A 56,192-nucleotide genomic window follows, 5' to 3' on the forward strand; every position below is an offset into this window, starting at 1 on the left:
TTTTCCGACCATCGACTCGAACCCGCCGAACCCGCTAGGATTGCGACCACCCCGTTTCCAGGGCAACCCCTCTAACTTACTCCAACATCCGGTCGTTGTCCAACCGGATCTCGGCGTGACGCATGCGCCCCGACGAAGGGAGATGATCAGAAGGAGGGTCCCGAGGCTTTGGCGATCTCCGCCGACCCCCTCGGGCCTGTGAACTCTATGTACGCCGCCGGACTCCGTCAAATCGAAGTGCACGCCCTGCCGTGACGTGTTTCCCGGTTGCTGGGTAGAGGCTCCGTTATGACGGACCAAAGAGTGTTGCCCAGGGCGCTCGTCGTACTCCTCTGCACCGCGGGTGCCGTGGTCACCCTGGCGGGCATCAGGGAGATCGGGTCGATCGTCGGACCGGTACTGCTCGCTCTGATCCTGGTCCTCGCGGTCTCCCCGGTCAGGACCTGGCTTCGCGGACGCGGAGCTCCCGGGTGGACGCTGGTGGCGATCCCCCTGGTGATCGTGCTGCTCGTCCTCCTGGGCATGGTGGCGATCCTGACCGTGGCGATAGCGCAGATGGCGGCACTCGCGCCCACCTACGACGAGCAGTTCAACCAGCTCGTCGCGGAGGCACAGGAGCAGGCGGCCAGGCTCGGCTTCGGCACCCAGCAGATGAACGAGGCGATCAATTCCTTCGACCCGGGAAAGATCTTCGCGCTCGCGCAGGGATTCGTCTCGGGACTGCTGGGCGTCTTCTCCGGACTGGTCCTCATCATCGTCCTGCTCCTCGCCATGTGCCTGGACGCTCAGGCCTTCTCCAGGATCCTCGCCATGGGGGCGGAGCGCAGGCCCCTGCTCATCGGGGCACTCAACAACTTCGCCCACAAGACCCGCCGCTACCTCCTGGTCTCGACGGGGTTCGGGCTGATCTGCTCCGCGCTGGACGTGGCCGCGCTCTGGGTTCTCGGCGTGCCACTCCCCCTCCTCTGGGGCGTGCTGGCGCTGATCACGAACTACATCCCCAACATCGGCTTCGTCCTGGGGTTGATCCCGCCCGCTCTGCTCGGTCTCCTTGAGGGCGGACCCAAAACCATGATCCTCGTGATCGTCTCCTACATACTGATCAACTTCGTGGTGCAGTCGCTGATCCAGCCGAAGTTCCTCGGTGACGCCGTCGGTCTGTCCACCACCGTCACCTTCCTCTCGCTCATCCTGTGGACGTTCGTCCTCGGCCCGCTGGGCGCGCTGCTCGCCATCCCGCTCAGCCTGCTGACCCGCGCGCTGCTGATCGACAGTGACCCCGACGGCCAGTGGGCCGCCGCCCTCGTCTCCGGGGAGGTTCCCGAGGACGAGCGGCCCGCGCCGGAGAGGAAACCGGGCGGAGACGAGGTGAAGTCCTCGCCGCCCGTACCCTGAGGCCATGTATCGCGAGTGGACGCCGGATCCCCGCCTCGCCGGGCGGGTGGCCTGCCTGTGGGTCAACGAGTCGTCCTCGGCCGCGACACAGCTGGTCGTGCCCGACGGCTGCGTGGATCTGATCTGGGGCCCAAGGGGAGCGCAGGTAGCGGGACCCGACACGGGGCCGAAACCCGTCCGGATGGTGCCGGGTGACCGATACGCCGGAGTCCGGTTCAGGCCCGGCGCGGTGGGCGAGTTGTTCGGTGTGCCGCTTGAGAGCCTGCGTGACCTGCGGGTGCCGCTGTCCGACCTCGAATCCCTCTCGGAACTGTCCGATCTGAAACCCCTCGCGGGACTCCGGCCGCCGGAGCCGCTCTTCGACGCCGTACAGCGGGCTCTGGCCGTACGGCTGCGCGTGACGCCCGAGCCCGACCCGTCCGCGCCCGCGATCGCCGAGGCGCTGCGGGCCGGGCGGAGCGTGCGGGAGGTCGCCTGGGAACTGGGCCTCGGCGAGCGGCAGCTTCTGCGCCGGTCCGTACGGGCCTTCGGCTACGGGCCGAAGGTGCTGCAGCGGGTGGTCAGGTTCCAGCGGGCGCTTCGCCTGGCCAGGCGCGGGGTCACGGCGGCCGAGGTCGCCGCGCTCAGCGGGTACGCCGACCAGGCCCACATGGCGAACGAGGTACGGCGGCTGGCGGGCGTGCCCTTGAAGCGACTGCTCGGCCGGTCCGGTGGCGAGAGCACCTGATCGGGTCCGCGCGGGCCGTCACCCCGGCCCGCGCGCCGTGCCCGCGGTTCGGGGTCAGGCGGTCTCCATCGCGACCGCTCCGCCGCTCACCCGGCTTCGGCCGTCCGGGGAGGCGATCGAGACCTTCAGCGTGCTGGGACGTCCCATGTCCACCCCCTGGATGACCGTGAACTCCGAGGAGCCGGTCCCGAGGACTCGCAGGTAGCCGCCGAACGCGGCGGCCGCGGCCCCGGTGGCGGGGTCCTCCACGACGCCCCCGACCGGGAACGGGTTGCGGGCGTGGAACCGCTCGTCGCCCTCCCGCCAGAACAGGTTCGTCGTCGTCCAGCCTTCGCGGGTCATGACCGCCTTCAGCCGCTCGTAGTCGTAGTCGAGGTCGGCGAGGCGTTCGCGAGAGGCTGCGGCGATCATGAGGTGATCGACGCCGCCGAACGCGACGTGCGGCGGGAAGGCCGGATCGAGTTCGTCGCGGGACCATCCGAGGGCGGCGAGCGCCTCCTCCAGCGCGTCCTCCGCGACGGGCCTGGAGTAGGTGGGAACGCTGGTGAGCGTGGCGCGGAGCGCGTCGTCGACGATCTCGGTGTCGACGACGATCTCGCCCGCCTTGGTGTCGAAGGCCAGGCGTCCGATCCCGAGGCGTTCGGCGAGCGCCACCGAGGTGGCGATCGTGGCGTGCCCGCAGAACGCCACCTCCGCCGAGGGGGCGAAATACCGGACCCTGAAGGCGCGCCGCTCGTCGTCGCGGTCGGTCACGAAAGCCGTCTCGGAGTATCCGACCTCGGCGGCGACGGCCAGCATCTCCGCGTCGGAGAGGCCGGCCGCGTCGAGGACGATCCCGGCGGGGTTTCCTCCTTCGGGATCGTGGGTGAAAGCGGTGTATCGCAGTATTTCCACGGTGCTCGTCACAGGACCGGAACCTATCAGCCAGGCCAGGGCTCGCCGGGGCCCACCGGTGCCCCGCCACGCGGCTGTGACGGGGACGCGGACATGGGAGTTGAGCGGATGTGGGGGCTCAGGTGGAGGCGGAGACGGGCGTCGACGGCGGTGGCCCCTCGGAGGAGGGGGTGGCGGGTGCGCGGAAGACCCGGCGCTCCCAGGGCATGGCGAGTGCCAGGATCGGCAGCAGCACGATGGACGCCTGCGACCAGACGACGTGGAGACTTCGCCAGGTGGCGGAGTCGAACTGGGTCATGTAGAGGTAGCCGTACCCCGCCCAGAGTGAGGCTCCGATGATCGCGGGCCACGCGAAGCGGGTGGGGCGGGCGATCAGGAACGGCATGAACCACAGGAGATACTGCGCGCCGAGCCTGGGGGTGGTGACCATGAAGGCGAGCAGCAGCGCCGTGGTGAGGTCGATCGGGTCGGCGCGGCGCCACAGGAAGGCCGTGATCAGCATGGTGACGTAGATCAGGCGGGTGCCGAAGGTGGCGATCCCCTGGTTGAGGTCGTTGACGCCGTTCATGAGGATGGCGCTGTAGCCCCACTGGCCGACGATCGGGCGGATGTCCTGGATCACCCGGATGACCTCGGGGATCTGGCTCAGCGAGGTGCCGGCGAAGATCGGCAGGGTGACGAGGAAGAAGATCGGCGCGATGCCTGTGGCCACGAATGCCACGGCGCGGGCGCGGAAGGTGGGCAGCAGCAGGAGCAGGCCGGGGATGAGCCAGATCGGCCAGCTCTTGGCGCACAGCGCGAGCCCCATCAGCAGTCCCGCGAACAGGGCCCGGCGCAGGGACTGCCGGTCGCCCTCGCGCGGGGTGAGCGCCACTCGGAGCACCCCGTCCGGGCCGAAGGCGTGCCGTACGGCGCCGGCGAGGCCGTGGAGGGCGACGCTCTGCCGCACCAGCGCGACCGGGTTGGTGGTCATGCCCGGCCGGTGGGGGTCGCCGGGACCTCGGGCGACGACGAAGGCGGCGACGCCGAAGACCAGGGCGACCGGCTCTACCTGGCCGTGGACGGAGGCGACGAGGATGGCGAGCGGGTTGCAGGCGTACTGGAAGGCGCGCAGCGAGGCGTTGGGCCCCCCGGCGAGCTTGCCGACCAGCGGGATCAGCACGATGTCCGCGACCACGGTGACCAGGCGCCCGCCGATCTCCCAGGGGATGCCCAGCCAGAGCAGGAGACCGTAGACGTAGGGGATGGTCGGCAGGAAGTGCCAGCCTCCCGAACTGCCCAGAACGGGATCCTCACGGTTCAGGACCGCCTCGCCGGCGGGCTTGAAGCTGTTGATGAAGTCGACCGGTTGCCAGGTGTCCACCGCCGATGTGGCCATGATGAGCACTCTGAAGGCGATTCCCACTCCCAGCACGACCAGGAGGGAGGGTCTCCAGCCTTTCCATTGCGCTACCAGGGCGAGCACGACACCGGTGACGAGGACGAACCCCGTGAGAATTGCGTAGTCCATGACGGCCCCTAGCCTGCCCGACCTGGCGACCAACCAGCCACCTGCATTCCCAAAACGAGACCACTCTGCCAGTTTTGCGGCCTTCGGGATCAGGGCCGTCGCGAAGGGGGACCGTCTCGGGGCGCGGGCGCGCATGCCGGAGAACCCGCAGGGCACACGGGGATGGAACCTCGCCGCCGGAGGTCCGTCTCCTCCGGCGGCGAGGGGTTATCAGCCCAGGCCGTCGAGATAGGCCCGGTGGCTGCGGGAGAACTCGAAGGCGTTGTACCTGTCCCAGTTGATCGACCAGGTCATCAGGCCCCGGAGGTTCGGGTAGACCCCTCTGGGCCGGTACGTCCCGCAGTTCGTCCCCTTGGCCAGACAGTCGAATGCCTTCTGGACCTCGGCGACCGTGGTGAAACCGTTACCCGCGAACGGGGCGGCGGGCAGGCCGATCGCGACCTGGTCCTGGCGTAGGGCGGGGAAGACGTTGTTCGGGTTGCCCGCGATGGGGAAGCCCGCGAGCAGCATGTCGGTCATGGCGACGTGGAAGTCGTGGCCGCCCATGGTGTGGTACTGGTTGTCCAGCCCCATGATCGGCCCGGAGTTGTAGTCCTGGACGTGCAGCAGCGTCAGGTCGTTGCGCATCGCGTGGATGACGGGGAGGTACGAGGCGGCCCGCCGGTCGGCGGAGCCGTTGGGGCCGGGACCGTAGAACTGGTAGCCCAGCTGGACGAAGAACGTCTCGGGGGCCATGGTCAGCACGAACCTCGCGCCGTACCTGGCCTTGAGGGTCTTGAGCGCGGAGATCAGGTTGACGATGACCGGGGTGGTGGGGGCGGACAGGTTGGTGTCGCCGTTGTCGAGATAGAGGGAGTGGCCCTCGAAGTCGATGTCCAGCCCGTCGAGGCCGTATTTGTCGATGATGGCGCCCACCGACTGGACGAACCTGTCGCGTGCGGCGGTGGTGCTCAGCTGGACCTGGCCGTTCTGGCCGCCGATCGAGATCAGCACCTTCTTGCCGAGTGCCTGCTTGGCCCGGATCCCGGCGATGAACTCGGCCTCGGACTCGACGTTGGGGCACTCGGCGACCGGGCACTGGGTGAAGCGGATGTCTCCCGAGGTCACCGAGGTGGGTTCGCCGAAGGAGAGGTTGATGACGTCCCAGGCGTTGGGCACGTCCGCCATCCGCGTGTAGCCGGAGCCGTTGGCGAAGGAGGCGTGCAGGTAGCCGACCAGCACCCGCTTGGGCAGGGTTCCGGGGGGTGTGCCGGTGACGGTCGCGGAGACCGCGCCGGATCTCGCGGACTCACCCGAGGCGTTGGTCGCGCTCACCTGGTAGCTGTGCGTCCCCGCACCGGGGCTGTCGGTGTAGGAGGTCGCGGTGGGTGCGCCGACCTTCGTCCCGTTGCGGTAGACGTTGTAGCCGGTCGCGCCCGAGGAGGCGTTCCACCTCAGCGAGACGCTCGTGCCGTTGACGGTGGCGGCGAGCCCCGAGGGTACGGACGGGGGTGGCTGGCTTCCGCCGACCGTGACGGAGATCGCGCCCGATCTCGCGGACTCACCCGAGGCGTTGGTCGCGCTCACCTGGTAGCTGTGCGTCCCCGCACCGGGGGTCTCGGAGAAGGTGGTCCCGGTGGCGGTGCCGACCTTCGTCCCGTTGCGGTAGACGTTGTAGCCGGTCGCGCCCGAGGAGGCGCCCCAGCTCAGCGAGGCGGTGGTGGCGTTGCCGGTGCCGGTGAGCCCGGTGGGCGCCGCGGGAGGCTGCCCCTGCCCCGGTGCTCCGTCGAGGACGATGTCGTCGGCCTGGTAGACGCCCTGGCCGTACCAGCCGTTGACGTAGATCGTGACCGAGGTGGTCGAGGCGCCGGTGGTGAACGAGGTCGACAGCTGGACGTAGGACGACGGTGAGGACGCCCATGTGCTGGGGTCGGTGCCGCCGGTGCCGGTCGCGCCGAGGAAGACGTAGCCGCCCCTCACCCAGGCCGAGAGGGTGTAGGCCGAGGACGGTCTGACGCTGATCGTCTGCTGACAGCGGGCGGTGTCGTTCCCGGCCGGTGTGGCCTGCAGTGCCCTGGTGCCACTGTGAACCGGCGAGGACACCGCCGTGGCCCCGGAGGAAGCCGTGCAGGTCCAGCCGGTCAGCCCGCTCTCGAAGCCAGGGTTGACCGCGATGTTGGCGGCGTGGGCGGGGGACGCGGCGAGCGTCGCACCGCCCAGCGCCAGTACGGCGATCGCCGCGAGTTTCCTGAGGTACATCCGATTTACCCCGCAAAGATCTTTAGGAGGGTGTTCGTGGGGCACGGCCCGCCCCCCGGGCGGGGTGCGGGCCGTGCCGGACGGGTCGTGCGGGAAGCATGGGAAGCGCGGTGCGTTTCCGCTTCCCGCACGCGCCGGGTGTCTTCGCCCGGCGCGCTCTCCGCTCTGGGCGGGCCCGCGCCGGACGTTCTCGCCATGGGCGGACCCGCTCCGCGCGGGTCAGAAGCCGGCGGTGACGCGGGTGAAGTCCCAGTCGCCCTGGGCGATCCCGCTGCAGTTGGAGGTCACGCCGCCGCCCGGGCAGGGGCGGTCGCGGTTGACCGCCCAGTAGGCGAAGCGGGTCAGGCCCTTGGACCTGGCCCAGTCGCGGATCTGGGTCCAGGTCGCCACCGTGGTCAGTTCCTGCTGGTCGGACAGGCCGTTCATGCCGGAGATGCCCATGCGGGCGTATGCTTGCGCGTCGGTCCAGCCGTTGGCGGCCTTGAGCGCGTTCTTCAGGCCTTCCGAGGCGTTGACGGTGTCGGTGTAGATGTTCGAGGCGCCGAAGTCGAACGGCATGATCGTGTAGTTGTCGATCGGCACGGCGAGCGCCTTGGCCTGGTTGATCAGGCGGATGCCGTGGGAGGTCGGGCCGGTGGTCGAGGTGCCGAAGGTGACGACGACCTTGACGTTCGGGTTGTTCTGCTTGACGATCTTCAGGCCGTTGAGGATGCGGTCCTGGACGGTGTAGTTCTCGAACTCGTCGGTGTTCTCGATGTCGAAGTCGACGACCGCGGGGCCGACGGCGTTGATCACCTGCTGCACCGCTCCGGCGAAGGCGGCCGGGGTGGAGCAGTTCGGGCCGAGCTTGTTGCCCGACCATCCGCCGAAGGAGATCTGCACGCTGCCGCCCGCGGCCTTGATCTGGTTGATCGCGGCCTGGTCGGCGCCGCCGGTCAGCGGCCTTGAGCCGTCCCAGGCGGGGTTGCAGCCGCCGCTGGACAGGATGAACGCCATGGTGAAGGACTTCACGCCGGTGGCGTTCATGACGGTCACCGGGTTGGGCGGGTTGCCCCAGCCCATGTAGAGGTAGGGGGCTCCGGCCATCTTGCCGCCCGGGTCGGGGTTGGTGCAGCCGGTGGTGGTGGCGCTCACCGCGCCGCTCGCGGCCGACTCGCCCTGGGCGTTGTACGCCCTGACCGTGTACGTGTGCGAGGTGCACGTCCCCAGCGAACCGATCGTGGCACTCGTACCACTCACCTGCGCCCGCTGCGTACCACCCTCATACACCCGGTAGCCCGTGACGGTGCCGCTGGAGGCACCCCACGACAACGAGATCGAAGAGTTCGTCGTCCCCGTCACCGACGGGGTCCCAGGTGTGCCCGGGGTTCCCGGGACGCTGCCGCCACCGCAGGCCGCGCCGTTGAGCGTGCAGTTCGACGGGCTCACCCCACCCGGACTGCCGTTGAAACCGAAACTCGCCGTCGCCCCCGGAGCGATGGTCGCGTTCCAGCCGACATTGGTGAAGGTGAAACGCTGCCCGCTACGACTCATCGCCGCGTCCCAGAAAGACCCGACGTTCGCCCCCGAGGGCAGATCGAAGGCGACCGACCAACCGTTGATCGCCGTCGTACCACCATTCGTGATCGTGTACTTGCCCTCGAAACCGGTACCCCAGTCCGAGGTCTTGGTGAAGACGGCGGTGGTGGGTGCCGCGAACGCGGGGGTCGCGACCGTTGACAGGCCGATTGACATGCCGAGCGCGGCGAGGACCGCGGTCAGCGTTCGTCGAAATCTCATGGCACTTCCTCGGTTGGGGGGAGGAGATCGGGGGTGCGAGGTCGGGGCCCCGGGCCCGCCCGGGCGCGTCGTGGACGGTGAGGTGCCGGGCGGGTCCGGGGTCGTGAGCTGCGGGGGCTAGGGCAGGGTCGCGAGGTGCGGCTTGACGGTCCTGGAGAAGTTCCAGTTGTTGCTGGCGTCCCAGTTGATCGACCAGGTCATCGCGCCGCGGATCCCGGGGTAGGCGCGCGGCGGTACGAAGCTGCCGCAGCCGGTCCTGGTGGCGAGGCAGGTGAGGGCCTGGTTCACCAGGGCGGGGGCGACGATCCCGCCGCCCGCCGCGCCGGGTCCCGCAGGCAGTCCGAGCGCCACCTGGTCGGGACGCAGTCCGTTCTCCAGCTGGATGCAGGCGAGCGCGGTCATGAAGTTGACCGAGCCCTGCGAGTAGGCGGCCATCTGGTCGCAGCCGAGCATGGAGCCCGAGTTGTAGAACTGGGTGTGGACGACGGTGAGGATGTCCTTGATGTTCAGCGCCAGCTTGAAGTACTCGGCGCCGGTGGACTGCATGTCGATGGTCTGCGGCGCCATCGTGATGATCAGGTTCGCGCCCGCCTTCGCCCGCAGCGACCGGAGCGCCTGGCCCATGTAGGTGGAGTTGAGCCCGTTCTCCAGGTCGATGTCGACGCCGTCGAAGCCGTAACTCTGCATCAGGGCGTAGACGGTGTCGGCGAACTTGGTCGCCGCGGCGGCGCTCGCCACCTGCACGCGGCCCGCCTCGCCGCCGACCGAGAGGATGACCTTCTTGCCACGGGAGTGGAGGGTCTGCACGTCGGCCCTGAACTGGGCGTCGGTGTAGCCGCCGAGGGAGGCGGACAGGCCCGGGTCCACGGCGAAGACGACCTCACCGGGGGTGGCGGTGGCCTCTCCGAAGGAGACCGCGACCAGGTCGTACTCGTTGGGCACCGCGGAGAGCCGCAGTTCGACGGCCGGGTTGTCGAAGTTGTGCCAGTAGCCGGTGAGGAAGTGCTTGGGCAGCGGGCCGCCGCCGGTGCAGCCGGTCGTGGTCGCGCTCGCCGGGTCGCTCCTGGGGCCCTCGCCCGCGGAGTTGTACGCCGCCACCGTGTAGGTGTGCGCCTCGCACACCCCCAGCCCGGACACCGTCGTGCTCGTCCCGGTCACGGTCGCCCGCACCGTCGACCCCTCGTACACCCGGTAGCCGGTCACCGTTCCCGAGGACGCGCCCCACGAGAGCGACACGCTGTTCGCGCCGCCTGTCGCGGCCACCGCGCCCGGCTTGCCGGGGACGCCGCCGGTGCAGCCGGTGGTGGTGGCGCTCACCGCGCCGCTCGCGGCCGACTCGCCCTGGGCGTTGTACGCCCTGACCGTGTACGTGTGCGAGGTGCACGTCCCCAGCGAACCGACCGTGGCACTCGTACCACTCACCTGCGCCCGCTGCGCACCACCCTCATACACCCGGTAGCCCGTGACGGTGCCGCTGGAGGCACCCCACGACAACGAGATCGAAGAGTTCGTCGCCCCCGTCACCGACGGGGTCCCAGGTGTGCCCGGGGTTCCCGGGACGCTGCCGCCACCGCAGGCCGCGCCGTTGAGCGTGCAGTTCGACGGGCTCACCCCACCCGGACTGCCGTTGAAACCGAAACTCGCCGTCGCCCCCGGAGCGATGGTCGCGTTCCAGCCGACATTGGTGAAGGTGAAACGCTGCCCGCTACGACTCATCGCCGCGTCCCAGAAAGACCCGACGTTCGCCCCCGAGGGCAGATCGAAGGCGACCGACCAACCGTTGATCGCCGTCGTCCCACCATTCGTGATCGTGTACTTGCCCTCGAAACCGGTACCCCAGTCCGAGGTCTTGGTGAAGACGGCGGTGACCGAGGCGGCCTGGGCGGGTAGCGCGACCGTCATCGCCAGGAGGAGGGCCGCCAGTGCGACGAGGGAACGAGCGATGGCGTGTGGTTTCACGTTGACCTCATGCATTCCGTGGGGTGACCGTACGGCCCGCGCCGCGCGAGGGGGGATGCGCGGATGTGGCGCGAGCCGTACGGCGGGGTGGGCTCGGTCTCGCCCGAGGGGCGGAGACCGTTCCGTTGATCGGCGCGGGGCGCCGGGGACCGCCGGGATCGGCGGAGCGTCACCGGCTCGTGGCTCCCGGGCGGCGGTGTTCGGCCGTGGCTCGCGGGCGCCGGCCTGAGTCCTCGGGGCGGGCGACGGCGGCGCCGATGAGCGCCGTGGGGACGCCCGTATCGATGGCGGGCGTGGCGATGGCCGTGACGGCGAGGAGGGGGGCGGCCGTGACGCCGGGCGTGGGCAGGCCTCGGCGAGGGCTTGCAGCCGCAGTCAGGACGGGCGGGGAAAAGGTGCGCCGCATGATCGCTCCGATGGACGTGGAACCTGGGGGGTGAGGCGTCCGGACGGTCGGACCTTCGGTGGCGACGGCTGCCGCCGTCGGTTGTCGCAGCTAGGGGTCGGCGAGAGGGGACGCGCGAGCCATGGGCACCCCCAGTCGGCACTTCTTTTAGGAAAGTTTCCTAAGAGTTGTCGTGATCGTAGCCTTGACAGACCCCTGACACAAGGCCCAAAAAACGTCGGCCGCTCACGCCGTCCGGGAAACCCGGGAGAGGATGGCGCCGGCCGCGGACGAGCGCGGGCGCGCCGTTCGTCGACTTCGGTGCGAGGTCGGCCATCGCGGACTCCGGTTCGCGATGGCGACGCCGACGAGCGAAAGGAGCGACCCGAGGTCGGCTGTCACGAGCCCTGATTCACCGTGGTCGCGACGCCGACGAGCGAGAGGAGCGGCCCCGGGTCGGCTATCGCGAGCCCTGGTTCGCCTTGATCGCGACGCTGACGAGCGAGAGGAACAGCTCGGCGTCGGCCCGGCCCTCGATGGACATGGCCACCCACCCGTCGTCGGCTCCGGGGGTGACCCGGCGACAGTCGGTGAGCACCCGCGCCCATCGGTCGATCACGGGTTTGGTGAGGAGCAGCTCCGCCGTATGGTCGCCGGACATCCTGACGATCTCCCGGCCGCCGGCCTGGAACCCCAGCCCTTTTCTGGTGCGCCTCAGCGCGAGGTCCGGCCAGCGGAGGAGCTGGGCGGCCACATTCTCGACACCCTCGGTGGAACGGCGGGACGCGTGCGTGCGCAGCACTGCCATGTCTCTCATCGTCGCGGACCGGACACGATCGGGAAAGCTACCGTTTCTTAACCGTTACCGGCACAGTGATCCTTTTGGCGAATCGTAATGATCCTCACCGGTCTCAACCGTTATTGCAGTGTTATTGACTTGTTTTCGCGAAGGCACGGGCCGAGGTCAGGTACGGTGAGTGCCCGGTGACCACCGGAGGTAGCCCTCTCCAGCACCCCCTGCGACTGCTGACATGTTCGTGTCACGCCGGGGTAGGCGTGAGCGTCCAGCGTCTGCCACCGCACCAGCCCGTGGAGCGTCAATGAGCCACCAGCCCATCGTCCTCCCCCGTCTCGCCGCTCTCGCCAGGCAGGCCGCGCCGAGACTGCTGGAGGGCGTCGTCGCCCCCCTCGCCGTCTTCTACGCCGCCCTCGCCCTCCTCGGCCTCAAGGGCGCGCTGATCGCGGCGGTCGCCTGGGTGTACGCGGGGGTGGGGTGGCGGCTGGTCCGGCGGGTCCCCGTGCCGGGGACGATGATCCTCGCCACCATCGCGATCACCGTGCGAGCGCTGCTGGGGTTCTGGACCGGGAGCGCGGTGATCTACTTCCTCCAGCCGGAACTCGGGACGATCTGCATCAGCGTGGTCTTCCTCGCCTCGGTGCGCCTCAACCGCCCGCTGGTGCAGAGGCTCACCCTTGACTACATCCATCTGCCCTCCGCGGTGCTGAGACACGAGCGGGTCCGCCGCTTCTTCGCCCGCATCACCCTGCTGTGGGCCTTCGTGCTGCTCGCCAACTCCGCGGTGAGCATCTGGCTCCTGCTGCACGAGTCGATCGGCACCTACCTGCTGGTCCGCACCACCGCCGTGGCCGTGATCAGCGGCCTGGCGGTGGCCTTCTCCCTGTACGCCTTCCGCCGGATGCTGAGCCGCCTGCACTACGAACCCGTCGCCACCCCGGCCATCGCCGCCCCGCCCGCCTAGCGCTCCGGCTCCCGCCCGTCCCGGCCACCTGACCGCTCGGGCTCCCGCCCCGCGCGGCCGTCGCCGCGCCGGTCACCCGGTGTCCGGGCGTCCGGCGCGGTCCCCCGGTGTTCGGAGCGTCCGGAGCGGTCAGCGCCTCGCCTGGAGCCGTACGGCGGGGCGGGCGGCGAGTACGGCGGCGCAGACGGCGAGGGCCAGGCAGGCGGCGATCACCCCCAGGATGAGCGGCCACGGCACCACGAGGGGGACGTCCGCGTGCATCGCCGTGGCGAGGGCGCCTCGCATTCCCAGCAGCGCGGGCAACGCCACCACGAGCCCCAGTCCCGCGCCGAGCAGCACCACGAGCGCCGACTCGGCGGCCACCGTCCCGAGCACCTGCCGTCCCGTCGCGCCCGACAGGCGCAGCACCGCGAGGTCGCGGACGCGCCCGGCCGCCGACATCACCATCGTGTTCACGATCGCCACGCCCGCGTAGGCCGTGGACACCACGACGAGGAGCACGGTCGCGATCCACACCAGCCGGTCCTCCTCGGCGTCCGCCTCCGCCGAATAGGTGCGGACGTCCACCGCGCGTGCCCCCGGACCTGGCGGCGCCGGGGCACCGGCGACGTACGCCTCCTTGGCGAGGGTCGTCGCGTCGTGCCTTCTGAACAGTTCGCGGGACAGCAGGACGTCGGCGTCCGCCCCCCGGATCACGCCCCCCACCGTCGGTGACGCCGAGGTGCCGTCCTCGAACGACACCGGCAGCGGCGAGCCCGGCCGCAGCCCCCGATCCTCGGCCAGCCAATCCGCCACGAGCACCCGGTCAGCGTCCCTGAGCGCGTCGAGCGAGCCGGACACCACCTGGACGTCACCCGCCGACTCCAGGAGTTCCGGGGTGGCGCCGATCGCGCTCAGGACACCGCCGTCCGGTTCGAACAGAGCGCCGAACAGGGACGATCGTGCGCCCGACGCCGACGCCGCCGTGTCCGTGAGCCCCGGCGTGCCGTCCGGCACGATCACCGCGTCCGCCCGGATCGTGGTGGCGCGCACCTCGGCGAACGCCGCGGCCGTCGTCTGCACCATTCCCGTGATCAGGATCGCGCAGCCCACCGTGACCAGTACCGGGGTGGCCGTGGCCGCGGTGCGGCGGACCGCGGTCAGCGCGTTCTCCCTGACGAGCGTCCCGGTCGCGCCCCGGCCTCGGGCGAGCGGCCACGACACCAGCCGCGCCACCGGCGGCACGACCGCGGGAGAGAGCAGCGCGAGCCCCGCGATCACCCCCATCGCCGCGACCAGGCCAGACAGCGCGAACGCCTCCGAGCCGTCAGAACCCCACGCGTCGACCGCGGCCGCCAGTCCCAGCGCGCAGCACGCCGCCCCGGCGATCCACCGCGCGCGCGGCATCGGCCGGTCGTCCACCTCGGCCTCGCGCAACGCCTCCAGCGGACGTACACGCGCGGCCCGTCCGGACGCCGACCACACCCCCGCCAGCGTGACGACCACTCCCATCGCGAACGAGCCCGCGAGCGGCGGCGCCGACGATCGCACCGCGAAGCCCGGTGGTTCGAACCCGGCCGTGATCAGCACGTCCCCCAGTACGGGAGCGAGCGAGGCTCCGGCCGCCACCCCCGCCGCCGTCGCGATCACGCCGACCACCAGCGCCTCGCCGTACACCATCCTCCGCACCTGGCGCGGCGTCGCGCCGACGGCGCGCAGCAGGCCGAACTCGCGGCGCCGCTGCGCCACCCCCACCGCGAACGTCGAGCCCACGACCAGGATCGACACGAACACCGACAGCGTGGCCATCCCGGTGAGCACCTGCAGGCCGATCCAGCGGGTCCGCTCGTGTTCCCTCGTCTCCAGGACGTCGCGCCCCTCCCCCGTGCGCACCACACCGGACGCGCCGGCCACCGTCCGTGCGGTCGCGGCGACCGCGGCGACGTCCGCCCCCGGCTTCGTGACCAGGCCGATCGCGCGCACCCCCGCCGATACGCGGGCCGCCTCGGTGTCGCTCAGGTACACGCCTGGCCCGTTCACCGTGCCGGACACCGTGTACGTCACCGGCCCGTGCGCGGTCAGCACCCGTACCCGCGCCCCCGGCGCGAGCCCCAGCGTCCGGTCCAGCGCCACCTCGCCCTCCCTCGGCGCGGCACCCGCCGTCAGTGTGTACGGCGCCAGCGTCGCCGCCGACCACGCGTACCCCCGGTCACCCGGCACCGGCCTGCCGTCGATGACCGGCTGTGCGTAGAACATCCGATCCGGTATGGCGTGCGCCACCCCGGGGATCGCGCCCAGCCGTTCCCGCAGCGACGCGACCGTCTCCGGCGACCAGGGACGATCCGGGGCGAAGTTACCGTCGCCCCGCTCGATCGTCGGCACCGAGACGAACACGGGCGTCCCCGCCAGCCGGTCGGGCACCCTCGCCCCGGCCGAGGTGAGGGCGAGGACGCTCATCGACACCATCGTCATGCCGAGGAACAGCACGACGAACCCCCCGGCGAAGGAGTGCCACCGCTCCCGCAATGTCGCGAAGGTCAGCACGGCACGGCCTCCAGTGCGGCCATCCGGGCGGCGACGAGCTCGGCGGTGACGGTTCCGGTGTACTCGTCCACCACGCGCCCGTCGGCGAGGAAGAGCACCCGGTCGGCGTAGGAGGCCGTCACCGGATCATGCGTCACCATGATCATTGTCTGTTCGTGGTCGTCGACGAGCCCGCGCAGCATGCCGAGGACCTGGTGCGACACCCTGGTGTCGAGCTGGCCGGTCGGCTCGTCGGCGAACACCACGGCGGGCCTGGTGATCAGCGCCCGCGCGATGGCCACACGCTGCTGCTCGCCGCCGGACAGACCGCTTGGCCGGTGCCCCGCCCGGTCCGCGAGGCCGACCTCCGCCAGCGCCGCCCGGATCAGGCCGGGCGGGGCCGCGCGGCGGGCCAGACGCAGCGGCAACGCGACGTTCTGCTCGGCGGTGAGCGCGGACACCAGGTTGAACGCCTGGAAGACGAACCCCACCCGCTCGCGGCGCAGCAGGGTGAGGCCGTTCTCGCTCAGCGAGCCGAGGTCGGTGTCCTCGATCACGACCGTGCCGTCGGTCGGCCGGTCCAGGCCCGCCGCGCAGTGCAGCAGGGTGGACTTGCCGGATCCGGAAGGACCCATGATCGCCGTCAGCGTGCCCGCGTGGAAGCTCGCCGTCACCCCGTCGAGGGCCCTCACCCGGTGGTCTGCCGTGCCGTACGACCGGCGCACCGCCCGCAGCCGCACGGTCTCCCGGTGATCGGCACCGGCCCCTTTCCTGTGCGCGCGGTCCCGGCCGCCGATGGGCTCCTTCGGGTGCGTGCATTCTGGGCCGTCCGGGGTGTCCGTCGGATGCGTGCGGTCCGGGCCGTCCGGGGTGTCTGTCGGATGCATGCCATTCAGCAAAGCCGCCCATGCCGTTCCGGCGCATTGGCGCAGGGGCGAGAGGTGAGGGTAGACCTGGCACTACCGCGCCCGCGCCCCCGGATCGGTTAACGTCGGGGGGATGTTCGCCCGTACTGCCCTGGCGGCGATGACCCGCAGGCCGTCGGTGTTCCTCCGCTCCTCGTGGCCCTGGCGTTCGCTCGCCTACCTGCTGTGCAGCGCGATCCACGCGGTGGCCGCGTGCGTGATGATCTACGCGGCCTACGCCTACGGCGTCGGGATCGCGAGCGTGGCCGGGCTGATCGCCGTGATCGTGCTCACCCTGCCGTCGGCGGCGTTCGAACGATGGCGGCTCCGGTTGGTGGACGGCGCGCCCGTGCCCGACCCGCACCTGAGGCCGCCGCGCCCAGGTCCGTGGGCCTGGATCACCACCCGCCTGCGCGAGCAGGCGACCTGGCGGGAACTCGGGTTCACGGTCGTCGCGGTGTCCGTGATGTGGCTGATGGACCTGGGACTGGTCTCGTCGGCGCTCTGGCTGCCGCTGCTGTTGATGTCGGGGCCGTTCCAGCCGAGCATGGACCCGCTGGACGGCGTGCCGCTGTTCGTCGCCGGGCTGCTGCTGTTCCCGCTCTTCGCCTACATGATGGCCGCGTGGGCGGGCACCCGGGCCCTGATCGCGCGGGCCCTCCTCGCGCCGGACCACACGGAGATCATCCGCTCTCGCGCCCGGCTCGTCGACGCGTTCGAGGCCGAACGCCGCCGGATCGAGCGCGACCTGCACGACGGCGCCCAGCAACGACTGGTGTCCCTCAGCATGAGGCTCGGCCTCGCCCGGCTCGACCTTCCGCCGGGATCGCCCGCCGAGGCGCAGATCGTCGAGGCGCACGAGGAGGCCAAACGCGCCCTCGCCGAGCTGCGCGAGCTGATCCGGGGCGTCCATCCCCAGGTGCTCACCGACCGAGGGCTGGGCGCGGCGGTACGCGATGTGGCGGGCCGCTCCCCCGTCCCCGTCCACGTCGACGTCTCGCTGCCCTGCCGCTTGCCGTCCCCGATCGAGGTGACCGCCTACTACGTCGTGTCGGAGGCGCTCACCAACCTCGCCAAGCACAGCCTGGCCCGGCGCGGTTTCGTGTACGGCCGGCTCCACGACGGCACGCTGGTGCTGGAGATCGGCGACGACGGGGTGGGAGGCGCCGACCCGGCGGCCGGGTCGGGGCTTATCGGCCTCGCCGACCGGGTCGCCGTGACCGACGGCGTGATGACCCTGTCCAGCCCGCCCGGCGGGCCGACGTCGCTGCGTGTGGAGATCCCGTGTCCCGTCTCCGGATAGTCCTCGCCGAGGACGGCGTACTGCTCCGCGAAGGGCTCGCCGGGCTCCTCGACCGGTTCGGCCACGAGGTCGTCGCCTCGGTCGGCGACGGCGAGGCGCTGATCGCCGCCGTGTCCGAGCACGAATCCGACATCGTCGTCGTCGACGTGCGCATGCCGCCCGACTTCACCGACGAGGGACTGCGCGCCGCGCTCGCGCTGCGCGCCTCCCACCCCGGGCTCGCCGTCCTGGTGCTCAGCCAGTACGTCGAGCAGACTTACGCGGCCGAGCTGCTCGACTCCGACGGCGGCGCGGGAATCGGCTACCTGCTGAAGGACAGGATCGGCGAGGTGCGGGAGTTCGTGGACGCGGTGGAGCGGGTCGCCGAGGGACACACGGTCGTGGACCCGGAGGTGGTGCGGCAACTGCTCAGCCTCCGGCGCGGGCCGCTGTCCCGGCTCACCCCACGCGAGCGGGAGGTCCTCGGCCTGGTCGCGGAGGGCCGCTCCAACGCCGCCATCGCCCGCGCTCTGGTGGTCACCGAGGCGGCGGTGTCCAAGCACATCGCCGGCATCCTCACCAAGCTCGACCTGCCCGTCGCGCAGGACGACCACCGCCGCGTCCTCGCCGTCCTCGCCTATCTACGGGGCCGGCCGGACGGACCGGAGGCGGAGCGACCGCTCCGGCGCTGATCGCGCCTCCTCGATCCGGCCGGTGAGCTCGGGGGCCCCACCACGAGCGGCGCGTGGCCCCGCTGCCCCGCCCGGCCGGTGCGCTCGGGGGACGCCCCCCGGAAGGCGCTTTCCATGCCTCACGCCTCATGTCGATCGAACCCCGCTCCCCCGTACGGGGAAACCACCGCGCGGTAGTTCCACGAAGAAGAGGGCAGGGGGTTTCTATGGTCATCACACAGCAACCGAAACGCTGGGCCGGCCTGCCGGTATTCGTCGTCGCGCTCGTGCTGGTGGCGGTGGTGGGCTCGCTGGCGGCCGTCAACGCGGGTGGTGAGTACCTGTCGCTGGAACGGCCGCCGTGGGCGCCGCCGCAGTGGCTGTTCGGCCCGGCCTGGACGGTCCTGTACATCATGATCGCCCTGTCCGGCTGGCTCGCCTGGTCGGCGGGCGGCCTCACCCCGGCGCTCGGCGTCTACGCGGTCCAGCTGGTCCTCAACATGGCCTGGACGCCGCTGTTCTTCGGCGCCGGGCAGTACGGACTCGCGTTCGCGGAGATCGTCGTCCTCTGGCTCGCGATCGCGCTCAACATCGCGATGTTCCGGCGGATCAGCCGCCCGGCCGCCTGGCTGCTCGTGCCCTACCTGCTCTGGGTGACGTACGCGGCCTCGCTGAACTTCGCCATCTGGCAGCTCAACTGAGTCCCCTACCCGAGGGCTTCTCAGGGGCGGTTCCTCAGGGGCGGTGAGACGGACCCCGGTGTTCTTCAGGGATGTGCGGTGAAGAACCCCGGGGCGCTCCCCGATGTCCGGGGGGTGGTGGGCCGTCAGCCTGCTGGGTGAGACATCCGCGACCCCCCGGCTGGAGCCCGACGTGACACAGGCCATCCTCGACGCCCTGCACGATGTGATGACATCTCCCTGGATCTACCTGGCGCTGTTCGCGCTGGCGATGCTCGACGGGTTCTTTCCCGTGGTCCCGGCGGAGACGTCCGTCATCACCGCCGGGGTGTTCGCCGCCGCCACCGGGGCGCCCGACCTGCTCCTGGTGATCGTGGTGGCCGCGCTGGGCGCGTTCGTGGGCGACCACGTCTCGTACGCCATCGGGCGTACCACCAACGACCGGCTGCGCAACGGCAGGCGCAGCCGCCGGGCGTTCGCCTGGGCGGAGAGGGCGCTGGCCGAGCGGGGCGGGCTCGTCCTCGTGGTGGCCCGCTACATCCCCGGCGGCCGGACCGCCTGCACCCTGACGATGGGCGCGGTCGCCTATCCCCGGCGCTCGTTCGCCCTCTTCGACGCCCTCGCCGCGGGGAGCTGGGCGATCTACTCGGGACTGATCGGCTACGTGGGCGGCGCGGCCTTCGAGAACGACCCGATCAAGGGTCTGCTCCTCGGTCTCGGCATCGCCCTGACGATCACCGTCGTGGTCGAGGTCGTCCGCCACCTCCGCCACCGCCGTACCGCGCCGCGCGTGGAGAGTGCGCCGCTCACCTCGGGTGAGCGGCGCGGCGGCGCGGCCGCCTGACGCGGAGGCGTCCGGACACGAGGACGCCGTCGGCGACGTCGGCCTCGGGTTCGGGGCCGGGTTCGGCCTCGGGGACGGGGACGGGGACGGGTTCGGGTTCGGGGACGGGGACGGGGACGGGGACGGGGCGGGGGCGGGTTCGGCGACTTCGGCGGTGAGGGAGGCGCTCCCCGCCTGGTCGAGCCCGCTCAGGAGAGGCCCGCGGGGCGACGGCCCCGACGCGAATCCCGGGGAATCCCCTGCGAAGTCAGGGAGAACCCCTATGGCTCCGCTGCCCGCCCTCGCGGGACGCTTCGACTGTTCACCACAAACCCCTCAACGGACGCCTCCACGAGGTGATCCGGTCATCTCGCCATGGCTTCATCTGCTTGGGAGGAGTGCGCATGACTGTGCTGGCGGTCGGCCTGGCGTTGCTGGGATCCCTGTTCTTCGCACTCGGTGCCGCGCTGCAGCAGTTCGAGGCGGCGGGCACGCCCCACGCCGGCCTTGGCCGTCTCGCCAGGCGACCCCGGTGGCTGATCGGCGGCCTGGCCATCGCGGGCGGCACGGCCCTGCACATCGTCGCGCTGAAATACGGCCCGCTCACGCTGGTGCAGCCGCTGGGCGTGGCCAGCCTCCTGTTCGCCCTGCCCTGCGCCGCGGCCCTGCGACACCGCAGGCCACGGGTCGGCGAGCTGGCCTCGGCCGCGGTGATCGCCGTCGGGCTGATCGGCCTGGTGATGGTCGTGCCCGAGCACGCGGGCAAACCCCACCTCAGCACCGGGGAGGCGGTGGCCCTGCTCGCGGGGGCGGCCACCGCCGCCCTGATGCTGTGGGCCCTCGCCAGGCGGGTCTCCCCCGCCGCGCGGGCCTGTCTGCTCGCCGTGGGGGCGGGCGTGCTGTACGGCGCGACCGCCACGCTCACCCGCGTCCTGGTCGACGGTGACTGGGAGTTCTGGTTCCTGCTCGCCGTCCCGATGCCGGCCCTGATCGCGCTGGTACTGCTCCAACGCGCCTACGCCGTCGGCCACTTCGGCGTGGCGTTCGCCGCCCTGCAGGTGGCCGACCCCCTCACCGCCGTCGCCTTCGGCGCCCTCCTGCTCGGCGAACCCCTGCCGACGGGCGCGGCGAGCGCGCTCACCGCCCTGGTGGCCGCCGCCCTCGTCGCAGGCGGAACCGTCGCGCTGGCCCGTACCACCCCGATGTCCCCCCACATGACGTGACAGCACGACGAACGGAGCCTTGATGGCCATGTCAGCCACCACCCTGCAGCCCTCGATACCGGGCCCCACCCTCCTGCCCACCCGGCCCCGCCGGGTGCTGATCGGGGCCGACACCTACCCGCCGGACGTGAACGGTGCCGCCTACTTCGCCCACCGGCTCGCCCAGGGACTGGCCGAGCGGGGGAACGAGGTCCACGTGGTGTGCGCCTCGGACGAGGGACCGGCCAGGACCGAGCACCTGGACGGGGTGACCGTGCACAGGCTGCGCTCGGCGCCGGTGCTGGTCCACCCGACCATGCGGGTCACGGTGCCGACCCGGCTGGACCGGCTGATCGACAGGATCGCCCCGGACGTCGTCCACGTGCAGGCGCACTTCGTCGTCGGCCGCGCGGCGATCTCCGCCTCCCGGCGCGCGGGCGTCCCCGTCGTGGCGACCAACCACTTCATGCCGGACAACCTCTTCCAGTTCGCGCACATCCCCGGCCGCCTCCGCGAGGGGGCGGGGGCGCTGGCCTGGAGGGACTTCAACCGCGTCTACTCCAGGGCCGACCGCGTCACCACGCCCACCCGGATCGCGGCCGGGCTGCTCACGGCCAAGGGTTTCGGCCCGCCGGTGGAGCCCATCTCCTGCGGCATCGACCTGGCGAGGTTCCAGCCGCGCCCCGAGCCGAAGGCGTGGGCCCGCGGGGCCTTCGGCCTGCCCGACCGGGACACGATCTTGTTCGTCGGCCGGCTGGACGAGGAGAAGCGGCTGGACGAGCTCATCCACGCCCTGCCGCACGTGCTCGACAACGTCGACGCGCAGATCGCGCTGGCGGGCACCGGAGGGCAGCGGGCCGCGCTCGCCAGGCTCGCCGACCGGATCGGGGTCGGGGACCGGGTGTCCTTCCTCGGGTTCGTGCCCGACGAGACGCTGCCCCAGGTGTACGCCGCAGGCGACGTCTTCACCATGCCGGGCGTCGCGGAACTGCAGAGCATCGCCACGCTGGAGGCGATGGCCAGCGGCCTGCCGGTCGTCGCCGCGGACGCGATGGCCCTGCCGCACCTGGTACGGCCCGGTGAGAACGGTCACCTGTTCCAGCCCGGCGACGTCCGGGAACTGGCCGGACACCTGACCGCCCTGCTCGTCTCACCCCGGGAGCGGGCCACGATGGGCGCCGCGAGCCGTTCCATCGCGCTGACCCACGACCACCAGGCCTCCCTCGCCCGGTTCGAGAGGATCTACCAGGAGGTGGCGCGATGAGGTCCGGGGCGATCGCTCTCGGAGGCGGTCCGCGGGGAGACGCCGCGACGAACTTCACGTTCGGATTTCAGGAAGGCCGCGTGACGGACTCCGAGACGATCCGCCCGGGGGTGAGGCGGTGAACGAGCGCCCACCGTCCGTCTGGCCGGGTGTGGCCGGGCCGCTGGTCGCCCTGGCGGCGATGGGCTACGCGCACCTGGTCGCGGCGGACACGGTGAACCCGATGGGTGGCCTGATCAGCGACTACGCGCTGCGTGACGGCAGCGCCTGGGCGATGGTGGGCGGCACGATCGCTCTGGCCATGGGCTGTCTCTGGGTCGCGTACCTGCTCGCCCGGGTGGAGCCGGTGCGCGGCGCCGCGGCGCGGGCGCTGTTCGTCGCCTCGGCGCTGGGACTCCTGCTCACCGCCGCGTTCCCCACCGACGCGGCGCCCGGCGTCGTCTCGGTCGCCGGGGAGATTCATCGCTGGTCGGCGGCCGTGGTCTTCACCGCGCTGCCCTGCGCGGGGTGGATGCTCGGCCGCCGGTCGGGGAACGGCCCCCTGGCGGCGGTCTCCGTCTTCTCGACGGTGCTCCTCGCCTGGTTCCTCGCCGCCCATCCGGGCTCGCTCGTCTCAGAGCTGATCGAGGGCGCCGACCACTACGGCCTGGCGCAACGCCTGCTGGTGCTCTCCCAGACGGCGCTGATCCTGATGGCCGCCCTCTGGGCGGGTCACCGCGACGACGCGCCCGCTCACCGGCCGGCCGCACGGGCGCAGGACCTGGCGATTCCCGCTCAGCCCGGCCCTGAAGACACCCGCCATCCTCGCGAGCCGATCGGTCTCGGCTGACGGCGAAGCGGCTCCCTTGAATCGCTCATGATCGAGTAAACGAGACATGTGGCACGTACCGCTTACGGTCTTACCTACGCTAACGTAGGTTACGGTTCCGTAGTCTTCGAGGGAGAAACCTGATGCGAGAGTTCAGTGAGACCGAGCTGCTGCTCGAACTTGAGCCTGTCGTCGCAGGGGAGCTGGACCGGCACCACAAGGTGGCCAAGGAGTGGTTCCCGCACGAGTACGTTCCCTGGTCGGAGGGGCGAAACTACGACGGCCTCTACGGCGGGGACGCCTGGGTCGAGACCGACACCAAGATCCCCGAGGAAGCCCGCATCTCCCTCATCGTCAACCTGCTGACCGAGGACAACCTCCCCAGCTACCACCACGAGATCGCCACCACCCTGGGCCGCGACGCGGCGTGGGGCACCTGGGTGCACCGCTGGACCGCCGAGGAGGGACGCCACGGCACCGCGATCCGCGACTACCTCACGGTCACCCGCGCGGTCGACCCGGTCGCGCTGGAGCGTGCCCGGATGGTGCACATGAGCGAGGGCTTCACCAACTCCTACGAGGGCGTGCTCGCCTCGGTGGCGTACGTCTCCTTCCAGGAGCTGGCCACCCGCATCTCGCACCGCAACACCGGCAAGGCCTCCGAGGACCCGAACTGCGAGCGGCTGCTCGCCAGGATCGCCGCCGACGAGAACCTGCACATGCTCTTCTACCGCAACCTGCTCAACGCGGCCTTCCAGCTCACCCCCGACCAGACCATGCGCGCCGTGACCGACGTCGTCACCACCTTCCAGATGCCGGGAACCGGCATCGAGGGCTTCACCCGCAAGGCGATGACCATCGCCAACGCCGGGATCTACGACCTGCGCCTGCACATCGACGACGTCCTGCAGCCGGTCCTGCGCCAGTGGGACGTGGCCAACATAAAGGGCCTCGGCGCCGAGGGCGAGAAGGCCCGCGAGGAGCTCTACGACTTCCTCGACCGGCTGGAGACCACCGCCTCCCGCTTCGTCGAGCGCCGCGAGGCCCGCCGCGCCCGCCAGGCCGCCGGCGCCTGATCCCCCGCCCGGTCGGCATACCCCCGGCATCGACCAGCGTCGCTCAGTTGCCCGGGACGCTCTCGACCGCGGCCTTCTTCGCCGTCACGGTGGGCCGGTACCGCACGTTCACGACCGACGTGGGGTCGCCCTCGCCCACCCGGTGAAGGCGTACCGGCTCACCGCCGGGGTTGTCGTACAGCCGGATGCCCTCGCCGAGCAGGACCGGCGCGATGTGCAGGTCGATCTCGTCGATCAGGCCGAGTTCGAGAAGCTGACGGCCGACGGTCGGCGAGAGCACCTCGAGGTTCTTACCGCCGGCCGCCGCCAGCCCGATCCGGACCGCCTCGGCCAGGTCGCAGCTCAGGAACGTGACCCCGTCGGCCGGCTCGGCGTCCTCGGGGTGATGGGTGAGCACGAAGGTCGCCCCTTTCCAGGCACCGCCGTATGTGTTGCCGGTGTCCGGGAAGGCGTCCCAGCCGTCCCGCCCTCCCAGCACGGCGCCCGTGGTCTGGACATACTCCTCGACCAGGTCAGGACGGAACGAGATCCCGGTCATCATCCAGTCCATCTCGTGGTTCGGTCCCGCCACGAATCCGTCCAGGGACATCGTGAAGTGCCAGAGCACCTTCCCGCCCGCGGTCTGCGGCTCGGTGTCGCCCATTCTTCGCCTCCCGCATCTGCTTGCGATTTGCAATCGGTAGGCGAACGCTAGGCCAAACCGGTAGCAGATTGCAACCACTTCGGAGGTGGGGTGCGAGTCGACGCGTTCGGGTTGTGCGATCGATGGCGCGGCCGAGGCGGCTACGCGTACTCGCTCAGACTCAAGCCTCCTCACCGGCCGGTTCAGGCCGCGGAGACCAGCTCGCGGGCCGGGGAGCGGTCGGCCGTCGGCCGCAGGCTGCGCAGGAGGACCAGCACGAGCAGGGCGGCCAGGCCGGTCGTGACCGGGGGGACGAGGAAGGCGAACGTCGCGCCGAAGCGGTCCACGAGCTGGCCCGCGACGGCCGCTCCCGCCGCGATGCCCATGCCCACGGAGCCGTTGAGCCAGGTGAACGTCTCGGTCCTCACCTCGGCGGGTACGAGGCCCTCGACCAGGGTGTAGCCGGTAATGACGGCCGGGGCGATGACGAACCCGGCCACGGCGGCTCCGGCGTACAGCGGCGGGATCGATCCGGCGAGCGTCAGGGCGACGGTGGCCGCGGAGAGCAGCCCGAGGGCGGCGGCCAGCCTGGCCGGGGCGCCGATCCGCCAGCGGACCACGCCGTAGAGGACGCCGCCGACGAAACTCGCGCCGGAGAAGCTCGCGTACACCGGCCCTGCGGCACCGGCCTGGCCGAGCGCCGCGGTGTAGGAGGTGACGCCGACCTGGAGGCTGCCGAAGACGGTGCCGAGGGCGACGAAGGCCCCCGCGAGCACGGCCACCCCGCGCAGCCGCAGCACCCCGTGCCGGGAACGGACCCGGACCGGCATCGGCTCCGGGGCACCCCCACGCACCCCCGCGAACACGAGCGTCCCCACCACGACCATGACCAGCGCCCCCGACAGCGCCCACACCGGCGAGAACCCGGTCGAGATCGCCACGAGCAGCACCGGAGCGAGGGTGAAGGTCAACTCGTCGGTGATGGATTCGAGGGCGAAGGCGGTGTCCAGCCTGCCCGACCTGCCGAGCACGTACGCCCAGCGGGCGCGGACCATCGAGCCGACCTGCGGCATCGTCGCCCCCGCCAGCGCCGAGACGACCACCAGCGAGACCGCCGAGGCGTGCGCCGAGGCGAGCACCAGCAGGGCGCCCAGCGCGACCGCGTGCACGACGACCTGCGGGACCAGCACCCTCGCCTGGCCGTACCTGTCGGCGAGCCGCCCGGTCCGCGGGCCGACCAACGCGGGCGCCACCGCGGCCACCGCGGCGGCCACCCCGGCCACGCCGTAGGAGCCGGTGGACCAGTGCACGAGCAGCAGCACGCCGAGCTGGAGCATCGCGTTCGGCAGGCGCGCGGCGAAGGCGGGGAGCAGGAACCGCCAGGCTCCGGGCGTACTGAGCACGGCGAGGTACGACTTCAACAGATCTCCGTCCAACATCCAGACGGAGGCTCCGCCCGGCTCGGGAGCCCACCGGGGGTGGTGGGCTTCGACCGGGGTGATACCGCTCTCGCGGCCGCCGAGCGGTCAGTGCGTGCGCCCCTGCAGAACGCGACAATCATTCACCTTATGCCACGAACCGCCATCTTTCGAAGCCGGCCTCTCTCCGGCCGGGGTCCCGGGTCAGTCGGCCGAACGGCCCAGGGACTGCCGCCGGGAGGCGCCGATGCTGCCGAGCAGGGTGAGTGCCTGGGCACTGGGACCACCGGGTTCGGCATGGTAGATGATCAGTTGCTGGCCGGGCGCGTCGCGCACGTCGAAGGCCTGATAGGTAAGCACCAGAGGGCCGACGTCCGGGTGCATGAGATGTTTCGCGTCCCGGGTCTTGCCCCGCACGTCGTGCGCGCTCCACAGGGCCGCGAACTCACCGCTCCGCTCGGTCAGGGTCCGTACGAGCTCGCGGAGCCGGGGATCCTCGGGGTCGAAGCCGGCCGCCTGCCTCAGGTTGGCCACGGTGGCCTGGGCGGTCCAGTTCCAGCGGGTGTAGAAGTGCCGCCCGGCGGGGTCGAGGAAGGCCATCCGTGCCAGGTTGTCGGCGGGCTCGAAGGGCGAGAACAGAGCGTCGGCCAGCGCGTTGGCGGCGAGGATGTCCAGGGTGCGGTTGATGACGAACGCGGGAGTGTTCGGGTAGCCGTCCATCAGCTGGCGCAGTGCGGGGCCGACCGTGTCCGGGATCCGGCCCGGCCGCTCGTCCGGCGCGGCGCCCGCCAGCCGGTACAGGTGCGCGCGGGCGTCGGCGTCCAGGTGCAGGGCACGGCTGAGCGCGTCGAGCACCTGGGGGGAGGGACGGCGTTCGCGCCCCTGTTCCAGGCGGGTGTAGTAGTCGGCGTTCATACCGGCCAGAACGGCGACCTCCTCGCGCCGCAGTCCGGCGACCCTGCGGACCCCGTAGGTCACCATGCCGACGTCTTCCGGCCGCAGGCCCGAACGGCGTGCGCGCAGAAAGTCTCCCAGCTCGTTGTTGGCCATGTCCCCAGGCTAGGCGGGCGGACGACTGCCTGCCCGGGTGTGTCACACCCAGGACCTGCCCGGGTGTGCCGCAGCGAGGGCGCTCGCCGCCCGGGTGCGGCACACCCAGGCGGCGAGCGTCCTGGTTGGCGGTCCGCACCCGGCCCAGACTCGGTGCCGAAGGACAGATCACCACGTACGGGAGAAGAGCATGACGAGAACCGTCGATGACGGGAAGGTGGACGTGGTCGGCATGTGGGTGACCGCGGACGGCCACATCCGCCAGGAACTACGAGCGGACGGCCGGTACGACGAGGCACGCGGCGGCCGACGCAGCGCGTACACCGGCCGGTACACGGTGACCGGCGGCCACCTGGACTACGTCGACGACACCGGGTTCACCGCCACGGGTGACATCCGCGACGGTGTGCTCTACCACGAGCACCTCGTGCTGTACCGGGAGAAGGAGCGGGCATGAGGGCATCGGCCAAGGTCATCGCGGTCACCGGGGCGAGCAGCGGGATCGGCGAGGCGACCGCCCTCCGCCTGGCCGCCGACGGCCATCACCTCCTCCTCGGTGCGCGGCGTACGGACCGGCTGGAACAGCTGACAGCGAAGATCACCACCGACGGCGGCAGCGCCTCGTTCCGGCGGCTGGACGTCACCGACGCCGCCGACGTGCGGGCCTTCGTGTCCGCCGCGCGGGAGCGGTACGGGCGGCTGGACGTGATGGTCAACAACGCCGGTGTGATGCCGCTGTCGCCGCTCGCGGAACTGAAGGTCGACGAGTGGGACCGGATGATCGACGTGAACGTCCGCGGGGTACTGCACGGCATCGCCGCCGCCCTGCCGGTCATGCGGGAGCAGGGCGGCGGGCACTTCGTGAACATCGCCTCCGTCGGCGCCTACGAGGTGTCGCCGACCGCCGCGGTGTACTGCGCCACCAAGTTCGCGGTGCGCGCGATCTCCGAGGGGCTGCGCCAGGAGTCCGCGGGCGACATCCGGGTGAGCGTCGTCTCCCCCGGCGTCACCGAGTCCGAGCTCGCCGACTCCATCTCGGACCCGGTGGCCCGCGAGGCCATGAGGACCTACCGGTCGGTGGCCATCCCGGCCGAGGCGATCGCGGACGCCATCGCCTTCGCGATCAGCCGACCCGCCGAGGTCGACGTCAACGAGATCGTGATACGCCCGGCCGCCGGCGCCCAGTGACGGCGTCACGCCGGAGCCTGATCCGGAAACGGGCGACCGGGCTCCGGCGGGCGGACTGCCGGATGGGATGGGGTGCACGACAGCACCGGAGCCGAACTTCCGAGCGCCATCCGGTCGCCTTGAAATCCCGGCAGATCGAAAGGCAGACGTTCGGCAGATCGAAAGGCAGACGTTCGGCAGATCGAAAGGCAACCCTTCGGCAGATCAAAAGTGACGACCGGCAGTAAACGATCTTTTCCATCGAGCGCTCGGGTACCAGGGAAACCTCGTACGCAGGCCGCGAAGGCGAATCGGCAGGGGCCAGACGGGCGTCATGGGGTTCGACCACTGATCTTCTCCGCGTGGTGAAGGTCATCGCGCTCCCACGGGGAGCCGGTGCGGACGGCCGTTCGCAGTGTGGGCCAGGACAGGGCCGCGAGGGCGGCTGCGAGGGCGGCGACGGCCACCATCGCCCCTGACAGGCCGGTCGCCTCGGCCCAGCGCCCGACGTAGACGGGACCGGCGAGGAAGCCGAGGTAGGCCACGGTGGCCACCACGGATGTCGCCCTCCCCCGGGCGGCCTCGCCGACCTGGGCCGCGACGACACCCATCAGCGTGGGGAAGAGCACCACCGTACCGGCCGCGGCCAGGGCGAGCCCGAGCAGGACCACGGGGACGGACCGCGCGCCGGACACCAGCAGGGTTCCGGCCGCGGCCGTCACCGCGCCGGAGATCAGCATGACCGTGGCGTACCGGGAGCCGAACGCGCCGGCGGCGAAGCGGGTGAGGGCGACGACGGCGGCGAAGACCGCGGGACCTGCCGAGGCGAGCGCGGGGCCGGCGCCGGCCACGTCGGCGAGGTAGACCGCGCCCCAGCTCTGGTGGGCGTTCTCCACCGCGAAGGCGAGCGCGCCCAGGCCACCGACCACGAGCAACGGGAACAGGCGCACGACGTGCCGCCCCCGGGCGGCCCCCGCCGCGTCCGGGACGACATCCTCGGCGCTCGAGGCGGTTCGCCGGTCGGCCGCGACGGCGAGTGCCGCACCGGCCGAGGCCGCCGCGACCAGCAGGAACGGCGCGACGACCGGCGCCCCCAGGCCGCCGAGCAGCAGCCCTGCGGAGAGGCTGCCGACCACCACCATCGCGGAGAAGGTGCCGTGCGCGCGGGTGATGACCGGCCTGCCCGACGCCCGCTCCGCCGAGGCCGCCGCCGCGTTGATCGCGACGTCGGCCGCTCCCGAGGAGGCCCCGAGCAGCGCCAGCCCCGCCGACAGGCTCCAGAAGTCGCGCCCCGCCACGGCCACCAGCGTCCCCACCGCACCGAGCGTCACCAGCAGGAACGCGGCCACCCGCAGCCCCCAGCGGTCGACCGCCCTCCCGGTGACGAGCATCGCGGGCAGCGCTCCCGCCCCCACGAACAACAGCGCCGTGCCCAACTGCCCGTCACCGAGCTCGGCCTGGGCGCGGATCGCGGGCACCGAGGCACCCCACACCCCCCAGAAAGCACCGAACGCGGCGAACCCCACATAAGCGGTACGTGCCCGAACTCCGCCCTTTCCTCCTGCCATGTGTGTAACGATACACAAATCAGCTGTGTATCGATACACAGATACCCTCGGACCATGAGCGGACGGACAACGCGACGCAGGGTGACCATGGCCGAGGTCGCCCGCGCGGCAGGCGTGTCGGTGATGACCGTCTCGTACGCCTACGGGCAACCGGGCCGGGTCTCCGACGAGGCACGGGCCAAGGTCCGCGAGGCCGCCGAGCGCCTCGGCTACCCCGGCCCGCATCCCGGCGCGCGCTCACTGCGCAGCGGCAGGACCGGCAACCTGGGCGTCGTCCTCGGCGAGCACCTCACCTACGCCTTCGACGACCCGCAGGCCACTCGTTTCCTGTCCGGTGTCGCCCAGGTCTGCGCCGATCACGGCATGGCGCTCACGCTCGTACCTGTCACGGGAAGCCCTTCCGACGTCGACCGGGTCACCGAGGCCGCCGTCGACGCCTTCGTGGTCTGGACGACCGCCGACGACGACCCCGTCATCGACGCCATCACCGCCACCGGCCTGCCCGCCGTGGTCCACGGCGGCCCGCGCCGCGACGGCCTCTCCTTCGTCGCCGCCGACGACCGCGCCGCAGCGGCGGCCGTGGGCCGCGAGGTCTTCGCGGGAGCGCGTCACCCGGGAGTGCTGAGCTTTCCCCTCGACCGCGCGAGGGTCTCCCGCGTCGCCTTCGGCGCCCCCGGTAGTCGCGTGCTTCCAGAAGCGAGCGACGCTCCCGGGAGCGAGCCTCCCCAAAACGTCGGCACCGCTTCCGGAACCGCCGACAGCACTCCGGGCATCACCGACGCCGACTCCCGAACCACCTCGGCCGACGCGCCCGCGGGCATCGACCCCGACACCTCGACCTTCCGGGTCACCCGCAGGCGCCTGCGCGGTTACCGCGACGCCTGGGCCGAGACCGGCGGCGACTGGTCACAGGTCCGCGTGGCGGTCTGCTCCACCAACAGCGCACGAGAGGCCGAGACACTCGCGGCCGAGTTGCTCACCGGCCCGTACGCCTGCGACGCGATCGCCGCGATGAGCGACGAACTGGCCCTCGGTGTCCTGCGCGCCGCCACCCGCCTGGGCCTCACCGTTCCCGGCGACCTCACCCTCAGCGGCTGGGACGACTCCGCCGCCGCCCCTGCCGGGCTCACCACGATCGCCCAGTCCCTACGCGACCAGGGCGCCCGCTGCGCCCGCACCGCCCTCGGCCACCTCACCCCGGCCGACCGGGACACCGACGTCGCCTGGCACCTGATCAGCCGCAAATCCACCCGGCGACCTTAAAACGGACTTTTCTCCTCGCGCAGCCCAGGAAACATGGCTTCTCTGTGGGAATGGTACGTAGACATCGTGTAGGGATAGCTGTTTTTTCTATTTTTCTTATTTCCCGGCCTTCCCGCCTCTTGCCCGATACCCTCACAACCCGGAAACACGCAACGATTCCGAGGATGGAGTGTCATCGTGGGCGAACACACCGCCAAGAGGCAGCAGAACATGATCAAATTTCTTGCACCGTTGACGATCATCGTGGTGGCCGCCTCGACAGTGATCTGGCTACGCCGTCGCCCCGGCCAGCCGATACAGGTCTCGGTCCACGTCTAGAGGCCCCCTCCGCCCATCGAACCAACATCAATTCACATATGGGCGATATTCCCGCGATATCCGAATTCTGCTGATCTCGCGGCCTCATTGAGGTTCTGTATGAATTGTCCGTAGTGACGCACAGGACGCTTCCGCGACCTTCGCGGTCGCCGGTATCGCGGGCGGGTCCGATTTTGTCGGTCCCGCCTGCCACTCTTTCCCAAGAAATTCTGCCGGTCAGGCGACACAAGGAGGTGTTCGCGGTGGGTGCGAGTCTTTCGGCACGTCTTCTGGACGCGCTCGGCGATGACAGGAAGCACACGGCGCTGGTGGTGCGCGCCGGATATCAGCCGGTCGGCGGTGAGGGCAACGTCGTGATGCCCCCCACCTTCCCCGTCGACAAGAACGAGAAGGACCTGACGAAGAAATACATCGTCGCCGATCGCCTGGTCGACGGTGAGCAGGTCAAGACCGTGACGATCGACCAGGAGCAGTCCCAGTCCAACCGGTTGGAGGAGGCACTGCGCGACGCCCGTGACGGAGGCCGTCTCACCCTGCCGATGTTCGAGCTCCGGACGAAGACCTCCCGGGGCGAGATTCGGCTCACCTCCCTCGACTTCCCCCACCGATACGCCGACGCCTACCTGCGCGACAGCACGATCGGAGGGGTCCGCTTCGACCAGAGCGCGATCGGCGAGCGGCTGCGTGCCGTCAGCGTGACCGACGTCAGACCGCTGTTCGAGCGGGAGCCCCTGTCCCTCGTGCTCGGCGCGTGGGACTCCCACCGCAAGGGCCGCTGGCCCAGGTTCGCCCGTCTCTACACCGCGACGATGTACGGCGTGACCCCCCACTTCGCCGCGCGACGCGGCGGACGCCTCGACCCGCAAAACCTCACCGGCTCCGTCGACGACAAGGCCAAAGCGGAGAACCACTGGAAGTTCGTCGCCGACGGGGAGAAGAAGAAGGGCGGCAAGCTCAGCGAGATCGGGCACGGCAACATCGCCCCCAACCCGGTGCCGGGCGGAGCGACCGTCAAGGAGATCCGCCGAATCGCGAGCATCTCCTTCGCGGGCCTTGAGCGCCTGCGCTTCGGTGACGCCTCGGCCGAGGCGAGCGTGGCCGGCCGCGCCACGCTCGCCGCCCTCGCCCTCGTCGGCGACCGGCTGGCGTTCGGGCGCCCGTCCGTCTGGCTGCGCTCGGGCTGCGACCTGGCCAAGGCGTCGGAGACGGTCGGCCTGGAGCTCCCCGGCGGGAGCGTGGAAGAGCTTGAGGTGTCGGTACGAGAGGCGCTGGACGCCTACCACGAACTGCGTGACGAGGCGGCCCGCCTGGGTGTGCCGATGGCCGACAACACGATCGAGGTCAGGCCGATGCCCTCGCTCCAGGAGGCGATCGAGTTCGCCTTCGCCCAGTCCGCCGCCAACGACGAGGAGTAGCACCCGTGGCGCTCACTCTCACGGTGCGGCTGCGCCATGGCCGCTACGACGCCGGTGACATTCGGCCCAGCCGGGCCGAGTGGCCTCCTCACCCGGCCCGGCTGTTCTGCGCCTTGGCCGCCTCAGCCGTGCGGGCGGACGACTGGGACGCCCTGCGCTGGTTGGAACGTGCCGGGACTCCGGTGGTGCGCGCGGCCATGGACGACGCACGGCCTGGCAGGACCGACTCCTATGTGGTGACGAACCAGATCGAGCAAAAGACCGGCAGCCAGAGCTGGCCGGGCCGCACGAACGGAGCGCGCGTTCGCGCGTTCGTCACCCCGGCCTGCGACCGGTTCGCCGTGGTGTGGCCGGGCGCCGACCCCGCCCCCGGCGTTCTGGCCAAGCTCGGCGCCCTGGCCCGGCGAGTGCCGTATGTCGGCCGCTCGACCAGCCAGGCCGAGGTGAGCGTGAGCGACTCCCTGCCCGACGACGAACCGGCCTGGTCGGAGCTGGCCCCGGTCGCGCTCGGCACCCCCGGCGCGATCGAGCTGCGCGTGCCCTACGTCGGATACACCGACGCGCTCCGAGACGCCTACGACCGTGGCGGGAGAGCGTGGGAGGCCGCGCGTGCGCTGCCGTACTCACCGGTCGTGGCGATGGAAGAGCCCGGCCCGACGCACCTCTCCCCCTGGGACGACCTCATCATCTGGGGATTCGAGCGGCCCAGCGCCCGCATCAGCGGCGACCAGGTCGCCCGGCTCACACTCGCGCTGCGCAAGGCCGTCATGTCCAGGGTCACCGAGCCGATCCCCGCCCAGGTGAGCGGGCACGGGGCCGACGACAGGACCCACGTCGCCTTCCTCGCGCTTCCCGACATCGAGCAGGAGCACTCCGACGGCCACCTCCTGGGAGTGGCGCTGGCACTCCCCCGCCATATGCCCGCCGAAGACTGGAACCAGTTGGCCAAGGCCGTCATGGCCGACCCGTTGACCAGGATCACCCCCTGGCCCGGCGAGCCGGTGCGTCTCAGCCAGGGTCAGAACCTGCGCACCCTGCGTCGCGGCCGGTGGACCGGTCGGGCGGAGGGGACCCGCACCTGGGTCACGGCCACCCCGATGATGACCGACAGCTTCGCCCGTCCCGGCCGCTCGTACGAACAGATGGTCGCCAAGTCGCTGCGCCGAGCCGGTTTCCCCGATGTCATCGACGTCGAGGTCTCGACGGCGCCGCTGACACGCGGGGCGGTCTGGCGTCCCCGCGCGGGCTCCCTCCCGTCCAACCGGCCGAAGAAACCCATCGTGCACGCGCGGGTCATCTTCGACCGTCCTGTGGTGGGGCCGGTGATCGCGGGTTCCCTGCGCTACCTCGGTCTCGGCCTCTTCGTTCCCGAGGGGGTCTCCCGATGAGTGCCCTCGCCGTCACCGACTTCCCCGCCTTCTACAAGGAGGTTCACGGATACGAGCCCTTCCCCTGGCAGACCGCGCTTCTCGATCGGGTGGTTCGGGAGGGCTGGCCGGAGCTGATCGACGTCCCCACCGGCCTGGGCAAGACGTCCGTGGTCGATGTCGCCCTCTTCGCGGCGGCCCTCGGCAGGGTTCGAGGACAGACCGGAGTGCCCAGGCGCGTCTTCTTCGTCGTCGACCGCCGGCTCATCGTCGACGAGGCATACCGGCACGCCGAGACCATCGCCGAGGCTCTCCGCACCTCCAATCGAGGCAGCCTCGCGGCCAAGGTCGCCACCGCCCTCCGGATGGATGGAGACACCGCCGGAGCGCCGGTCGAGGTCACCCGGATGCGCGGCGGGGTCAACTGGTCGTGGCGGTGGATCGAGCGGCCGGACCGGCACGCGATCGTCGTCGGGACCGTCGACCAGGTGGGCAGCCGGTTCCTCTTCCGCGGCTACGGCGTCGGTGAGCACCTGCGCCCGATCGACGCGGCGCTGGTGGGCACCGACAGCCTGATCGTGGTCGATGAGGCCCATCTGTCCGAGGCGTTCCTGTCCGGCGTGCGCGGGGCCAGGGACTGTGACGAGACCCCGGCTGCGATCCGTCCGACCGTGGTCAGCATGTCGGCCAGCCCCGAGACCGACACCGCCGACGTGCACGGCATCACCGAGGCGGACGAGAATCACCCAGAGGCGTCCAAGCGGTTGAAGGCGTCCAAACGGCTCCATCTGGTGAATGTGCCGACCACCAAGGCCAACACGGCGAAGGTGATGCCCGACGCCCTCGCCCACTGGGCACGGGAGCTTCACCGCGAACACCCCGTCGTCGGTGTCGTCGTCAACACCGTGGCGCGGGCGCGGGCCGTGTTCGAGCTTCTCCGCGCCGACCACGAGGGCCACTGCGTGCTGCTCACCGGCAAGATCCGTCCCCTGGACCGCGACTACCTGCTGGCCGCCAACTACGAGCGCATCAGGGCGGGCCGGGACCGCGCGTCCGCCGAGCCGATGTTCGTCGTGGCGACCCAGACGATCGAGGTCGGCGCGAACATCGACCTGGACGCATTGGTGACCGAGTCGTCCTCCTTGCCAGCACTCATCCAACGCCTCGGCCGCCTGAACCGCCTCGGCGACCAGAAGACCGTGGCCTCGGCGGTCGTGCTGCACGGTTCGGCGGACTCGGACGGCGTGTACGACACGGCCCGCCCGGCGACCTGGGCCTGGCTCTGCGAGCAGGGGGTCACGCCCCTCACCCACTCGCGAAAAGCCCAACTCCCCGCCGAACCAGGCATCGACGTCTCCCCCTCGGCACTGCGCGCACTGGTACGTGCCATGCCCCCCGGCCAGTGGGCGACGCTGCGCGAGCCCCGCGCCTACGTCCCCTTCCTGAGCCGGGCCCACCTGGACGTCTGGGCCCGCACCTCGCCGATCCCGCTCAACGACATCCCCATCGCCCCCTACCTGCACGGAATCGAGCGGGAGACACCACAGGTGACGGTGGTCTGGCGCGACCTCCCCGACGACACCGAGTTGTGGCCCGACCTCGTCTGCCTGGTGCCACCGACCTCGGCCGAGAGCATCGAGTTGCCGCTCCCCGCCGTGAAACGCTGGCTCAGCGGCGAGTCCGGCGGAGACGACATCAGCGACCTGGAAGCCGAGCACCTCCCCGACGTCCCCATCCCGCCCGGCGGCAGGTCCGTGCTGCGCTACCGCTCACGTGACAGCGCCGAAGTCGTCAAGGACGCGAAGATCCGCGCGTCCGATCTCGTCGTCGTCCCCACCTCCTACGGTGGCTGCGACGAGTACGGCTGGCATCCCGACAGCCACGAGCCCGCGATCGACATCGCCGACCTCGCGCAGTCCGGCGTCAGGGGAGGAATGACGATCCGCGTCGGCCCGAGCCTGGTCCGCGCCATGGAGACCCACGCCCCCGACCTCGCCCCCGAAGTCGCGGCCTGGGTCGAACGCCTGCGAACCGACCACCAGGACGCCTCCGCACCTGACCCCACCCTGTCGCTCCGCTCCACACTGAGCGACCCCCGGCCAGGTCAGGACGACCTGCCTCACCTGACGATGCTCAGACGGCTCACCGGCCGCCCGCGAGGTCGGCTGATCGACCACATCGACACCGGCACCCTTCTCCTGTCCTTCGGAACCACCTCGTTCCGCGAAGACGCCACCGCCGCAGGGTCCTCCATCTCCTCCGCCAAGCTCTCCCTCACCGTCCACCAGCAAGAGGTGGCGGAGAAGGCCGAGGAGTTCGCCCGCAACCTGGGCATGGAGCCGGAGGTCATCCGAGCCGCCGGACTGGCCGCACTCTGGCATGACGAGGGCAAACGCGACCCGCGCTTCCAAGTCATGCTCCACGGCGGCGACCGCTGGGCCGCGGCGGCCGACGACGAACCACTCGCGAAGTCGGGCATGAACCCCGGCGACCGCGCCGCCTTCCGGCAGGCCCGCCGAAGAGCCTCCTATCCGGCGGCGATGCGCCACGAAGCGCTCTCCGCCCAGATCGCGACAACGCTGCTGACCGACGTACGCGACGTCGACCACGACCTGGTCCTGCACCTCGTCGCCAGCCACCACGGACGAAGCCGCCCGCTACTCCCCCCGGTCATCGACCCCGCACCGACCACCAAGATCGAGCGGGACAGCCGGCCCATCGAGGTCGACACCTCCCGGTCGGTCGACTGGGCGTCTCCCGCTCGCTTCGAGCGCCTCAACCAGCGGTACGGCTGCTGGGGGCTCGCCCGTATGGAAGCCGTCGTCCGGCTGGCCGACATCTGGTGCTCAGCCCTCAGCGAGGAGCGGACATGACGACCTTCGGCACGGAACTGCCCGCCCTCGACGGACGAGACCCACTCGGCTTCCTCGCCGCCCTGGGCCTCCTGCGCGTCTGCGCCGACATCCGCCGCGTGCCCACCGCGCTCTCCTTCTCCGACACCACCGCCTGCGCGATCCTGCACAGCCCGTACGAGACGGCCGAGGAGATAGCGGACACCCTGCGCGATGTCGTCGAGTCGATCCCCGACTCGGCCGTCCTCCCCGACGGCGGAGCCGGTTTCCCACCGCCGTCCGGCTCAGGAAAGGATCCGCTGCGCCGCTCCCGCGATGACTTCCACCAACTGATGGCGAGTCATCCCGAAGCGGTGGAGACCTGGCTGCCGTCCCTGGTCACCGACCTCGCCCTCGACAAGCAGGGACGCTGCGCCATCACACCGTTCACCGCCCCCAGCGGGCAGCAGAAGCTCCGCACGTTCTTCGAGAAACCCCTGGAGGCGGTACGAAACGAGCCCCAGCGACTCCTGGAGGCCCTCGTCGGCTGGCGTCGTGTCGAGGGATTCACCGGCGAATACCTCGACCACCGCGTGCTGCGCAGCAACAGCGACGACACCGAGGGCCGCCCCGGCCGGGAAATCGGCGTCCCCGGAGCCACCTGGCTGGCCACCATGGCCCTGCCCCTCCTCCGCATCACCGGCGACGGCCACCGCCTCCGCGCCACCCTCTGGCACCGGACAGGCTCCACCTCCGTCATGCTGTGGCCTCTCTGGCGCCCCGCCCTCGATCTCCCCTCCGTGAGGAGTCTCCTCGATCACCCCACACTCGCCCCCCGCGACCGCGCACCAACGGTCGACTCCACCCTGTGGCCGGCTCTCGGCGTCTTCAACGTCTACGGAGCAGAACGCCAACGCATCCCCGGCCGCACCTTCGACGGCGTCCTCGCCCCACTTCCCGTCACGGTCACCTGACTACCGACGCGTACGCGCCGACTCGCCATTTGAAAGCCCCATAGCGCCGATCTCCGTCCCAACGGGAACCTCGCTTTGCTCCACCCGCCCCGGCCGCGGTTAGGAACCCCAAGCACGCCCACTTTTCCCGGGGGTTCCGAAGTTCAAACGAACACTTGAAGCAACAAACCCAGACATGGCTATGATCCACTCTAACTACTTTTCGCTATAATACCTGCTCACGCACTGTTTCACTCCGGTCACCGGACCGGTCTCATTGCGGGGTGTTGTCCCAGCGAATGTATCCCTCATCCCTGCGGACGTGTTTCACTCCGGTCTCCAGATCGGTCTCATTGCGGAACCCGGTACATCCGCGTGAACGGGCCGGCCTCGTCTTGTTTCACTCCGGTCTCCGGACCGGTCTCATTGCGGGGGTCACGCCATTTCTCTGCCTGTCGAACTTCGCGACGGTTCCACCCCGGCCTCTAGACCGGTCTCATTGTGGTATCGAAACTACGCAAGTGGCGCAGACCGTCCACAACACGTTCCACTCCGGTCTCCGGACCGGTCTCATTGCGGGGAGCCGCCGGACCTAGGCGAAGAAGTGCGCACCATGCCGTTTCACTCCGGTCTCCGGATCGGCCTCATTGCGGGGGCGAGGCGGGCTATGAGGCGTTCATCCCGCTCGACAGTTTCACTCCGGTCTCCGAACCGGTCTCATCGCGGCGTGATCATCAAGCTGAGCCACTTCGAGGGCACGGCGGTTTCACTCCGGTCTCCAGACCGGTCTCATTGCAGGCGAGAACAAGAGTGCACCCCAAGTCGTCAAGCCAGGTCCGCGAGAGAGCCCCTCTTGATGCTCACGAGGAGGGCGTCCCACTCGGCGGCGGTGAAGGAGAGCACTGGGCCGTCGGGATCCTTGGAGTCGCGGAGCAGGAAAAGGCCTTCTGTGTCCACCGCATGAGCGACTTGAGTGTTGTCGGTGAGCGCAACTTCAATGCGACTGCCGCTGGGAGTGCTCTTGTGCCAGACGCCTACCTCGACACACTGGCCGCCGTTGGCGTTGCTCTGACTGGACTTGCGCCAGGTCACACGTGAAAGATCCATCATGAGCGCCCTTCTGCATCCACTGGCATGTCTCGGATAGCCTGCGCGATCAAGCTGCGAGTCTGGTCCGGCCCGAGGGCTCGTGCGCGCAGATGGTCGAAGAGTAGGACATATGCGTCTACTTCTCGCTGATCCTCCAAATAGACACTTCCCTGCCAATACTCAACGTACACGGTGTCCGGATCGGACAGTTTAGGAAAATTCAAGAGCGTGAATCCGCCATCCATTGCGGGGTGGACACCGGCGGCAAAAGGTAGCACCTGGATCGTGACGTGGTTCAACTCGGAAACCTGGATCAGTCTCCGAAGTTGATCCCGCATGCTCTCGCCCCCTCCGACCGGTCGACGTATGACCGCTTCGTTGAGGATGCACCACATCATGGGCGGATCAGGACGTCCCAGCACTCGTTCCTGTCGCTCCATCCGGATCGAGAGCCGTCGTTCCAGTTCCTCGTCTGGCGGTAATACGGGTGCCGACCTCATGACGGCTCGCGCGTAGTCCTCGGTTTGCAGCAATCCAGGAACAAACTCCGACTGGTACTCCCGCAGGGTCGTTGCCTCCTCTTCGAGGCCCACGTAACTCTGGACCCACTCCGGGATCATTGCGGACATCTGGAACCACCATCCGCGCTTGCGCGCGTCACGGGCGAGTCTCATGAGCGCTTCTCGGCGCTCACCGGTGACCCCGTAGAGATCGAGCATCATGGCTACGAGCGCGACCGTAGCTGCGCTCGTAGCCGATTCGATCCGTGTGATGGTGACGGGTGAGCATCCTGCATGCTCAGCCGCCTGGTCTCGCGTCAGCCCTGCCTCCTTCCGGAGGCGTTGCAACTCCGCCGCGAGGCGACGTCTACGCACCGACGGGCTCCGCTGCGCACCCATTTCAATCCTCTCCGTAGTCGACCAACGACAGTGTGTCGAAGTGATCTTCATTCATCAACCTGCACGATGTTCATTTCGATTCTTATTGCCGATCGAGCTACGGTCATGCACACTGAGCACGCAGAGTGATTGATCGCTCATGGAGAGCGATCGTCGCCTTCCGGTCGAAGACCTTCAAAGCCGAAAGGGGTGGCGGGAAGATGAGGACTATTGATCTTCGGGACTGGGGCGGGTGGCTGGTGGAGCTGGCCTGGGAGTTGAACGAGTTGGGGGTCGACTCCGTAGTGCGACTCTCTCCCGATCAGCAGCCGAGCATGGAGATCTTCCTGCCGCCCAGACAGACCACACAGCAAGACCGCGTCTGGGTGGGTACCTGGGAGCAGGGATGCGGGCGAGGCACTCGGACCAGGGCTCGGATGGTCTGCGAGCGGATCACGCGGAGGGCGCGATGAGGGCGCTGGGGCTGCTGGGCCAGGTCGAGGTGCCCGCACAGATCGCCGCCGTCCCCCGAGCCCGTCATTACGTCCGCGACCTGCTCAAAGGGCTCGACCACCCGCACACCGACGACGCGCTTCTCCTGCTCACCGAACTCGTCACCAACGCCATCCGCCACTCCGACTCCGGCCGGTCCTCCGACGGCAGGATCATCATCGCCGTCGCACATCACCTTGGAACGCTCCACATCGATGTCGTCGACGCCGGATCGACCGGACAACGACCTAGTCTCCGCGCGGGTGTGAGCCCTGACAGCGGTGGAGGACGAGGGCTCTGGCTGGTGCAGGAATTGTCCTCGGCCTGGGGCTGGTACGAGGCCTTGACGGGCCGCGTGGTGTGGTTCCAGCTGAACGGAAAGTGACTCATGGTTCGATGGGACTGCCCGCCCCGCTGCCTGAGCTCGCACGTGCTTCCCGTGCGACCCCACTGCGAGGAGCTCACCTGGCATCCCTCGCACGGGGACGGACAGGTGCGGGTCGTGCGATGGACCTGCGACTGCGAACCGGTCTTCTACGAGCTGTGCCAGGCAAGCGGGCTGCGATTTCTCCGCCGCACGAGGCGTGTGACCATACCGGAAGGAGCGACCGTCGCCGAGAGCGATCGCTGGCAGGCTCAGGAGGCGGACGAGATGTGGATCGCCCTGCTGCACGGGCTCGTACGGTAGTCAGCGGGATCGCATCTGGCCTGCCTCTATAAATGAGCTTCTATTTATGGATTTCCCACAAAAGACACGAGCATTTGACTGGTCTCACGGCCCGTCAGATGCTGGGCTTGCTCTGATGTCTTGACTTGGGGGGAATGTCTCATGCGGAGCGACGTCACGCGGGCTCACTACGACCGCCTCGCCGACCGGTATGACGAGAACTGGGCGTACAGTCCGGAATTCATCCATTGGATGACCGGAAATATTCTCGACCGACTCCGGATCACGTCGGACCATCGCGTACTGGATGTCGGGGGCGGGACCGGTCTGTACGCACGCGAGCTTGCCGAGTATGCCAACGCGGTGGTCTGCGCCGACCCCTCCCCCGCGATGCTCGACCAGCTTCCCGCCCATGAGCGTCTGGTCTCGCTGCGCGCCGGGGCCGAGGAACTCGCGGACGGACGCGTAAGACTCCCGCACGACGACTATGACGCGATCCTGCTCAAGGAGGTGATCCATCACGTCGCCGATCCACCACGGGTTCTCAAGGGGCTGGCCCGTCTCTTGCGGCCGGGCGGGAGGATGCTCGTGGTCATGTTGCCGACGAGCATCGACTACCCGCTGTTCGACGCGGCGCTGAGACTGTTTCGCGAGCGCCAACCCGACCCCGCCGACATCGCCGCAGCGATGAGCGGCAGCGGTCTCGGCACCGAACCCACCTACGACGAGTTCCGACTCACCTTCAGCACCGAGCGCTATCTACAGATGGTCCGAAACCGCTATATGTCGCTGCTTTCCAGCTTCAATGATGCAGAGTTGGAAAAGGGGATCGAGGAAATCCGCGGCAAGCATCCGGGCGCCGAGTTACAGTGCCTCGACCGGTTCGCCTTCGTATTTGGGGTGAAAGCGTGAGCAGTGTGGAGCTCGACAGTCGCCTGTACCAGCTCCGCAACGAGCTGGACGACCATTCCCGCGTCGCGCGCCACCTCGGCCTCGACTTCGAGCGGCCGATCAAGTCACTCGGTGACGGATATCCGGAGAACGCGATCGCGTTGGTGGGAAAGATCACCGAGCGGATCCTCAAGCAGCTCTGGCGGCACCACAACGTCCCCGGTGATCCGGGTGGGAAAACCCTGAGCGAGCTGATCAAAGGGGCTCAGCCGCATATCCGCAGCAGCGGCGTCCTTGACTCGCTGCGCGACATCCAGCGTCTGCGCAACCGTTCCGCCCACGACGGCTACGAGATCGCCGACGAGGACGGACTGACGGCCGTACGCCGATTACTGGACGTACTGGCCTGGTTCGGCAGCACCGGCAGCGGCATCCTGACCGGGGACGTGCCCAAGCTCTCCCCCGAGGTAGCGCTCAAGGCCGAGTTTCTCGCGGGGCTCTACCTGACCCTCGACTACAAGCCGGTCAAGCGCTTCGAGCTGTCGCGCAACACCGTCTACCAGCTCTTCTTCCGCGAGCGAGGGCTGCGCAGTGAGTATGTCGAGCTACTGCTCAGCAAGAATGTCGACGACGTGGCCGCAGTGCTGGAAGCCACCGGTGGTGAGCTGTTGCAGACCCAGCTGCCCAAGCTCACCAGATTTCTCATCCTGGAGGAGAACGGCACCCCCACGGCTCCGAGTCCTCTCGGGGAGGATTATCGGATCGTCACCTACGACCGCTTCATGGATGCCTTCGTCGATCTGGACCGGCATCTGGCGGACGTCGCCGGCGCCTATCCCGAGCTGCTCGACCCGGCGGGCCTGACGATATCCGGTGACCTGCTCACCACGGACGAACGCACCGGCGAGCAGCGGATCTCCCAGGTGGGTGCCGCCGATCAGTTGTTGGACGAGGTCGCCTCCTCCGGGGGGAACCTGCTCATCGTCGGCCGTTCGGGAAGTGGCAAGTCGACGCTGCTCAAGCAGTTGGTTGCCGGGTCGACGACGGCGAGCCGGCGCCGCTACCGCTTCTACTTCGACATGAGCCTCAAGGACCGCGACGAGGAGTTCCGGGAGTTCGTCACGCGCACGCTCGCGCCGTACATGGCCGTCGAGAGCTCGTACGTCTTCGATGTCTTCCACTATTTCGCGCGGTCGGGTTCGGTGGCGTGCGCGCTGGACGGCATCGACGAGGCGGTGCCGTCGATGACCCAGGAGGGGTTCCTGGAGCTGTTCACCGAACTCGCCCAGGTGCTGTCGGCCGAGTCGGCGGTGGTCACCAGCTCGCGCGTCTCCTTCCTTGAGGACTCCCCGCAGGTACGGCGGCTGCTGGACGGCACCGCTCTGGTGTCGGAGAAGCTCGTCCAGCAGCTCCACGCGCAGGGTGTGAACCCGCTGCGCGTACCCCGCTTCTCGGCACTACGGCTCCAGGACGCGACGGACGCCGGAACGCCCCTCGAACTCCGCCTGGCTCGTGAACTGGAACTCGACGGCGACGACGATCGCCTACACCTTGCCGATCTCGCCTGGCAGCACATGACGCGGGTGGTCGCCTCGGCCGGTCTCACCGATGCCCTCCCGTCGATCGTCGCGTACTTCGGCTCGGCCTTCCTACGTGGTCGTACGACGTTCACGCTTGTCGAACTCTTCAACGAGCTGGGCATGTCGTTCTTCGAGGGAGGGCGGCTGACCTATGACGCCTTCCGGCTGAAGGAGTTCTTCCGGCCCGTCGACTCGTCCGGGGTCGCCTTCGCGCACTCGGCCTACCAGGAGCTGCTGGCGGCCGAACACCTGCGTGATCCGGTCGGCCGGGAGTCGGCCGTCGAAGAGGGTCCGCGTCTGACCGAGCAGGTTCGGGAGTTCCTCTACCGGCGTTCCTGCCAGGTGCGGCAAAATCCGGCCGATGACTGCGTCCTGCCCGCGGGTGCGTACCTCGTCGGGCCGAGTCATCACCTGATGCTCCGGCGTGTCGAGCGACCAGTGCGCTTCGACCGCTTCCCCGTCACGGTCGGCCGTTACAACCGCTTCCTGGAGGCCGTACGGGAGCACGGTTCGCAACAATGGGACCATCCGGACAAGCCACCGGAGTTCTCCCACGAGCCGTGGCAGGAACGCCTCAAAGTGCAGGAATACTTCACCGACCCGGCGTACGAGAATCATCCGGCGATCTGCATCAACTACTGGAGTGCCCACGCCTTCGCCCGGTTCGAGGGCAAGCGCCTGCCGACCTCCCTGGAGTGGGAGGCCGCCGCGCGAGGTGGCGATGGGCGGCTGTTCCCCTGGGGTGACGACATCGACCTGGACATCGTCAACTGCGCCGACTCCTGGAGCGGACGGCCACTGATCACGTACGAGGCGTGGCGGGAAGAACTCGACCGAGGACGGCTCAGCCAGGCCATGCCGGGACCGGTCGACGCACATCCGACGAACGTGTCGCCGTTCGGGGTGCGGGAGATGGCCGGAAACGTCTGGGAGATCACCGGCACGGTGCTGGAGAACCTCAACGAGGTGGTCATCTGCGGCGGCTCCTACGACAACCCGTACCGGGCGTTGCAGGTCTCCTCCAAGGGCCTGTCCCGGCGCCGGGGGTGCAGCAACGCGGTCGGTTTCCGATGTGTCGAGGAGCTCGGATGAGCAGCATCGAAGAGGCCGCGACGGCGAGCGGCCAGCGATTCGGTCACATCGTCGACCGCATGCCGCTGGGCAGCGGACACGACGGTCGGCAGGGCACCTATGTGGTCCGCGATATCGAGACCGAGACACACCACGCCTTCATGTACTCCGACATCGTGACCGAGGGGTTCCGGACGATCAGGACCGGTGAGCGGGTGAGGTTCATGATCGACCCGGACGACCCCGAACGCGCACGCTACGTCATCCGGCTCGACCTTCCGGACATCGAGGACTACTACCGGTGACCCGGCTGGCGAGGCAGGTTGTTATCGCCATCTACGAGGCCCGATTCCCCTCCACACCCGAGTGGGCACCTGGACCCCTGATCCTCCAGCACCGGCAGATGCGCTCCACCGCCCAGGCGCGCGGCGAGTACTACAGCGAGAAGGCCACTCGCGTCCTGTACGGGCGAGACGATCGCCCCTGCCGCTGGCACGACCCCGTGCACCGCGTCGTCGGCGACGTCGAGGTCCTGGGCGTCGAGGCGCTGCGGGCATCCGACGAGCCGGACGCCTGCGGGCTGGTCGCCGTTCACCTCCGGCCCAGGCGAGGTGCGCCTCTGTCGCTGCTGCGCGGCCTGGCCGGTCGCCGGGAAGTGCCGCCCGTCGGCTTCGACCCACAGTCCCTTATCGAGGGACAGGCGAAGATCGAACCCGGACGCCCTTTCACGGTCTGCTTCGTGACGCCTAACGGCAGAGGACTCCCCCGCCTCTATCGTCGGCCCAGATACTGGCGCTGGCCGGCGACACACCAGTGGCTGTGGGCTCTCGCCTCGCGCACCACCCTGGCGGACTACCCGCCCGACCCCCAAAATCTCGAACCGGCTGACAGCGAGATCATCAGACTCTCCGTCGACTGGCATGCCGCCGTCCTGCGCGACGGCACGGGCGTGATCGGTCTCCGTACCGACGATGGGGCCGAGGACCGCTTCTTCGGGTACGGGGAGCTGTACGTACGCTCCATCTATCTGGACGCCCTGATGCTCGGCCTGCTCCAGAATCAAGGGCTCAGACACCTTGAGGAGCACAGTGTGGCCGCGCTCGACTCCACCCGTCCGGAGGCGATGGCCGAATTGGAACGGGAGGTCGGCTCCTTCCGGCGTCGCCTGTGGGCCCAGCACCTCACAAGCCACGGCATCCCGAACCGGCTCCTGACCGCCTACCAACGCCAGCACGGTCTCCGTGAACGCTTCGAGCAGATTCTGACCGAGATCAGCGACGTCAACCGCCTCACCCGCGAAGACGAGACCCGCTACGTCAACAGCGCGGTGGTGGTGTTCACACTCGTCACCGTCCCGGCCGGAATCGCGCTCGCCCTGCTTCAAGTCGTGGAGTCTGACAATCCCTGGTTCTATACCGCCGTCGGCGCGGTCCTCATCGTTCTGACGGCCCTGCTTCTACGCACCCGCTCCGCGCGGGTCGCCCTCCGGGCACTGCGCCGCCGCTTCACCACGTAGAGAGCACACAGGTTGTCAGAGCAGGTCCGCGAGGGCATCCTGACTCGTACGCACGACTCACCATTTGAAAACCACATAGCACCCGACCCCCGTCCCGACGGGAGCCTCGTCTTGCTCCACCCGTCCCGGCCGCGATTAGGAACCCCAAGCATGCCCGTTTTTCCCTGGGGGTTCCGAAGTTCAAACGAGCACTTGAAACACCAAACCAGACATAACTGTGATCTGATTCGAATACTCTGCGCTATAAGCCCAGCTCGAGAACCGTTCCACTCCGGTCCCCGGTCTGGTCTCATTGCGGGAACATCTCGGTGATCGTGGCCGCCGATCACGCCCGCCTGTTCCACTCCGGTCCCCGGTCTGGTCTCATTGCGGGTGGAAGGTCGTGGCCGAGGACAACAAGCAGGTTTTGCGTGTTCCACTCCGGTCCCCAGATCGGTCTCATTGCGGGATCTGGGCGTATGTGCTACCGGGGGCTCCGGAGTATCTGGTTCCGCTCCGGTCCCCGGACCGGTCTCATTGCGGGTCGATCAAGATGTTCGCGAGCTCGACGTACAACATCGACGTTCCACTCCGGTCCCCGGACCGGTCTCATTGCGGGGGCGATGAAAGCGAAACCGTCGCCATAGTGGACGCGGATGTTCCACTCCGGTCTCCGGACCGGTCTCATTGCGGGGTCCTCGCTTCGCTGCGGGCGCTCCACCTTGCCCGCGTTCCACTCCGGTCTCCGGACCGGTCTCATTGCGGCCGGATCTCTGCCGCCTCGCCGGATCACCAAGATCCTCGACGATCACATCTCTCGCCGAACGGAGGGAAGAACCGGTCTAACGAGTCCCGACACGATGACAGGCGGTCGCCGGCTATGAGCACCTTCGTTTTGATTCATGGCGCGGGAGACGTCGGCTGGTACTGGCACCTGGTGGAGGCCGAGTTACGGGCCCGTGGGCACGACGTGGTCGCTCCGGACCTTCCCTGCGACGACGACTCGGCGGGGCTGAACGAGTACGCCGACGCGGTGATCGAGGCTGTCGGTGACCGCGAGGACCTCGTCGTGGTCGGTCAGTCGTTCGGAGGGTTCACCGCTCCCCTGGTCGCCGCTCGGTTGCCGGTCGATGTGCTGGTCCTGGTGGCCGCGATGATTCCGGCGCCCGGCGAGTCGCCGGTGGAGTGGTGGGAGAACACCGGCTTCCAGGACGCGAAACGGGAGCAGGCACGAAGTGATGGTGAAAGCACCGGCGGCACCGGGGATCCGTACGCCGACTTCTATCACGACGTGCCGCGTGAGCTGGCCCAGGAGGCCATGCGCAGGGAGCGCCCGCAGGCGGAGGCCCGGATGGACGAGCCCTGGCCCCTCGACGCGTGGCCGGACGTGCCGACGAGATTCGTGCTGTGCGACCAGGATCGTTCCTTCCCGCCTGACTTCTTTCGCCGCCTGGCGGCCGAACGCCTGAACATCACCCCTGACGAGATCACCGCCGGGCACTGCGTCGCGCTCAGCCGACCGAAGGAACTGGCGGAAATCCTGGAAGGCTACGCCGCGGCTCGTCGAGCCGGCGGATGAGGCCACAGGTCACGCCTCGCCCGTCACCTCCGCCGGTACGGGACGGGCACGACGGCTGCGGTGGCGCCGCAGCAGGGCGGGCGTCCAAGGGGCGAGACCGATGACGAGCAGCAACGCCAGCAGCGGTGTGCGCCACCACCACGAGATGGTCGCCGGGGGCGGTGAGGGTGGTGGAATCACCCAGGGGCGAGCGGTCTTTGACCAGGCCAGGAAGGCGTCGCCGATCGGGAGGAGGCCGAAGGCGTACCTCTTGGTCCAGGGGGTGTCGATCGGCAGGCCGGCCAGCTCGCCATAGTTCGCCAGGGCCTCGGCGAGCGGGGCGTCGCCGTGGATCTGGGCGGTGCCGAGGGCCACCGCGGTCGCCGACAGGCTCACGCCGAGCGGGAGCGGGCCGGAGTCGACATCACCAGGGCCGTCCATGCCCACGGGGTACTCGCGTACGGCCGGTCCGAGGCCGAGCGGAAAGACGACGTAGAGGTCACGGAAGCGCCGGTACTGCTCGGCGGCGAAGACCGGGTCGATCTCGACGAGGAAACGCTGGCCGAGGCTCTGCGAGCTGCCTCTGGCCACCTCGGCCGGGGCGCCGGTGCCGGGGGCGGCGTGGTGCGGGAGCAGGCCGGTGCGGGGGTCGAGTCGCTGACGTACCGCCTGGAGCCATCGGTCGGCGGTACCGGTGAACCGGGGTGGCAGCAGCGTGTCGTGCAGCCGCAGCGACGCCATGGCCACGGTCGAGTCGACCGGCCACGCCTGCCCGGGGTAGGCCTCCAGGTAGGGCGACTCCGAGGCGTCGAACGCCTCGCCGAGCGCGGCGGAGTCGTCGGCGAACCGGCGCAGCTCGGCCGGGTCGCGCCGCTCGGACGGTTGCAGGGCGAGCGTCCCGCCGCGCAGCCAGTTGGTCCAGCCCCGGTGGAAGACGCCGTGCGGCGGGGTGAGGTCCGCGCTGAACGGGGCGCGGCCGGACGGGGACTCCAGCCGGGCCAGCGCCCAGCGCGCCTCCCGCAGCGCCACCGACCGTTCGCCGGCCGGTTCGCGCATGCCGAGCTCGACCCAGCTCAGGCCGTACAGCACGTGCAGGAAGACGTAGCCCTCGGGGAACAGGTTCTGCGCCTGGTCTCCGGCGCCGCCGTCGAGTGCCGCGCGCAGGAACGTCAGCTGCCGCCGGACCCCGGGCGGCTCGTCGGCCGTGCCCGCCGTGGCGGGCACGACGAGCCGCACCGCGCCCAGCAGCGCGCAGACACCGACCGCGACGGCGATCACTCGTCGCAGCACCCGGCGCAGCGGTGCACGCGTTCTCTGAGGCGGTGTCACCTGCGCTGCGGAGGGCGGCCTGAGCATTCGATGATCTTAGTTCGGCGCGGGGCGGGATGTCCGTCCAAGCGAACGTCCCGCCGAGGGTGACCGCCCGCGTCACGAAACGTCCTTCAGGAGACTGTTCGGGGCGTCATCCGAAGTCCCCGAACGCGGGATAGCCCGGCAGCGGGGGGACGTCCCAGTCGCCGGCCACGTCCCGGAGCAGCAGCCGCATCGTCTCCGCGAAGGCCGGGAACTCCTCCAGGGTGCTCGCCGTCTCCCAGCGGTGTCTCAGCAGCTGCCGCAGCGTCGGGACGGGACGCCGGGTCCTGTGGGCCGGCTCGTCCTTCGCCATGCGCGGGATCAGGTTGGTCGTCAGATACACCGTCCAGAGCGCGACCGCCCGCCGGATCCCTGGCTGCCAGATCTCGTCCTCGACCAGCTGCGGGTACGCCTCGACGACCTCCGTGCGGTAGGTCTCCTCGATCTTCTCCGCCAGACCGGCGGGCAGCGTGAAGACGCACCAGCAGGTGGCGAAGGGCATCCGGCAGTACGCGGCCGTCATGAAGACCGGCAGGTAGCAGGCCGACTCGAAGTCGATGAGTCGCAGGCCGTCCGGGGTGAGCAGGTTGTTGTCCGGGCAGGTGTCGCCGGGGGTGAAGGCGAGGTATTCGTTCGCGCCCGTCGCCGCGATCCGTTCCAGCTCCCCTGCCAGCTCCGGCGGCGCCTCGACGCCGATCCCGGCGAGCGCCGCGGGGAATTCGGCCGCGTGCCGGAGGAGCCACGGCTCCTCGTCCCAGGACGGCACGCCCATGCCGTACCCGGCGGACAGGGCAGCCAGGTCGGCGCGCCGGTGAACCGACGCGACGGCCAGTCGCCCGAGCCCGCGCGCCCAGGCCGACAGGCCGTCCAGGGCGGCCTGCGGATCGTTGCCGAGCAGCACGTCCGCCAGTGTCGGCGCGGACCCGAGGTCCTCCATCACCAGCAGCGGGATCGAGTCGTCCACGCCCAGCAGTTCGGGACCGGCCAGCCGCAACGAGAGCCCGGCCGCCTCGGCGGTGAACGCGCGCAGGTCATCGGGCTCCGTGCCGTACTTCTTGACGACGACGCTGCCGCCGGAAGCCGTCCGGCAGCGCAGGACAACGGTGCGTGGGCTGCCGCCGAGGTCCACCGGCTCTGACAGCTCGGTTCCCAGCACTTCACCGGCGGCGCGCAGGATCGCATCCATCCCGACATCCTGCATCATCTGTCTCCGGACCGGTCTCATCGCGGCGGTCGAGGTCGCCGGTGTGAGCGGGCAGGGGTCAGCCCTTCCCTGGGGTGTGGCGCTCCGGTCTTCGGGCCGGCCTCATCGCGGCGGTAAGGTCGCCGGTATGAGCGGTGTACGGGTGGTGCTGCTCGGGGGAACGTCGAACGTCGGGAAGTCGACCATCGGCCGGGCGGTGGCCGACAGGCTCGGTTTCGAGTGCCTGTCGACGGACAAGCTCGCGCGGCACCCCGGACGGCCCTGGCGGACCCCGGCGTGGGAGGTGCCGGCGCACGTCGCCGAGCACTACAGAACCCTCTCGGTCGACGAGCTGATCGCGTCCGTGCTCGACCACTACGAACGGCTGTGGCCCCGCATCGAGGAGCTGATCACGACCCGTTCTTCCGGGACCGGCACGGGCCTGGTCCTGGAGGGGTCGGCGCTCTGGCCCGCCCGTGTCGCGGAGCTGAACGTCTCGCACACGGCCGCCGTGTGGCTCACCGCGGACGAAGCCGTCGTGCGTGCTCGGGTGCGCGCGGCCGGCCGCTACGAGGTGGCGACCGGCGACGAACGACACTTGATGGACAGTTTCCTGGCCCGCACGGAGCGTTATCAGTCGCTCATGCTGGAGGTCGTCGACAGGCTGGGGCTGGATCGCATCGACACGGGTGGTGGCCGGTCCGTCGCGGAGCTGGTCGACTCGGTGCTCTCGGTGGTCAGCGTCCAGAACGCCGTGGGGCGATCGTCCTCTGGGCGCTGACCATGCCGGCGCGGTGAGCCGATCGCCCCGCTGGACGGTCACGGTGGACCACTCGCCCCGCGGGACGGCGACCGCGCCGACGCGGTTCTCCGCGTGGACGCGGGGCGGGGCGTGGACATGGGACGGAGCGGGTGTTGACCAGGTGTGCCGAGAGAGGTCACCCCCGCGTCGCGCGGGGCCGGGAGTAGGCGTACGGCCGCGAGGGCGGCGTGGCCGGGATGCGCCGGGCGGGTGGCAGGTCCCAGCGGGCGAAGACCACCTTTCCGCCGCCCGGTGAGGGGTGGTGGCCCCATTCGTCGGCGCACATGCCGACGAGCAGCAGGCCCCGGCCGCTCTCGTCGTCCTCCCCCGCCTCGGTGACCTCGGGCGAGTCGTCGGAGCTGTCCCACACCTCCACGCGCAGGCCCTCGGTGGTGAGGTGGAGCCGCAGGAGGATCGGGTACGGGTCGGCGGTTCGCGGGTGGCCGCTGCCGGGCGGGCGGTCGGAGGTGTGCGGGTGGCCGGGCACGGGTGAGTGGCCGGAGGTGTGCGGGTGGCCGGGAGCCGGTGGGTGGGTGTAGCCGTACGGGATCGGCGGGGTGGCGGTGGCCTTGATGGCGTTGGTGGTCATCTCGGAGACGACCAGGACGCAGAGCTCGGACAGCTCCTCCAGGCCCCATGTCCGCAGTTGCGCGCGGGTGAAGTCGCGTGCCTGGGAGGCGGCGGCCGGCTGCGCCACCAGCCGCAACTCGTTCGTGTCCAGAGAGTCCAGGGAGTCCGGGGAGCCTTGGGAGTCCGGGGACAGGTGGTCGGCGGCGTCCGGATCAGGGTGAAACGGTGAGTGCATCGGTCCCAGCCGTTCGACGGGGAGCACGGTCATTGCTGGCTCCAGGGAGGTTCATACGGAGATTCGGTCGCGCGTCCCCGGCGCAGAAAGGGACGCCCCCGCCCGAGCGATGAGACCACACGGATCTGACGGCTCCGGCGTTGTCTCAAGCCTGCTGCACGGAGTGTGCGGGAAACAGGCGACGACACCGAGTCTGTTCGTCACCCTGAGGGTCCATCCCACCCCGTAGAGCGATGGCGCTACAAGTAGCGGCGATCTGATCGCCGGTTTCTGCACTCGGTAGTCACCGACCGTGATTGACCAGTAACGTTCAGCCCGAAGAATCGCCGCCGGAGAACCCGCCGGGAGGGGCTGAGACGATGCCACGTGCACCGCGCAGCGTCAAGCAGCAGATGGACGCCTTCAGCGCTGAGCTTCGCGAACGTGGTTGCACGTGGGCCGAGGTCGCCGCTGAGTTCAAGCTGCGGTGGCGCCTGAACTCCCGCCAGGGCTTCCGTGAGGCGCATCGCCTGACACAAGCCAAGGTCTGCCATCTATGGAACGAATACTGGCCGAACGAGCCATTGACGACCCGGAAACTCGGGTCGTGGGAAGCGTGGCCCGGCCCCACCGGCAACGAGCCGCCGATCGCCGGGCTCAACCGGCTGGCACGCATCTACCAGTGCCGCACCGCCGACCTGGTCGACGGTGAAGATCACCGCGATGCCGACGAGCACAACGCGGCGGCCGTCCGGTCCCGGGGGCGGGCGCTGGTGGCGGCCGGGGCCGCGGGCAGCCTCGATCCCGAGGACATCCAGGGGGTGCTGGCGGCCCTGCCCACCCTGTCCATGGGACCCGTGTCGTTCGGGACGTCGCGCGACGAGGAGTACGACGCCCTGGTGCAGGCGCTCGCCCGATGGGCGGCGGCGATGAAACGACGCGACGTCCTGGCCCTGATCAGGGCCGCCGCGGCGGCGGCTGCGGCCTCTCCGCTGCTGGACAGGCTCAACGGCGACGAGCTCGACCGGCTCACCCTGATCGCCGCGGAACCGTCCCGGGTGGACGATGCCACCGTCGCTCACATCGACGCCGTGCTGCATCACTGCATGCGCCAGGAGGACACCCTCGGCCCGCAGTCGGTGCTGGGGACCGTGCTCGCACAGCACCACCTGGTGCGTTCGCTGATCCCGGCCGCGTCGACCGACGAGGTGCGCGACCGGCTGCTGTCGCTGCTGGCCAACATCTGCAGGTTCACCGCCTGGGTGCTGTTCAACCTCAACGACTTCAACGGGGCGAACCACTACTACGAGCAGGCCAAGTCGGCCGCGCACCAGGCCGACAACGACGCGATGAACAGCTTCGTCCTGGCCAACTGGTCGCAGCTCGCGACCTGGCGGGGCGACCCCAGGCAGGGTGTCGAGCACGCGCTGGGTGCGCTGGCCTGGGGGCAGCGCGCCAACAGCAAGCTGCTGGTGTCGTACGCGTGTGACGTGGGGGCCCGCGCCTACTCGGCGGTGTTGCGCCGCTCGGGCAAGAACGACCGTCAGAAGGACCATGCCCGGTGCATGACCAGCCTCGACCAGGCCCGCCGCGAGCTGGGTCACGCGGGCGAGGGCGACGTGGGGGCCGAGTTGCTCTACTTCTACGGCGACGGGCAGTATCTGTCGACCAAGACCAAGTGCCTGCTGGACATGGACGACGCCCATAGCGCGATCGAGATGGCCGCCCGGTCCCTGACCAGGATCGATCCGGCGTTCGTCCGCAACATGGCGTTCATCCACCTGGATCTGGCGCGCGGGCACCTGCGGCTGCGCGCCATCGACGAGGCGTGTGAGCAGATCGGTGAGGCCGCCCGTCTGACCTGTAGAAACACCTCGCCTCGGCTGGCGCGCTCGGTGGTGGAGGTCCGCGAGACGCTGAATCCGTGGGCGAGGACCCGTCAGGTCGTCGCCCTGGACGAGAAGCTGCACGCCTTCCAGCTCATCGCCTGACGGCTTCCGGTCCATCACGATCGATCAGCGTGCCCCGGGCATCTCCTCCAGCACCAGGATGTCGAAGAGGGGCGCGGGGATCGGTGGGTCCATCAGCTTGTGGGACACCTTCCGCCATCCCCACCTGCGATAGATCTCCCGGGTCCGTACGGCCTTGGGCTGTACCGAGAGCGTGGCCCGCTCGGCCCCGGACCCGGAGAGCAGTTCGTCGTGGATCCGGTGCCCGACTCCGGCGCCCCGCCGGTCGGACAACACTCCGTAGTCGATGACGGCGAACGTCCTGGTCCCGGTCTCGGCCGCGAACTCCTCATCGACCGGTTCCGCCAGCCTGCTCCACCAGTGGGTGTCGGCAGGCAGCGGATATCCGTACCCGAACCCGATGAACTCCGGCCCGGATCGCGCGGTGGTGAGCCGGAACCCTGGCCGCTCGGCCAGCTTGGGAAAGTAGGAGCGCTGGTTGGCGAACTCCGCGGCGTTCCCGTTGAAGGGAGGTAGCGAGAACACCGCCTCGTACAGATCACAGATCGTCCCGGCCAGCGCGAGCGCCTCCCGGCAGCCGTGTGTCTCTATCGTCATCTCGTCGGTGAGGGTCCTGTCGGTCATGCCCGTCTCCTCGCTCTCGCCACCTTCCCCCGAGGGCTCTTTACCCGTGGACGGACGCGGTAGCCGCTCCGGTTCATGCGGAGGGAGCGAGGACACGGGAGCGGGCGGCTTCCCCGCCCCGATTCCCGTACCGGTTCCGGCGGTCGCGAGAAGCGACGGGCCGTTCACCCGTTCCTTCGACCTGCCGCAGCGGCGCGAGGCCGTCCGCCGGGTCGTCTCGCGCCGCGTTGCCCGGTCGGGAGCCGGCGACCTTAAGGAGCCACGGCCAGCTTCCGGGCTCCAAGAGGTCCGAAGTCATAGACCGTGTTGTTCACCTGCAGTCCGTCGATCGCGCCGATGAAGGGGGTATCCATTCTGAACCCAAGACTCAGCGTGATCACCGCATCCGGCAGCGCGGCCTTGAGTTCGTCGAACGAACACGGAGAAGCCAGAGTACAGTTGATCAAGCTGCCTGTCGCCCCGGCCGCATACCACCGGCTGCCTGCTGCGCTGGCGTCGTACTGCTGCCAGGCGTTGGGCAGCCGAGGGCCGGGGGCCGACGGGTCGACAGAGGTATCAGGCAAATAGATCAAGGTCGTGTAGTTCGCCGAGCCCACATTGGGATCGACCTCTATGCTCAGTCCTGGCACGGAGACCTCCTCCGGAGAGTCGGCGCCCGCGAACGCCCAGTACTTTAAAATCGTGAGATCACTGATCGACAATTCCGCGAAGTCCGTCTCGTTGCCGAAAGCGATCTTGTCTGGGCTGTCGCCGACGATGATTCCCAGGCTGCCGATGCCATAGGGCGGCGGTACGGTGGCCGAGGAGCTGGTGGCGGGATCTCGCTCATACGGGCCAACACGGTAGACGGCGCTTGGTCCGCCATCTGATTCGCGGGCGATGACACCCCACGTGTCGGTACAGCAGATGGCCGCCCCCGGAGGTCCTTGCGCTCCTGTCTCTCCCTGCGGCCCCGCAGGCCCCGCAGGCCCCGTTGCACCCGTTGCGCCCGTTGGTCCTGTCGGCCCTTCGGGTCCCGTCGCGCCGGTCGCTCCTACAGGTCCCTGCGGCCCTATCGCGCCCGTCGCACCCACAGGTCCTTCCGGCCCCACAGGCCCTGTCGCACCCGTCGCGCCTACTGGTCCCATCTCACCTTGCGAACCCGTCGCGCCCGTCGCACCCGTCGCGCCCGTCGCACCCACAGATCCTTGCGGCCCTGCAGGCCCTGTCGCACCCGTCGCACCCACAGGTCCCTGCGGCCCTATCGCGCCCGTCGCGCCTGCAGGTCCCTGCGGCCCCATCTCACCTTGCAGACCTGTCTCACCTTGCGGACCCGCCGCACCCGTCGCACCCGTTGCACCCGTTGCACCTACAGGCCCCTGCGGCCCCATCTCACCTTGCAGACCTGTCTCACCTTGCGGACCCGCCGCACCCGTCGCACCCGTTGCGCCCGTCGCACCTGCAGGTCCCTGCGGCCCCATCTCACCTTGCGGACCCGCCGCACCCGTCGCACCCGTTGCGCCCGTCGCACCTGCAGGCCCCTGCGGCCCCATCTCACCTTGCAGACCTGTCTCACCTTGCGGACCCGCCGCACCCGTCGCACCGGTCGCTCCTACAGGTCCCTGCGGCCCTATCGCGCCCGCCGCACCCGTCGCACCCGTTGCACCCGTCGCACCTGCAGGTCCCTGCGGCCCCATCTCACCTTGCGGACCCGCCGCACCCGTCGCACCGGTCGCGCCCACAGGTCCCTGCGGCCCCATCTCACCTTGCAGACCTGTCTCACCTTGCGGACCCACCGCACCCGTCGCACCCGTTGCGCCCGTCGCACCTGCAGGTCCCTGCGGCCCCATCTCACCTTGCGGACCCGCCGCACCCGTCGCACCGGTCGCTCCTACAGGTCCCTGCGGCCCTATCGCGCCCGCCGCACCCGTCGCACCCGTTGCA

50 protein-coding genes are annotated in these 56,192 nt (G+C 69.9%); 29 read left to right on the forward strand and 21 right to left on the reverse strand.

Annotated elements, in window-relative coordinates; genetic code table 11:
- The first annotated feature begins 288 nt into the window (after positions 1 to 288).
- Both ABZ664_RS37190 and ABZ664_RS37195 read left to right on the forward strand, forming a co-directional pair.
- Positions 289 to 1,395, forward strand: a complete 1,107-nt coding sequence (locus ABZ664_RS37190; protein WP_362521502.1) for an AI-2E family transporter — start codon at positions 289 to 291, stop codon at positions 1,393 to 1,395.
- A gap of 4 nt (positions 1,396 to 1,399) precedes the next feature.
- A complete protein-coding gene (locus ABZ664_RS37195; protein WP_362521505.1) occupies positions 1,400 to 2,122 on the forward strand; it encodes a DUF6597 domain-containing transcriptional factor in 723 nt (240 codons plus the stop codon).
- A 54-nt stretch (positions 2,123 to 2,176) separates the two neighbouring features.
- On the opposite strand, the gene ABZ664_RS37200 is transcribed toward ABZ664_RS37195, so the two are convergent.
- The 6 genes from ABZ664_RS37200 to ABZ664_RS37225 form a co-directional block, all read right to left on the reverse strand.
- Positions 2,177 to 3,016 (reverse strand): PhzF family phenazine biosynthesis isomerase, encoded by an 840-nt coding sequence (locus ABZ664_RS37200; RefSeq protein WP_362521508.1) that lies wholly within the window; start codon positions 3,014 to 3,016, stop codon positions 2,177 to 2,179.
- Positions 3,017 to 3,134: 118 nt separating this feature from the next.
- On the reverse strand, positions 3,135 to 4,526 hold the full coding sequence (locus tag ABZ664_RS37205; protein WP_362521511.1) for a hypothetical protein: 1,392 nt from the start codon (positions 4,524 to 4,526) through the stop codon (positions 3,135 to 3,137).
- Positions 4,527 to 4,736: 210 nt separating this feature from the next.
- On the reverse strand, positions 4,737 to 6,764 hold the full coding sequence (locus tag ABZ664_RS37210) for a glycosyl hydrolase family 18 protein (RefSeq protein WP_362521514.1): 2,028 nt from the start codon (positions 6,762 to 6,764) through the stop codon (positions 4,737 to 4,739).
- Positions 6,765 to 6,983: 219 nt separating this feature from the next.
- Entirely contained in the window at positions 6,984 to 8,543 is a 1,560-nt protein-coding gene (locus ABZ664_RS37215) for a cellulose binding domain-containing protein (RefSeq protein ID WP_362521517.1), read from the reverse strand.
- A 117-nt stretch (positions 8,544 to 8,660) separates the two neighbouring features.
- Positions 8,661 to 10,502 carry a cellulose binding domain-containing protein gene (locus ABZ664_RS37220; protein WP_362521520.1) on the reverse strand — a complete coding sequence of 614 codons (1,842 nt, stop codon included), beginning with the start codon at positions 10,500 to 10,502 and terminating at the stop codon, positions 8,661 to 8,663.
- Between the two features lie 845 nt (positions 10,503 to 11,347).
- Positions 11,348 to 11,695, reverse strand: a complete 348-nt coding sequence (locus ABZ664_RS37225) for a luciferase family protein (RefSeq protein ID WP_362521523.1) — start codon at positions 11,693 to 11,695, stop codon at positions 11,348 to 11,350.
- A 292-nt stretch (positions 11,696 to 11,987) separates the two neighbouring features.
- Here ABZ664_RS37225 and ABZ664_RS37230 point away from each other — a divergent pair, with 292 nt between their 5' ends.
- Positions 11,988 to 12,647 carry a VC0807 family protein gene (locus ABZ664_RS37230; RefSeq protein ID WP_362521526.1) on the forward strand — a complete coding sequence of 220 codons (660 nt, stop codon included), beginning with the start codon at positions 11,988 to 11,990 and terminating at the stop codon, positions 12,645 to 12,647.
- A 129-nt stretch (positions 12,648 to 12,776) separates the two neighbouring features.
- Here ABZ664_RS37230 and ABZ664_RS37235 read toward each other — a convergent pair whose 3' ends face one another.
- Both ABZ664_RS37235 and ABZ664_RS37240 read right to left on the reverse strand, forming a co-directional pair.
- Positions 12,777 to 15,170 carry an ABC transporter permease gene (locus ABZ664_RS37235; protein ID WP_362521529.1) on the reverse strand — a complete coding sequence of 798 codons (2,394 nt, stop codon included), beginning with the start codon at positions 15,168 to 15,170 and terminating at the stop codon, positions 12,777 to 12,779.
- Entirely contained in the window at positions 15,164 to 16,036 is an 873-nt protein-coding gene (locus ABZ664_RS37240; RefSeq protein WP_362521532.1) for an ABC transporter ATP-binding protein, read from the reverse strand. The genes ABZ664_RS37235 and ABZ664_RS37240 overlap by 7 nt, the downstream gene beginning before the upstream one ends.
- A 112-nt stretch (positions 16,037 to 16,148) precedes the next feature.
- Here ABZ664_RS37240 and ABZ664_RS37245 point away from each other — a divergent pair, with 112 nt between their 5' ends.
- From ABZ664_RS37245 to ABZ664_RS37280, 8 genes are all read left to right on the forward strand, one after another.
- Entirely contained in the window at positions 16,149 to 17,357 is a 1,209-nt protein-coding gene (locus ABZ664_RS37245) for a sensor domain-containing protein (protein ID WP_362521535.1), read from the forward strand.
- Positions 17,339 to 18,028, forward strand: a complete 690-nt coding sequence (locus ABZ664_RS37250) for a response regulator transcription factor (protein WP_362521538.1) — start codon at positions 17,339 to 17,341, stop codon at positions 18,026 to 18,028. Before ABZ664_RS37245 ends, ABZ664_RS37250 begins: the two co-directional genes overlap by 19 nt.
- Before the next feature lie 206 nt (positions 18,029 to 18,234).
- The gene (locus tag ABZ664_RS37255) at positions 18,235 to 18,708 is read left to right on the forward strand and encodes a TspO/MBR family protein (protein WP_362521541.1); all 474 of its coding nucleotides are present in this window, start codon (positions 18,235 to 18,237) and stop codon (positions 18,706 to 18,708) included.
- A 103-nt stretch (positions 18,709 to 18,811) separates the two neighbouring features.
- On the forward strand, positions 18,812 to 19,531 hold the full coding sequence (locus ABZ664_RS37260; protein WP_362521544.1) for a DedA family protein: 720 nt from the start codon (positions 18,812 to 18,814) through the stop codon (positions 19,529 to 19,531).
- 383 nt (positions 19,532 to 19,914) lie between these two features.
- Positions 19,915 to 20,733, forward strand: a complete 819-nt coding sequence (locus ABZ664_RS37265; protein ID WP_362521547.1) for a DMT family transporter — start codon at positions 19,915 to 19,917, stop codon at positions 20,731 to 20,733.
- Between the two features lie 22 nt (positions 20,734 to 20,755).
- Positions 20,756 to 21,976: a glycosyltransferase gene (locus ABZ664_RS37270; protein WP_362521550.1), complete on the forward strand. Its 1,221-nt coding sequence runs from the start codon at positions 20,756 to 20,758 to the stop codon at positions 21,974 to 21,976.
- A gap of 118 nt (positions 21,977 to 22,094) precedes the next feature.
- Positions 22,095 to 22,805, forward strand: a complete 711-nt coding sequence (locus ABZ664_RS37275; RefSeq protein WP_362521553.1) for a DUF998 domain-containing protein — start codon at positions 22,095 to 22,097, stop codon at positions 22,803 to 22,805.
- 122 nt (positions 22,806 to 22,927) lie between these two features.
- On the forward strand, positions 22,928 to 23,860 hold the full coding sequence (locus ABZ664_RS37280) for an acyl-ACP desaturase (protein WP_362521556.1): 933 nt from the start codon (positions 22,928 to 22,930) through the stop codon (positions 23,858 to 23,860).
- Between the two features lie 43 nt (positions 23,861 to 23,903).
- Here ABZ664_RS37280 and ABZ664_RS37285 read toward each other — a convergent pair whose 3' ends face one another.
- The 3 genes from ABZ664_RS37285 to ABZ664_RS37295 form a co-directional block, all read right to left on the reverse strand.
- On the reverse strand, positions 23,904 to 24,503 hold the full coding sequence (locus tag ABZ664_RS37285) for a dihydrofolate reductase family protein (protein WP_362521559.1): 600 nt from the start codon (positions 24,501 to 24,503) through the stop codon (positions 23,904 to 23,906).
- Positions 24,504 to 24,685: 182 nt separating this feature from the next.
- The gene (locus tag ABZ664_RS37290; protein ID WP_362521562.1) at positions 24,686 to 25,903 is read right to left on the reverse strand and encodes an MFS transporter; all 1,218 of its coding nucleotides are present in this window, start codon (positions 25,901 to 25,903) and stop codon (positions 24,686 to 24,688) included.
- Between the two features lie 201 nt (positions 25,904 to 26,104).
- Positions 26,105 to 26,950: a helix-turn-helix transcriptional regulator gene (locus tag ABZ664_RS37295; RefSeq protein WP_362521565.1), complete on the reverse strand. Its 846-nt coding sequence runs from the start codon at positions 26,948 to 26,950 to the stop codon at positions 26,105 to 26,107.
- A 190-nt stretch (positions 26,951 to 27,140) separates the two neighbouring features.
- Between ABZ664_RS37295 and ABZ664_RS37300 the strand changes: the two genes are divergently transcribed.
- Both ABZ664_RS37300 and ABZ664_RS37305 read left to right on the forward strand, forming a co-directional pair.
- On the forward strand, positions 27,141 to 27,407 hold the full coding sequence (locus ABZ664_RS37300) for an Atu4866 domain-containing protein (protein ID WP_362521568.1): 267 nt from the start codon (positions 27,141 to 27,143) through the stop codon (positions 27,405 to 27,407).
- The gene (locus ABZ664_RS37305) at positions 27,404 to 28,138 is read left to right on the forward strand and encodes an SDR family oxidoreductase (protein WP_362521570.1); all 735 of its coding nucleotides are present in this window, start codon (positions 27,404 to 27,406) and stop codon (positions 28,136 to 28,138) included. Before ABZ664_RS37300 ends, ABZ664_RS37305 begins: the two co-directional genes overlap by 4 nt.
- A 311-nt stretch (positions 28,139 to 28,449) precedes the next feature.
- Here ABZ664_RS37305 and ABZ664_RS37310 read toward each other — a convergent pair whose 3' ends face one another.
- Complete coding sequence (locus ABZ664_RS37310) at positions 28,450 to 29,685, reverse strand: MFS transporter (protein ID WP_362521572.1); 1,236 nt, start codon at positions 29,683 to 29,685, stop codon at positions 28,450 to 28,452.
- A gap of 54 nt (positions 29,686 to 29,739) precedes the next feature.
- Between ABZ664_RS37310 and ABZ664_RS37315 the strand changes: the two genes are divergently transcribed.
- From ABZ664_RS37315 to ABZ664_RS37340, 6 genes are all read left to right on the forward strand, one after another.
- Positions 29,740 to 30,948 (forward strand): LacI family DNA-binding transcriptional regulator, encoded by a 1,209-nt coding sequence (locus ABZ664_RS37315; protein WP_362521574.1) that lies wholly within the window; start codon positions 29,740 to 29,742, stop codon positions 30,946 to 30,948.
- Between the two features lie 177 nt (positions 30,949 to 31,125).
- A complete protein-coding gene (locus ABZ664_RS37320; protein ID WP_362521576.1) occupies positions 31,126 to 31,266 on the forward strand; it encodes a hypothetical protein in 141 nt (46 codons plus the stop codon).
- Between the two features lie 242 nt (positions 31,267 to 31,508).
- Positions 31,509 to 32,681, forward strand: coding sequence for a type I-U CRISPR-associated RAMP protein Csb1/Cas7u (cas7u, locus tag ABZ664_RS37325; protein WP_362521578.1), 1,173 nt, complete (start codon positions 31,509 to 31,511; stop codon positions 32,679 to 32,681).
- Between the two features lie 5 nt (positions 32,682 to 32,686).
- Positions 32,687 to 34,069 carry a type I-U CRISPR-associated protein Csb2 gene (csb2, locus tag ABZ664_RS37330; RefSeq protein ID WP_362521580.1) on the forward strand — a complete coding sequence of 461 codons (1,383 nt, stop codon included), beginning with the start codon at positions 32,687 to 32,689 and terminating at the stop codon, positions 34,067 to 34,069.
- Positions 34,066 to 36,921, forward strand: coding sequence for a type I-U CRISPR-associated helicase/endonuclease Cas3 (cas3u, locus tag ABZ664_RS37335; protein ID WP_362521582.1), 2,856 nt, complete (start codon positions 34,066 to 34,068; stop codon positions 36,919 to 36,921). Before csb2 ends, cas3u begins: the two co-directional genes overlap by 4 nt.
- Positions 36,918 to 37,853: a hypothetical protein gene (locus ABZ664_RS37340; RefSeq protein WP_362521584.1), complete on the forward strand. Its 936-nt coding sequence runs from the start codon at positions 36,918 to 36,920 to the stop codon at positions 37,851 to 37,853. The genes cas3u and ABZ664_RS37340 overlap by 4 nt, the downstream gene beginning before the upstream one ends.
- 804 nt (positions 37,854 to 38,657) lie before the next feature.
- On the opposite strand, the gene ABZ664_RS37345 is transcribed toward ABZ664_RS37340, so the two are convergent.
- Both ABZ664_RS37345 and ABZ664_RS37350 read right to left on the reverse strand, forming a co-directional pair.
- Positions 38,658 to 38,924, reverse strand: coding sequence for a DUF397 domain-containing protein (locus ABZ664_RS37345; protein WP_362521586.1), 267 nt, complete (start codon positions 38,922 to 38,924; stop codon positions 38,658 to 38,660).
- Positions 38,925 to 38,938: 14 nt separating this feature from the next.
- Positions 38,939 to 39,871, reverse strand: coding sequence for a helix-turn-helix transcriptional regulator (locus tag ABZ664_RS37350; RefSeq protein ID WP_362521588.1), 933 nt, complete (start codon positions 39,869 to 39,871; stop codon positions 38,939 to 38,941).
- Positions 39,872 to 40,020: 149 nt separating this feature from the next.
- Here ABZ664_RS37350 and ABZ664_RS37355 point away from each other — a divergent pair, with 149 nt between their 5' ends.
- The 8 genes from ABZ664_RS37355 to ABZ664_RS37390 all read left to right on the forward strand — a co-directional run bounded on the left by ABZ664_RS37355 (position 40,021) and on the right by ABZ664_RS37390 (position 47,574).
- On the forward strand, positions 40,021 to 40,272 hold the full coding sequence (locus ABZ664_RS37355) for a hypothetical protein (RefSeq protein ID WP_362521590.1): 252 nt from the start codon (positions 40,021 to 40,023) through the stop codon (positions 40,270 to 40,272).
- A complete protein-coding gene (locus ABZ664_RS37360; RefSeq protein WP_362521592.1) occupies positions 40,269 to 40,676 on the forward strand; it encodes an ATP-binding protein in 408 nt (135 codons plus the stop codon). The genes ABZ664_RS37355 and ABZ664_RS37360 overlap by 4 nt, the downstream gene beginning before the upstream one ends.
- 3 nt (positions 40,677 to 40,679) lie before the next feature.
- Positions 40,680 to 40,979, forward strand: coding sequence for a hypothetical protein (locus ABZ664_RS37365; RefSeq protein WP_362521594.1), 300 nt, complete (start codon positions 40,680 to 40,682; stop codon positions 40,977 to 40,979).
- A gap of 141 nt (positions 40,980 to 41,120) precedes the next feature.
- A complete protein-coding gene (locus tag ABZ664_RS37370; RefSeq protein ID WP_362521596.1) occupies positions 41,121 to 41,870 on the forward strand; it encodes a class I SAM-dependent methyltransferase in 750 nt (249 codons plus the stop codon).
- Positions 41,867 to 44,521, forward strand: a complete 2,655-nt coding sequence (locus ABZ664_RS37375) for an SUMF1/EgtB/PvdO family nonheme iron enzyme (RefSeq protein ID WP_362521597.1) — start codon at positions 41,867 to 41,869, stop codon at positions 44,519 to 44,521. The genes ABZ664_RS37370 and ABZ664_RS37375 overlap by 4 nt, the downstream gene beginning before the upstream one ends.
- Positions 44,518 to 44,805, forward strand: a complete 288-nt coding sequence (locus ABZ664_RS37380) for a hypothetical protein (RefSeq protein WP_362521599.1) — start codon at positions 44,518 to 44,520, stop codon at positions 44,803 to 44,805. Before ABZ664_RS37375 ends, ABZ664_RS37380 begins: the two co-directional genes overlap by 4 nt.
- On the forward strand, positions 44,802 to 46,016 hold the full coding sequence (locus ABZ664_RS37385) for a hypothetical protein (RefSeq protein ID WP_362521601.1): 1,215 nt from the start codon (positions 44,802 to 44,804) through the stop codon (positions 46,014 to 46,016). The genes ABZ664_RS37380 and ABZ664_RS37385 overlap by 4 nt, the downstream gene beginning before the upstream one ends.
- Before the next feature lie 859 nt (positions 46,017 to 46,875).
- Positions 46,876 to 47,574, forward strand: coding sequence for an alpha/beta hydrolase (locus ABZ664_RS37390; protein WP_362521603.1), 699 nt, complete (start codon positions 46,876 to 46,878; stop codon positions 47,572 to 47,574).
- A gap of 9 nt (positions 47,575 to 47,583) precedes the next feature.
- Here ABZ664_RS37390 and ABZ664_RS37395 read toward each other — a convergent pair whose 3' ends face one another.
- Positions 47,584 to 48,909 (reverse strand): hypothetical protein, encoded by a 1,326-nt coding sequence (locus tag ABZ664_RS37395; RefSeq protein WP_362521605.1) that lies wholly within the window; start codon positions 48,907 to 48,909, stop codon positions 47,584 to 47,586.
- Positions 48,910 to 49,015: 106 nt separating this feature from the next.
- Entirely contained in the window at positions 49,016 to 50,092 is a 1,077-nt protein-coding gene (locus ABZ664_RS37400; RefSeq protein WP_362521606.1) for a hypothetical protein, read from the reverse strand.
- Between the two features lie 145 nt (positions 50,093 to 50,237).
- On the opposite strand from ABZ664_RS37400, the gene ABZ664_RS37405 reads away from it, so the two are divergent.
- Entirely contained in the window at positions 50,238 to 50,870 is a 633-nt protein-coding gene (locus tag ABZ664_RS37405) for a hypothetical protein (RefSeq protein WP_362521608.1), read from the forward strand.
- 157 nt (positions 50,871 to 51,027) lie between these two features.
- Here ABZ664_RS37405 and ABZ664_RS37410 read toward each other — a convergent pair whose 3' ends face one another.
- Entirely contained in the window at positions 51,028 to 51,729 is a 702-nt protein-coding gene (locus ABZ664_RS37410) for an ATP-binding protein (RefSeq protein WP_362521610.1), read from the reverse strand.
- Positions 51,730 to 52,055: 326 nt separating this feature from the next.
- Here ABZ664_RS37410 and ABZ664_RS37415 point away from each other — a divergent pair, with 326 nt between their 5' ends.
- Positions 52,056 to 53,666: a hypothetical protein gene (locus ABZ664_RS37415; RefSeq protein ID WP_362521612.1), complete on the forward strand. Its 1,611-nt coding sequence runs from the start codon at positions 52,056 to 52,058 to the stop codon at positions 53,664 to 53,666.
- 24 nt (positions 53,667 to 53,690) lie between these two features.
- Here ABZ664_RS37415 and ABZ664_RS37420 read toward each other — a convergent pair whose 3' ends face one another.
- The 4 genes from ABZ664_RS37420 to ABZ664_RS37435 all read right to left on the reverse strand — a co-directional run bounded on the left by ABZ664_RS37420 (position 53,691) and on the right by ABZ664_RS37435 (position 56,130).
- Positions 53,691 to 54,269, reverse strand: coding sequence for a hypothetical protein (locus tag ABZ664_RS37420; RefSeq protein WP_362521613.1), 579 nt, complete (start codon positions 54,267 to 54,269; stop codon positions 53,691 to 53,693).
- 251 nt (positions 54,270 to 54,520) lie between these two features.
- Positions 54,521 to 54,898: a hypothetical protein gene (locus tag ABZ664_RS37425; protein ID WP_362521615.1), complete on the reverse strand. Its 378-nt coding sequence runs from the start codon at positions 54,896 to 54,898 to the stop codon at positions 54,521 to 54,523.
- Positions 54,899 to 55,617: 719 nt separating this feature from the next.
- Positions 55,618 to 55,851 carry a hypothetical protein gene (locus tag ABZ664_RS37430; protein WP_362521617.1) on the reverse strand — a complete coding sequence of 78 codons (234 nt, stop codon included), beginning with the start codon at positions 55,849 to 55,851 and terminating at the stop codon, positions 55,618 to 55,620.
- A gap of 27 nt (positions 55,852 to 55,878) precedes the next feature.
- Positions 55,879 to 56,130, reverse strand: coding sequence for a hypothetical protein (locus ABZ664_RS37435; protein ID WP_362521619.1), 252 nt, complete (start codon positions 56,128 to 56,130; stop codon positions 55,879 to 55,881).
- Positions 56,131 to 56,192 lie beyond the last annotated feature (62 nt).

Source organism: Streptosporangium sp. NPDC006930 (assembly GCF_040635605.1).
GTDB lineage: Bacteria > Actinomycetota > Actinomycetes > Streptosporangiales > Streptosporangiaceae > Streptosporangium.

What these genes read in the sequence shown, in the direction of transcription:
- ABZ664_RS37190 (WP_362521502.1), top strand. Translation starts at nt 289, where the DNA reads ATGACGGACCAAAGAGTGTTGCCCAGGGCGCTCGTCGTACTCCTCTGC.
- ABZ664_RS37195 (WP_362521505.1), top strand. Translation starts at nt 1,400, where the DNA reads ATGTATCGCGAGTGGACGCCGGATCCCCGCCTCGCCGGGCGGGTGGCC.
- ABZ664_RS37205 (WP_362521511.1), bottom strand. Translation starts at nt 4,526, where the DNA reads ATGGACTACGCAATTCTCACGGGGTTCGTCCTCGTCACCGGTGTCGTG.
- ABZ664_RS37210 (WP_362521514.1), bottom strand. Translation starts at nt 6,764, where the DNA reads ATGTACCTCAGGAAACTCGCGGCGATCGCCGTACTGGCGCTGGGCGGT.
- ABZ664_RS37215 (WP_362521517.1), bottom strand. Translation starts at nt 8,543, where the DNA reads ATGAGATTTCGACGAACGCTGACCGCGGTCCTCGCCGCGCTCGGCATG.
- ABZ664_RS37225 (WP_362521523.1), bottom strand. Translation starts at nt 11,695, where the DNA reads ATGGCAGTGCTGCGCACGCACGCGTCCCGCCGTTCCACCGAGGGTGTC.
- ABZ664_RS37230 (WP_362521526.1), top strand. Translation starts at nt 11,988, where the DNA reads ATGAGCCACCAGCCCATCGTCCTCCCCCGTCTCGCCGCTCTCGCCAGG.
- ABZ664_RS37240 (WP_362521532.1), bottom strand. Translation starts at nt 16,036, where the DNA reads ATGCATCCGACAGACACCCCGGACGGCCCGGACCGCACGCATCCGACG.
- ABZ664_RS37245 (WP_362521535.1), top strand. Translation starts at nt 16,149, where the DNA reads ATGTTCGCCCGTACTGCCCTGGCGGCGATGACCCGCAGGCCGTCGGTG.
- ABZ664_RS37255 (WP_362521541.1), top strand. Translation starts at nt 18,235, where the DNA reads ATGGTCATCACACAGCAACCGAAACGCTGGGCCGGCCTGCCGGTATTC.
- ABZ664_RS37260 (WP_362521544.1), top strand. Translation starts at nt 18,812, where the DNA reads ATGTCCGGGGGGTGGTGGGCCGTCAGCCTGCTGGGTGAGACATCCGCG.
- ABZ664_RS37265 (WP_362521547.1), top strand. Translation starts at nt 19,915, where the DNA reads ATGACTGTGCTGGCGGTCGGCCTGGCGTTGCTGGGATCCCTGTTCTTC.
- ABZ664_RS37270 (WP_362521550.1), top strand. Translation starts at nt 20,756, where the DNA reads ATGGCCATGTCAGCCACCACCCTGCAGCCCTCGATACCGGGCCCCACC.
- ABZ664_RS37280 (WP_362521556.1), top strand. Translation starts at nt 22,928, where the DNA reads ATGCGAGAGTTCAGTGAGACCGAGCTGCTGCTCGAACTTGAGCCTGTC.
- ABZ664_RS37285 (WP_362521559.1), bottom strand. Translation starts at nt 24,503, where the DNA reads ATGGGCGACACCGAGCCGCAGACCGCGGGCGGGAAGGTGCTCTGGCAC.
- ABZ664_RS37295 (WP_362521565.1), bottom strand. Translation starts at nt 26,950, where the DNA reads ATGGCCAACAACGAGCTGGGAGACTTTCTGCGCGCACGCCGTTCGGGC.
- ABZ664_RS37300 (WP_362521568.1), top strand. Translation starts at nt 27,141, where the DNA reads ATGACGAGAACCGTCGATGACGGGAAGGTGGACGTGGTCGGCATGTGG.
- ABZ664_RS37305 (WP_362521570.1), top strand. Translation starts at nt 27,404, where the DNA reads ATGAGGGCATCGGCCAAGGTCATCGCGGTCACCGGGGCGAGCAGCGGG.
- ABZ664_RS37310 (WP_362521572.1), bottom strand. Translation starts at nt 29,685, where the DNA reads ATGGCAGGAGGAAAGGGCGGAGTTCGGGCACGTACCGCTTATGTGGGG.
- ABZ664_RS37315 (WP_362521574.1), top strand. Translation starts at nt 29,740, where the DNA reads ATGAGCGGACGGACAACGCGACGCAGGGTGACCATGGCCGAGGTCGCC.
- cas3u (WP_362521582.1), top strand. Translation starts at nt 34,066, where the DNA reads ATGAGTGCCCTCGCCGTCACCGACTTCCCCGCCTTCTACAAGGAGGTT.
- ABZ664_RS37340 (WP_362521584.1), top strand. Translation starts at nt 36,918, where the DNA reads ATGACGACCTTCGGCACGGAACTGCCCGCCCTCGACGGACGAGACCCA.
- ABZ664_RS37350 (WP_362521588.1), bottom strand. Translation starts at nt 39,871, where the DNA reads ATGAAGATCACTTCGACACACTGTCGTTGGTCGACTACGGAGAGGATT.
- ABZ664_RS37355 (WP_362521590.1), top strand. Translation starts at nt 40,021, where the DNA reads ATGAGGACTATTGATCTTCGGGACTGGGGCGGGTGGCTGGTGGAGCTG.
- ABZ664_RS37360 (WP_362521592.1), top strand. Translation starts at nt 40,269, where the DNA reads ATGAGGGCGCTGGGGCTGCTGGGCCAGGTCGAGGTGCCCGCACAGATC.
- ABZ664_RS37365 (WP_362521594.1), top strand. Translation starts at nt 40,680, where the DNA reads ATGGTTCGATGGGACTGCCCGCCCCGCTGCCTGAGCTCGCACGTGCTT.
- ABZ664_RS37370 (WP_362521596.1), top strand. Translation starts at nt 41,121, where the DNA reads ATGCGGAGCGACGTCACGCGGGCTCACTACGACCGCCTCGCCGACCGG.
- ABZ664_RS37380 (WP_362521599.1), top strand. Translation starts at nt 44,518, where the DNA reads ATGAGCAGCATCGAAGAGGCCGCGACGGCGAGCGGCCAGCGATTCGGT.
- ABZ664_RS37390 (WP_362521603.1), top strand. Translation starts at nt 46,876, where the DNA reads ATGAGCACCTTCGTTTTGATTCATGGCGCGGGAGACGTCGGCTGGTAC.
- ABZ664_RS37395 (WP_362521605.1), bottom strand. Translation starts at nt 48,909, where the DNA reads ATGCTCAGGCCGCCCTCCGCAGCGCAGGTGACACCGCCTCAGAGAACG.
- ABZ664_RS37400 (WP_362521606.1), bottom strand. Translation starts at nt 50,092, where the DNA reads ATGGATGCGATCCTGCGCGCCGCCGGTGAAGTGCTGGGAACCGAGCTG.
- ABZ664_RS37405 (WP_362521608.1), top strand. Translation starts at nt 50,238, where the DNA reads ATGAGCGGTGTACGGGTGGTGCTGCTCGGGGGAACGTCGAACGTCGGG.
- ABZ664_RS37410 (WP_362521610.1), bottom strand. Translation starts at nt 51,729, where the DNA reads ATGACCGTGCTCCCCGTCGAACGGCTGGGACCGATGCACTCACCGTTT.
- ABZ664_RS37415 (WP_362521612.1), top strand. Translation starts at nt 52,056, where the DNA reads ATGCCACGTGCACCGCGCAGCGTCAAGCAGCAGATGGACGCCTTCAGC.
- ABZ664_RS37420 (WP_362521613.1), bottom strand. Translation starts at nt 54,269, where the DNA reads ATGACCGACAGGACCCTCACCGACGAGATGACGATAGAGACACACGGC.